Source organism: Massilia sp. CMS3.1 (assembly GCF_051262535.1).
In the GTDB taxonomy this organism is placed as follows: Bacteria; Pseudomonadota; Gammaproteobacteria; order Burkholderiales; family Burkholderiaceae_D; genus Telluria.
The window spans coordinates 283353-339119 of sequence record NZ_JBIMES010000005.1 but is presented as its reverse complement, the minus strand read 5'-3'; the positions used below and the strand labels follow the sequence as shown (position 1 = coordinate 339119).

The 55767-nt window shown below is 62.8% G+C and carries 55 protein-coding genes, 2 tRNA genes and 1 pseudogene (2 of these 58 running past the window's edge); 35 read left to right on the top strand and 23 right to left on the bottom strand.

The window, feature by feature from the left end; translation table 11 throughout:
• Both lpdA and ACHAC9_RS11100 read left to right on the top strand, forming a co-directional pair.
• Nucleotides 1-713: the final stretch of a dihydrolipoyl dehydrogenase gene (lpdA, locus tag ACHAC9_RS11105; RefSeq protein WP_435760029.1), read on the top strand. The gene continues 1096 nt to the left of window position 1, outside the view; 713 of the gene's 1809 nt are visible here — the last part of the coding sequence; the start codon falls outside the window, past its left edge; the stop codon is at nt 711-713.
• Nucleotides 714-893: 180 nt separating this feature from the next.
• Complete coding sequence (locus tag ACHAC9_RS11100) at nt 894-1217, top strand: hypothetical protein (RefSeq protein WP_435760028.1); 324 nt, start codon at nt 894-896, stop codon at nt 1215-1217.
• 34 nt (nt 1218-1251) lie between these two features.
• Here ACHAC9_RS11100 and ACHAC9_RS11095 read toward each other — a convergent pair whose 3' ends face one another.
• Nucleotides 1252-1665, bottom strand: coding sequence for a DUF2141 domain-containing protein (locus ACHAC9_RS11095; RefSeq protein ID WP_435760027.1), 414 nt, complete (start codon nt 1663-1665; stop codon nt 1252-1254).
• 90 nt (nt 1666-1755) lie between these two features.
• Here ACHAC9_RS11095 and ACHAC9_RS11090 point away from each other — a divergent pair, with 90 nt between their 5' ends.
• On the top strand, nt 1756-2271 hold the full coding sequence (locus ACHAC9_RS11090) for a sterol desaturase family protein (RefSeq protein ID WP_435760026.1): 516 nt from the start codon (nt 1756-1758) through the stop codon (nt 2269-2271).
• Here the strand turns inward: ACHAC9_RS11090 and crtB are convergent.
• From crtB to ACHAC9_RS11055, 7 genes are all read right to left on the bottom strand, one after another.
• Complete coding sequence (crtB, locus tag ACHAC9_RS11085; protein ID WP_435760024.1) at nt 2186-3154, bottom strand: 15-cis-phytoene synthase CrtB; 969 nt, start codon at nt 3152-3154, stop codon at nt 2186-2188. The two genes, ACHAC9_RS11090 and crtB, sit on opposite strands and share 86 nt — an antisense overlap.
• Nucleotides 3151-4644, bottom strand: a complete 1494-nt coding sequence (locus ACHAC9_RS11080; protein ID WP_435760023.1) for a phytoene desaturase — start codon at nt 4642-4644, stop codon at nt 3151-3153. The genes crtB and ACHAC9_RS11080 overlap by 4 nt, the downstream gene beginning before the upstream one ends.
• Entirely contained in the window at nt 4641-5843 is a 1203-nt protein-coding gene (gene crtY / locus ACHAC9_RS11075; RefSeq protein ID WP_435760022.1) for a lycopene beta-cyclase CrtY, read from the bottom strand. The genes ACHAC9_RS11080 and crtY overlap by 4 nt, the downstream gene beginning before the upstream one ends.
• Nucleotides 5836-7128 (bottom strand): glycosyltransferase, encoded by a 1293-nt coding sequence (locus tag ACHAC9_RS11070; RefSeq protein ID WP_435760020.1) that lies wholly within the window; start codon nt 7126-7128, stop codon nt 5836-5838. Before ACHAC9_RS11070 ends, crtY begins: the two co-directional genes overlap by 8 nt.
• 28 nt (nt 7129-7156) lie before the next feature.
• Nucleotides 7157-8143, bottom strand: a complete 987-nt coding sequence (locus ACHAC9_RS11065; RefSeq protein WP_435760019.1) for a polyprenyl synthetase family protein — start codon at nt 8141-8143, stop codon at nt 7157-7159.
• A gap of 264 nt (nt 8144-8407) precedes the next feature.
• Nucleotides 8408-8593, bottom strand: coding sequence for a hypothetical protein (locus ACHAC9_RS11060; RefSeq protein WP_435760018.1), 186 nt, complete (start codon nt 8591-8593; stop codon nt 8408-8410).
• 150 nt (nt 8594-8743) lie between these two features.
• Nucleotides 8744-9400, bottom strand: coding sequence for a TetR/AcrR family transcriptional regulator (locus tag ACHAC9_RS11055; RefSeq protein WP_435760017.1), 657 nt, complete (start codon nt 9398-9400; stop codon nt 8744-8746).
• Nucleotides 9401-9514: 114 nt separating this feature from the next.
• On the opposite strand from ACHAC9_RS11055, the gene ACHAC9_RS11050 reads away from it, so the two are divergent.
• From ACHAC9_RS11050 to ACHAC9_RS11010, 9 genes are all read left to right on the top strand, one after another.
• Entirely contained in the window at nt 9515-10666 is a 1152-nt protein-coding gene (locus tag ACHAC9_RS11050; protein WP_435760016.1) for an HlyD family efflux transporter periplasmic adaptor subunit, read from the top strand.
• Between the two features lie 10 nt (nt 10667-10676).
• Nucleotides 10677-12281: a DHA2 family efflux MFS transporter permease subunit gene (locus ACHAC9_RS11045; protein ID WP_435760015.1), complete on the top strand. Its 1605-nt coding sequence runs from the start codon at nt 10677-10679 to the stop codon at nt 12279-12281.
• A 24-nt stretch (nt 12282-12305) separates the two neighbouring features.
• Nucleotides 12306-13784 carry an efflux transporter outer membrane subunit gene (locus tag ACHAC9_RS11040; RefSeq protein ID WP_435760014.1) on the top strand — a complete coding sequence of 493 codons (1479 nt, stop codon included), beginning with the start codon at nt 12306-12308 and terminating at the stop codon, nt 13782-13784.
• Between the two features lie 206 nt (nt 13785-13990).
• On the top strand, nt 13991-15619 hold the full coding sequence (locus ACHAC9_RS11035) for a methyl-accepting chemotaxis protein (protein WP_435760013.1): 1629 nt from the start codon (nt 13991-13993) through the stop codon (nt 15617-15619).
• Nucleotides 15620-15704: 85 nt separating this feature from the next.
• The gene (locus ACHAC9_RS11030; protein ID WP_435760012.1) at nt 15705-16397 is read left to right on the top strand and encodes a hypothetical protein; all 693 of its coding nucleotides are present in this window, start codon (nt 15705-15707) and stop codon (nt 16395-16397) included.
• A gap of 134 nt (nt 16398-16531) precedes the next feature.
• The gene (locus tag ACHAC9_RS11025) at nt 16532-17431 is read left to right on the top strand and encodes a BON domain-containing protein (protein ID WP_435760011.1); all 900 of its coding nucleotides are present in this window, start codon (nt 16532-16534) and stop codon (nt 17429-17431) included.
• 224 nt (nt 17432-17655) lie between these two features.
• A complete protein-coding gene (locus tag ACHAC9_RS11020) occupies nt 17656-18462 on the top strand; it encodes an HDOD domain-containing protein (RefSeq protein WP_435760010.1) in 807 nt (268 codons plus the stop codon).
• 88 nt (nt 18463-18550) lie between these two features.
• Nucleotides 18551-19942, top strand: a complete 1392-nt coding sequence (locus ACHAC9_RS11015) for an NfeD family protein (RefSeq protein ID WP_435760009.1) — start codon at nt 18551-18553, stop codon at nt 19940-19942.
• Between the two features lie 9 nt (nt 19943-19951).
• The gene (locus ACHAC9_RS11010; protein WP_435760008.1) at nt 19952-20713 is read left to right on the top strand and encodes a slipin family protein; all 762 of its coding nucleotides are present in this window, start codon (nt 19952-19954) and stop codon (nt 20711-20713) included.
• Here the strand turns inward: ACHAC9_RS11010 and ACHAC9_RS11005 are convergent.
• From ACHAC9_RS11005 to ACHAC9_RS10990, 4 genes are all read right to left on the bottom strand, one after another.
• Nucleotides 20710-21909: an MFS transporter gene (locus tag ACHAC9_RS11005; protein WP_435760007.1), complete on the bottom strand. Its 1200-nt coding sequence runs from the start codon at nt 21907-21909 to the stop codon at nt 20710-20712. The genes ACHAC9_RS11010 and ACHAC9_RS11005 overlap by 4 nt on opposite strands.
• A gap of 147 nt (nt 21910-22056) precedes the next feature.
• Nucleotides 22057-22653, bottom strand: a complete 597-nt coding sequence (locus ACHAC9_RS11000) for an IMPACT family protein (protein WP_435760006.1) — start codon at nt 22651-22653, stop codon at nt 22057-22059.
• Between the two features lie 60 nt (nt 22654-22713).
• Nucleotides 22714-22789, bottom strand: a tRNA-Lys gene (locus ACHAC9_RS10995).
• A 110-nt stretch (nt 22790-22899) separates the two neighbouring features.
• Nucleotides 22900-23415, bottom strand: a complete 516-nt coding sequence (locus ACHAC9_RS10990; RefSeq protein ID WP_435760004.1) for a hypothetical protein — start codon at nt 23413-23415, stop codon at nt 22900-22902.
• Nucleotides 23416-23654: 239 nt separating this feature from the next.
• Here ACHAC9_RS10990 and ACHAC9_RS10985 point away from each other — a divergent pair.
• The 4 genes and pseudogenes from ACHAC9_RS10985 to ACHAC9_RS10970 all read left to right on the top strand — a co-directional run bounded on the left by ACHAC9_RS10985 (nt 23655) and on the right by ACHAC9_RS10970 (nt 30156).
• A pseudogene (locus ACHAC9_RS10985) lies at nt 23655-26469 on the top strand (type VI secretion system Vgr family protein).
• A 3-nt stretch (nt 26470-26472) separates the two neighbouring features.
• Nucleotides 26473-27318 carry a DUF4123 domain-containing protein gene (locus ACHAC9_RS10980; protein WP_435760003.1) on the top strand — a complete coding sequence of 282 codons (846 nt, stop codon included), beginning with the start codon at nt 26473-26475 and terminating at the stop codon, nt 27316-27318.
• Entirely contained in the window at nt 27293-28048 is a 756-nt protein-coding gene (locus ACHAC9_RS10975; RefSeq protein ID WP_435760002.1) for a DUF3304 domain-containing protein, read from the top strand. The genes ACHAC9_RS10980 and ACHAC9_RS10975 overlap by 26 nt, the downstream gene beginning before the upstream one ends.
• Nucleotides 28045-30156, top strand: a complete 2112-nt coding sequence (locus tag ACHAC9_RS10970; protein ID WP_435760000.1) for a T6SS phospholipase effector Tle1-like catalytic domain-containing protein — start codon at nt 28045-28047, stop codon at nt 30154-30156. Before ACHAC9_RS10975 ends, ACHAC9_RS10970 begins: the two co-directional genes overlap by 4 nt.
• Nucleotides 30157-30282: 126 nt before the next feature.
• Here ACHAC9_RS10970 and ACHAC9_RS10965 read toward each other — a convergent pair.
• The 4 genes from ACHAC9_RS10965 to ACHAC9_RS10950 all read right to left on the bottom strand — a co-directional run bounded on the left by ACHAC9_RS10965 (nt 30283) and on the right by ACHAC9_RS10950 (nt 33664).
• Nucleotides 30283-30358, bottom strand: a tRNA-Lys gene (locus tag ACHAC9_RS10965).
• Between the two features lie 66 nt (nt 30359-30424).
• Nucleotides 30425-32248 carry a GspE/PulE family protein gene (locus ACHAC9_RS10960; RefSeq protein WP_435759999.1) on the bottom strand — a complete coding sequence of 608 codons (1824 nt, stop codon included), beginning with the start codon at nt 32246-32248 and terminating at the stop codon, nt 30425-30427.
• A gap of 21 nt (nt 32249-32269) precedes the next feature.
• Complete coding sequence (locus tag ACHAC9_RS10955) at nt 32270-33052, bottom strand: spermidine synthase (protein ID WP_435759998.1); 783 nt, start codon at nt 33050-33052, stop codon at nt 32270-32272.
• A 99-nt stretch (nt 33053-33151) separates the two neighbouring features.
• Nucleotides 33152-33664 (bottom strand): glycine zipper 2TM domain-containing protein, encoded by a 513-nt coding sequence (locus tag ACHAC9_RS10950; protein ID WP_435759997.1) that lies wholly within the window; start codon nt 33662-33664, stop codon nt 33152-33154.
• A gap of 370 nt (nt 33665-34034) precedes the next feature.
• On the opposite strand from ACHAC9_RS10950, the gene ACHAC9_RS10945 reads away from it, so the two are divergent.
• From ACHAC9_RS10945 to ACHAC9_RS10925, 5 genes are all read left to right on the top strand, one after another.
• Nucleotides 34035-34454 (top strand): barstar family protein, encoded by a 420-nt coding sequence (locus ACHAC9_RS10945; protein ID WP_435760064.1) that lies wholly within the window; start codon nt 34035-34037, stop codon nt 34452-34454.
• A gap of 58 nt (nt 34455-34512) precedes the next feature.
• The gene (purN, locus tag ACHAC9_RS10940) at nt 34513-35145 is read left to right on the top strand and encodes a phosphoribosylglycinamide formyltransferase (protein WP_435759996.1); all 633 of its coding nucleotides are present in this window, start codon (nt 34513-34515) and stop codon (nt 35143-35145) included.
• Nucleotides 35146-35169: 24 nt separating this feature from the next.
• Nucleotides 35170-36486, top strand: coding sequence for an RsmB/NOP family class I SAM-dependent RNA methyltransferase (locus tag ACHAC9_RS10935; protein ID WP_435759995.1), 1317 nt, complete (start codon nt 35170-35172; stop codon nt 36484-36486).
• 18 nt (nt 36487-36504) lie between these two features.
• Nucleotides 36505-37773 (top strand): mechanosensitive ion channel family protein, encoded by a 1269-nt coding sequence (locus tag ACHAC9_RS10930; protein ID WP_435759994.1) that lies wholly within the window; start codon nt 36505-36507, stop codon nt 37771-37773.
• A 179-nt stretch (nt 37774-37952) separates the two neighbouring features.
• Nucleotides 37953-39161, top strand: a complete 1209-nt coding sequence (locus ACHAC9_RS10925; protein WP_435759993.1) for a DesA family fatty acid desaturase — start codon at nt 37953-37955, stop codon at nt 39159-39161.
• A 59-nt stretch (nt 39162-39220) separates the two neighbouring features.
• Here ACHAC9_RS10925 and ACHAC9_RS10920 read toward each other — a convergent pair whose 3' ends face one another.
• From ACHAC9_RS10920 to ACHAC9_RS10900, 5 genes are all read right to left on the bottom strand, one after another.
• Nucleotides 39221-40270: a lysozyme inhibitor LprI family protein gene (locus ACHAC9_RS10920; protein WP_435759992.1), complete on the bottom strand. Its 1050-nt coding sequence runs from the start codon at nt 40268-40270 to the stop codon at nt 39221-39223.
• A gap of 143 nt (nt 40271-40413) precedes the next feature.
• On the bottom strand, nt 40414-40584 hold the full coding sequence (rpmG, locus tag ACHAC9_RS10915) for a 50S ribosomal protein L33 (protein WP_182991897.1): 171 nt from the start codon (nt 40582-40584) through the stop codon (nt 40414-40416).
• Nucleotides 40585-40594: 10 nt separating this feature from the next.
• The gene (gene rpmB / locus ACHAC9_RS10910) at nt 40595-40831 is read right to left on the bottom strand and encodes a 50S ribosomal protein L28 (RefSeq protein WP_435759990.1); all 237 of its coding nucleotides are present in this window, start codon (nt 40829-40831) and stop codon (nt 40595-40597) included.
• A gap of 177 nt (nt 40832-41008) precedes the next feature.
• Nucleotides 41009-41680 (bottom strand): RadC family protein, encoded by a 672-nt coding sequence (radC, locus tag ACHAC9_RS10905; RefSeq protein ID WP_435759989.1) that lies wholly within the window; start codon nt 41678-41680, stop codon nt 41009-41011.
• A gap of 109 nt (nt 41681-41789) precedes the next feature.
• Nucleotides 41790-42272 (bottom strand): RDD family protein, encoded by a 483-nt coding sequence (locus tag ACHAC9_RS10900; RefSeq protein ID WP_435759987.1) that lies wholly within the window; start codon nt 42270-42272, stop codon nt 41790-41792.
• 229 nt (nt 42273-42501) lie between these two features.
• Here ACHAC9_RS10900 and ACHAC9_RS10895 point away from each other — a divergent pair, with 229 nt between their 5' ends.
• The 6 genes from ACHAC9_RS10895 (at nt 42502) to ACHAC9_RS10870 (ending at nt 47762) form a co-directional block, all read left to right on the top strand.
• The gene (locus ACHAC9_RS10895) at nt 42502-42954 is read left to right on the top strand and encodes an FKBP-type peptidyl-prolyl cis-trans isomerase (protein ID WP_435759986.1); all 453 of its coding nucleotides are present in this window, start codon (nt 42502-42504) and stop codon (nt 42952-42954) included.
• A gap of 10 nt (nt 42955-42964) precedes the next feature.
• On the top strand, nt 42965-43921 hold the full coding sequence (gene ispH / locus ACHAC9_RS10890) for a 4-hydroxy-3-methylbut-2-enyl diphosphate reductase (RefSeq protein WP_435759985.1): 957 nt from the start codon (nt 42965-42967) through the stop codon (nt 43919-43921).
• Nucleotides 43922-44115: 194 nt separating this feature from the next.
• The gene (locus tag ACHAC9_RS10885; RefSeq protein WP_435759983.1) at nt 44116-45051 is read left to right on the top strand and encodes a branched-chain amino acid ABC transporter permease; all 936 of its coding nucleotides are present in this window, start codon (nt 44116-44118) and stop codon (nt 45049-45051) included.
• A gap of 10 nt (nt 45052-45061) precedes the next feature.
• The gene (locus tag ACHAC9_RS10880; protein ID WP_435759982.1) at nt 45062-46273 is read left to right on the top strand and encodes an ABC transporter permease subunit; all 1212 of its coding nucleotides are present in this window, start codon (nt 45062-45064) and stop codon (nt 46271-46273) included.
• On the top strand, nt 46270-47040 hold the full coding sequence (locus ACHAC9_RS10875) for an ABC transporter ATP-binding protein (protein WP_435759981.1): 771 nt from the start codon (nt 46270-46272) through the stop codon (nt 47038-47040). The genes ACHAC9_RS10880 and ACHAC9_RS10875 overlap by 4 nt, the downstream gene beginning before the upstream one ends.
• The gene (locus ACHAC9_RS10870) at nt 47040-47762 is read left to right on the top strand and encodes an ABC transporter ATP-binding protein (protein ID WP_435759979.1); all 723 of its coding nucleotides are present in this window, start codon (nt 47040-47042) and stop codon (nt 47760-47762) included. Before ACHAC9_RS10875 ends, ACHAC9_RS10870 begins: the two co-directional genes overlap by 1 nt.
• 98 nt (nt 47763-47860) lie before the next feature.
• Here ACHAC9_RS10870 and phaP read toward each other — a convergent pair whose 3' ends face one another.
• On the bottom strand, nt 47861-48439 hold the full coding sequence (gene phaP, locus ACHAC9_RS10865; protein WP_435759978.1) for a TIGR01841 family phasin: 579 nt from the start codon (nt 48437-48439) through the stop codon (nt 47861-47863).
• A gap of 320 nt (nt 48440-48759) precedes the next feature.
• On the opposite strand from phaP, the gene ACHAC9_RS10860 reads away from it, so the two are divergent.
• The 3 genes from ACHAC9_RS10860 (at nt 48760) to ACHAC9_RS10850 (ending at nt 51735) form a co-directional block, all read left to right on the top strand.
• The gene (locus ACHAC9_RS10860; protein ID WP_435759977.1) at nt 48760-49671 is read left to right on the top strand and encodes a DMT family transporter; all 912 of its coding nucleotides are present in this window, start codon (nt 48760-48762) and stop codon (nt 49669-49671) included.
• Complete coding sequence (locus tag ACHAC9_RS10855) at nt 49668-50363, top strand: nitroreductase (RefSeq protein WP_435759976.1); 696 nt, start codon at nt 49668-49670, stop codon at nt 50361-50363. Before ACHAC9_RS10860 ends, ACHAC9_RS10855 begins: the two co-directional genes overlap by 4 nt.
• A gap of 181 nt (nt 50364-50544) precedes the next feature.
• Nucleotides 50545-51735, top strand: a complete 1191-nt coding sequence (locus tag ACHAC9_RS10850; protein WP_435759974.1) for a serine hydrolase — start codon at nt 50545-50547, stop codon at nt 51733-51735.
• A gap of 58 nt (nt 51736-51793) precedes the next feature.
• Here the strand turns inward: ACHAC9_RS10850 and ACHAC9_RS10845 are convergent, their stop codons facing one another.
• Nucleotides 51794-52579: an IclR family transcriptional regulator gene (locus tag ACHAC9_RS10845; RefSeq protein ID WP_435759973.1), complete on the bottom strand. Its 786-nt coding sequence runs from the start codon at nt 52577-52579 to the stop codon at nt 51794-51796.
• Between the two features lie 156 nt (nt 52580-52735).
• On the opposite strand from ACHAC9_RS10845, the gene ACHAC9_RS10840 reads away from it, so the two are divergent.
• From ACHAC9_RS10840 to cysW, 5 genes are all read left to right on the top strand, one after another.
• A complete protein-coding gene (locus ACHAC9_RS10840; RefSeq protein ID WP_435759972.1) occupies nt 52736-53122 on the top strand; it encodes a diacylglycerol kinase in 387 nt (128 codons plus the stop codon).
• Nucleotides 53123-53224: 102 nt separating this feature from the next.
• Nucleotides 53225-53863, top strand: coding sequence for a peroxiredoxin (locus ACHAC9_RS10835; RefSeq protein WP_435759971.1), 639 nt, complete (start codon nt 53225-53227; stop codon nt 53861-53863).
• A 105-nt stretch (nt 53864-53968) separates the two neighbouring features.
• A complete protein-coding gene (locus ACHAC9_RS10830; RefSeq protein WP_435759970.1) occupies nt 53969-54742 on the top strand; it encodes a sulfite exporter TauE/SafE family protein in 774 nt (257 codons plus the stop codon).
• Between the two features lie 135 nt (nt 54743-54877).
• Nucleotides 54878-55720, top strand: a complete 843-nt coding sequence (gene cysT, locus ACHAC9_RS10825) for a sulfate ABC transporter permease subunit CysT (RefSeq protein WP_435759969.1) — start codon at nt 54878-54880, stop codon at nt 55718-55720.
• Nucleotides 55717-55767, top strand: the start of a protein-coding gene (gene cysW / locus ACHAC9_RS10820) for a sulfate ABC transporter permease subunit CysW (RefSeq protein ID WP_435759968.1). The gene runs 870 nt beyond the window's last position; only the first 51 of its 921 coding nucleotides appear in the window; it begins with the start codon at nt 55717-55719; its stop codon lies beyond the right edge, outside the window. Before cysT ends, cysW begins: the two co-directional genes overlap by 4 nt.

The following is a 55767-nucleotide window of genomic DNA, read 5'->3' as shown; positions in this document are numbered from 1 at the left end:
TCGGCGTGGAAGCGCTCGCCGAAGGCATCAAGGTCACCTTCGAAGCCGCCGAAGCGGGCGTCGCCGCGCCCGAACCGCAGCTGTACGACATGGTGCTGGTGGCCGTCGGCCGCAGCCCGAATGGTAAAAAAATCGCGGCAGACAAGGCCGGCGTGGCAGTGACGGATCGCGGCTTCATCGGTGTCGACGGCCAGATGCGCACCAACGTGCCGCACATCTTCGCCATCGGCGACCTGGTCGGCCAGCCGATGCTGGCGCACAAGGCGGTGCACGAAGCGCACGTGGCAGCAGAAGCGGCGCATGGCGAAAAGGCCTACTTTGACGCGAAAGTGATTCCATCGGTGGCCTACACCGATCCGGAAGTGGCATGGGCCGGCATCACCGAAGACGAAGCCAAGCAAAAGGGCATCAAGCTCGAGAAGGGCCACTTCCCGTGGGCCGCATCGGGCCGTGCTGTGGCGAATGGCCGCGACGAAGGCTTCACCAAGCTGCTGTTCGATGCCGAGACGGGCCGTATCGTCGGCGGCGCAATCGTCGGCACGAATGCCGGCGACATGATCGGCGAAATTGCGCTGGCGATCGAGATGGGTGCCGACGGCGTCGACATCGGCAAGACCATCCACCCGCACCCGACCCTGGGCGAGTCGATCGGCATGGCGGCGGAGGTCTACAAGGGCGTCTGCACCGATTTGCCGCCGGCCCGCAAGCGCTGAGCAGTCACGCAGCTGTGAGCTGAACCGAAACCGGAGCCGCGTGGTTCCGGTTTTTTTTTGCTCGTCGGCACGCCATCGATTTTGATGTTGCGCCAAGCTCCAGCCGCGCTATGATGGACGTGCGCACCGGCGAGCCGAAGCTACGCCCAGCGCAGCGAATGCGTGTCACAGGAGACTGACATGGAAGAGCACGGCACTGAATTTGTCGGGACGCTGTTCGTCCTGCCCGCATCGCGGGCCTTCGAGCTCAATACGACCCTGCACGGCCTGCCGGTCACGCTGACCGGAACGATTGCGCAGCACCTGGCGGCGCAGTTCGCGGGCAACGATGCGGCCGGCGAGCACATCGACGTGTGCCAGCTGAGCTTGCAGCCGCGTCGCGTCGAGATCCTGACGCGGGATCACCACGAGCGCCACCGTGCGCCGCGCAAGGTGCATTTTTTGATGCGGGTCATCGACGGCGGCGTGCAGCCGGCGCCGCACGAGGCAGTCACCAGCGCCTGAGATGGCGCGACCCTGACACGGCCGCTGCCCACTGTCAGCGCAGGTTCACGGTCGCCGTGGTCGGCGCCTCGCCCACCTCGATGGCCGCATCCTCGAAGCCCGGCGGGCCGAACTTGCTGCGCGCGTCGCGGCTGAAGCCGTAGGCTTCCTTCGGGATGCCGAGCAGGTTGGTGTCGAGTTCGCCGTTGCTGTTTTCATCCTGGTAGGCCACCACCGCCCAGGTGCCAGGCGGCACGCCCTTGACGCTGACGCTCGTCTCGCCCGCCTGGGCAGGGACGGAGGCGTTGTAGGCGCATTGTTTCAAAAAGCGCGTCTTGTCGCAGACGGCGACGCTGACTTTGCCTTTCGCCGTGACGCCGGACACGCGCACCTCGACCGTGGCGGCCGAGGCGGCGCCTGCGGTGAGGAACAGGGCGCCGGACAGTATGGCGCGTGACAGCTGATTCATCGAATTTTTCTCCTTGGGTTGTCTGTGCAAGAGCGGGACAGGCGCCGCTTGCCATCCGTGCGCACGGGCGCCGTATGGTAGTCTTCGTTCATGTTGCTCAATACGCTCATCGTCGTGGCCACGGTTGTCTTCATGGAAGTGTTTTCCATCGTCGCCCACAAGTACATCATGCACGGCTTCGGCTGGGGCTGGCATCGCTCGCACCACGAGCCGCGTACCGGCTGGTTCGAGAAGAACGACCTGTACGCCGTCGTCTTCGCAGCGATCGCCAGCGCCCTGATCTGGTTCGGCACCGAAGGCGCCTGGCGCCTGCAATGGATCGGCGCCGGCATGACGGCCTACGGCGTCCTGTATTTCGTCGCCCACGACGGCCTGGTGCACCGGCGCTGGCCTTTCCAGTACACCCCGCGCAGCGGCTACGCCAAGCGGCTCTACCAGGCGCACCGCATGCACCATGCGGTCGAAGGCAAGGACGGCGCTGTGTCCTTTGGCTTCCTGTATGCGCCGCCGGTCACCACTCTCAAGCGCCAGTTGCAGGCGCTGCATGGGGGTGCGCCCCAGCGGCCGTCGCGGGACGCTGCCACAAGCCGCCAGGACGCGGCTTGACGCGTCGCACGCGCGACAGCAGTGCTTCCACGCCCCCCTTCGCCAGCAGTATCAGCTTGGTCGCGCGCGAGGTGCCGACCCGCTCGTCCCAGGCGCGCGGGCCGCGTGCCTTGATCTTGATCCCGATTTCCCGATAGACGTTGCGCGCGGTGGCGATCGCCCAGGCCGAACGCAGCGGCAGGGCCCCGATGCCGTTCAGCGAAGATGCGTAATAGGGCTCGGCATAATCGAGCAGGCGCGCCGCTATCTTTGTCAGCGCCACGCGGTGCCGCGGCAGCGCCACCTGATCTGCTGGAATCCCGGCCTCGCGCAGCCACTGGGCGGGCAGGTAACAGCGCTTGACGCCCGCGTCGTCGATGATGTCGCGCGCGATGTTCGTTAGCTGGAACGCTAGTCCCAGGTCGCAGGCGCGGTCGAGCACCTTGTCGTCTTTCGCACCCATGATCGAGGCCATCATCAGGCCGACGACGCCGGCCACGTGGTAGCAGTAGCGCAGCGTGTCCTCGATCGTCTCGTAACGCTCCTCTGCCACATCCATGCCGAAGCCGGCCAGATGATCGAACGCGTAGCGCTGTGCAATCGCGTGGCGCAGCGCGACTTCCTGGAAGGCGCCAAACGCCGGGTCGAGCATTTTCTCGCCGGCATACGCACGGCGGGTCTGCTCGTACAGTTGCTCCAGTTCGCCGTGCGGATCGTGGCTGGCGGCGGCCACGCCAAAGCCCAGTTCCTGGCCGTCGACGACGTCGTCGCAATGGCGGCACCATGCGTAAAGCATCAGCACGCTGCGCCGCGTGGCGGGATCGAACAGCTTCGCCGCAGCGGCAAAACTCTTCGAGCCGACCTTGATTGTTTCGGTCGCGTGCTCGAGCAGCGCTTCGCTCATGCCGGCACCTGCCCCAGCATCAGGCCGGCCGTGGCCTTGGCCGAGCCGATCACGCCGGGTACACCGGCGCCTGGATGGGTGCCGGCGCCGACCAGGTACAGGTTCGCCAGGTCCTTGTCGCGGTTGTGCGGGCGGAACCAGGCGCTTTGGGTCAGCACCGGTTCCAGAGAAAACGCCGAACCGACGTGGGCATTGAGCTGGTCGCGGAAATCGAAGGGCGTGAAGATGCGGCTGGTGACGAGCTGGCTGCGCAGGCCCGGCATGTAGCGCTGCTCCAGGTATTCAAAGATTTTGTCGCGGTAGCGCGGCCCTACGACGTCCCAGTCGATGTCCGCATTGCCCAGGTGCGGCACGGGCGCCAGCACGTAATGGCTGCCGCAGCCAGGGGGTGCGAGCGATGGGTCGGTGACGCAGGGCGCGTGCAGGTAGAGCGAAAAATCGTCGGCCAGCGTATCGCCGTTGAAAATTTCGTCGATCAGGTCGCGATAGCGCGGCCCGAAGCAGACCGTGTGGTGCTGCAGCTGGCTGTGGTGGTGGTCGAGTCCAAAATAGATCACGAACAGCGAATTGCTGAAGCGTTTTTTGCGCAGGCTGGCGCCTTCCGCCAGGCCGCGCGGGTGCTGGTTCAAGAGCGAGGCGTAGGTGTGCACCACGTCGGCGTTCGAGGCCACCGCATCGGCCGGGAAGAGGCGGCCATTTTCGAGGCGCACGCCGCTGGCAAGCGACCCTGTCGTTTCAATCTGCGCCACCGCGGCATTCAATTCGATGCGTCCGCCGATGTCCTCGAACAGGCGCACCAGGCCGTTGATCAGCGCTCCCGTGCCGCCGCGCGGAAACCAGACGCCCCAGCGCCGCTCGAGCGCATGGATCAGCGTGTAGATCGAGGACGTCGCAAAAGGATTGCCGCCGACCAGCAGCGAGTGGAAGGAAAACGCCTGGCGCAGGTGTTCGTGTTGTACGAACTTCGACACCATGCTGTAGACGCTGCGCCAGGCCTGCAGCTTGGCCAGCTGCGGGCCGGCGGCGATCATGTCGCGGAAGGTCAAGAAGGGCACGGTGCCGAGCTTGATATAGCCTTCCTCGAATACGGCCTTCGAATACGCCAGGAACCGCTGGTAGCCGGCGACGTCGGCCGGGTTGATCGCATGGATCTGGCGATCGAGTGCTTCCTGGTCGTTGGCATAGTCGAAGTGGCTGCCGTCTTCCCAGCACAGGCGGTAGAAGGGCGCCACCGGCAGCATCTCGACGTAATCCTCGATGCGCTTGCCGGCAGCCGTGAACAGCTCTTCGATGCAGGACGGATCGGTGATCACGGTCGGGCCGGCGTCGAAGACGAAACCCTGGTCCTCGTAGACATAGGCGCGTCCGCCCGGCTTGTCGCGCTTTTCCAGCAGCGTCGTCTGGGTGCCGCCGGCCTGCAGGCGGATGGCCAGGGCCAGCCCGCCGAAGCCGGCGCCGATCACGACTGCGGTTTTTGGTGTTGCGTTCATTCGGCTTTCCTGATCTGACTGGGATGGGTACTGCGGGCAGCAAGCATGGCCGCGCGCACGGGTACGGGAGGTTTGCCGCTGAGGATGCGCGCTTTGTCGAGCAGGCGCAGCCGGGCAGAATAGAAGCGTTCGATCAGCGGCGCCGGCAGGCGGTAGAAACGCGCCATGACGCGCCAGCGGTTGTCCGGGCTGCCGGCCAAAAACAGCATGCGGTTGAGCAGCCTGAAAAAGCCCTGGCTGTTCCATGCGTTGGTGGCCTCGCCCTTGACGGCGGCAAACAGGCTGGGGGCGCTCAAGTCGGCGAGACCGGCGACGCGCTCGGCCAGGCGCACCGCGTGCGGCAAGGAGTAGCCGGTCGTCGAGTGGAACAGGCCGGCGCGCAGTCCGGAGACGGGCTGGCCTGCCAGGTCGGACCAGAACCCGTCGACGTCGCCGGCCAATACGATCGGCAGCGAGCCGTGTTCCTCGCGCAGCACCTGGGCGATCTGCCAGCCGCGCGATCGCGCATAGGCGTTGACGTTGGCGCGCAGGCGCTCGGGTTCCCAGATGCCGCTGTCGACATAATGGGTGTCCTCGATCAGGATGCGGTCGGGGCCAAAGGGCAGCAGGTAGACGAAGCGGTAGCCGCCTTCCTGTTCCACGTCGGCATCCATGATGACCGGGGCGGTGAGCCCATGTGGGACAGCCAGTCTCACTTCCTGGCCGAGGAAGGTCTGGTATCCCAGCGCCAGGCGCGGGCTGGCCCGCGGACCGCGACCGTCGATCACCGCGCCGGCATGCAAGGTCTCGCCGCCAGCGAGCATCACCGTGGTCGGCGTGACCGATTCGACCCGCGCGCCGGTGCGCAGCGCATGACCCAGCGCGGCCGTGATCACGCGCGCGAAGTCCTCGGAGGCGACGCTGGCGTAGCCGCTCTCGAGCGTGCGCGCGTGGCCGGGAAAGACGACCTCGTAGCGCGGCCAGCGGGCGCCGACCAGGGGCGCGATCCAGGTGTGTTGGGCTGCATTCAGGTCGCCGTCGTGGAAGGACCAAGTGTGGTTGCCGCCGATCGCGTCGCCCGCTTCGAGCAGCAGGATGTTCAATTCCGGCCGCTGCGTGCGCAGGCGCCAGGCGATCAGGCCATTGGCCAGCCCGCCGCCGACCAGGATCAGGTCGAAGGCATGGCGTTCCTGGCCGGGCACGGCGTCGCGCTTATCCACGATGCGCCACGCTGCGTGCATCGAGTCCCAGCGCCGCCTCGACGATATCGGCTGCGCGCGCACTTCCGCCGGCACTGCGCACGCCGGCGGCGAGCGGCGCGCAGCGTTCCCTGAAACCCGGTTCGTCGAGCAGGCGGCGCAGCTGGCGCGCAAGCCCGGTCGCGCTTGCGAAGCGCGGCGAAGCGGACAGGCCCACGCCCGCGTGCCGGATGCGCGCCGCCACGCCCGGCTGGTCGAACGCGATCGGCAGTGCGAGGATCGGCGTATGCGCGGCGACCGCATCCATGACCGTGTTCAGGCCGGCGTGCGAGACGACGGCGTCGGCCCGTGCGATCGCCGCTTCCTGTGGCGCGAAGGCGCAGACCCAGGTGGCGCCGAGGCGTTCGAGCGCTTGCGCCTGGCGTTCGTCGAGGCCGCCGCAATGGGCAATCAGTAGCTGGGCGTCGAGCTGGCGGCAGGCCTTGGCGATGCGTTTGAATACATCGAAACGGTGCCCCTGCAGCGTGCCGAGCGAGGCGAAGATGAAGGGCCGGTCCGGGCTCGTCTCGGGCAGCGCCTCGATCCGTGCGGGCGCCTTGTGCGATGCAGTGCGCAGCGGCCCGACATGGTGGAACCCTGGCGGAAGGTCCTGGCGCGGGAAGTCGAAAGCGGCTACCGTCTGGCTGATCTGGGCGAGCGGAGACAGGCATTCGTGCAGGGCGCCGCGCAGCGGGATGCCGAGACGGGTCGACGCGGCTTCGATCGCGCGCCGGTGCGGCGTCATCATCCAGTCGTAGACGCGGGTGCTGCCGTCGAACATATGGAGAGAACGTTCGCTGTCTCCCCAGTCGAAAGGCATGACCGGCAGCGGAATGCCGGGTTCGCGATTCACCGGCAGCGCGCAGGCGACCGAGATGAAAGGCAGCCCGAGCGACTCGGCCACCAGGCTGCCGGCGGCTTCCATCTGGTCGCCGAGCACGGCGTCGATGTGCAGCTGTTCGAAGGCGGCAGGCAGCTCGCGGCAGAGCATGGCCGTGGTGCCGGCCATGTCGAGGATCACGCGGCGCAGCCCGAGCGGACTGCCGGGATTGGCAGCGCGCAGTAGAGACTGCGCCAGGGAACCTGGCGGATGGCTCGCGGCGCCGACGGCATGGAAGCCCAGCCTGGGGTCGTTCAGGTAGACCCTTGCATCCGGCCGCTGCAGGAAGGTCACGCGGTGGCCGCGTTCGTTCAACGCCAGGGCCAGCGCCGACAGCGCGCTGAAATGACTATAGAAAGCGGGGGCGACCACGCCGAAATGGGCCATGCTGTCCCCGCCTAATTGCGCTTGTCGTTCAATGGTGCACCTGCTGCCGGTCCGGTGTAGCGGCATGCGCGCTGGCCGGCAAGCGAAAACCGGCGCCTTGCCCGAACAGCGTGCCGACGAAGCGGCGGGTGCGCTGCTTGCTGCCGATGGCGTCGGTCAGGTAGCGGTCGGCGTCGTCGAGGTGGGTGGCGAGGCGCCTGCGCGCTTCCTCGAAGCCCAGGACGTTGCTCAAGGTGGCCTTGCCGAGATCCTTGCCGGTGTCCTTGCCGGTCACGCTGCTGTCATTGGCCGGGTCGTCCTGGAAGTCGTCGCGGATCTGGAAGGCGTGGCCGGCCGCGAGCGCGAAGGCACGCAGCGACTGGGCAACGCAGTCGTCGGTTTCGGCGAGAATGGCGGCCATGTCGACCGAGACGCCGAGCAGCACGCCCGTCTTGAGCTCATTGGTGGTGGCGATTTCCTGTTCCGAGCGCTGGCCGCTGGCGCGCAAGTCTTCGAACTGGCCACGCACCAGGCCCTGGGTGCCGACGGTTTCGGCCAGTTTCGCCACTAGGCGCGCGCGCACGGCGGGCGGGATGTCGGGCGCACTGGCGAGCACGCCGAAGGCGCGGCTGAGCAAGGCGACCGAGGCGAGGATGGCGACGTCTTCGCCATATTGCACGTGGATCGTTGGTTGGCCACGGCGCAGCATGGCATTGTCCATGCACGGCATGTCGTCCAGGATCAGCGAGGCGGCGTGCACCATCTCGACGGCGCAGGCGATATCGGCCAGGGCAGGGGAGGCGCAGCCGAGGTCACGGGCAACGAGTATCAGCAGCAGCGGACGCATGCGCTTGCCGGCGCCGAGGGTGCCCGCACGCATCGCGCTTGTCAGGGCATCGCTGCCATTGCCGCTGTCGGGCAGCAACTGCGCCATGCGTTCCTCGAATCCGTGCCGGATCGCGGCCAGTTCCGTCAGCCAGGGATCGCCCCGCTTTTCCATGTCGAGCCCTGTGAGCCGTCCAGTCATCGTAGTCATGCGCGATCCTTGCTGATGTAGTGACGAAAATTGATGAATTGTTATCCATCATACCGGAATCGACCGTATACGATCGCCGACGCCTCAATGGTGCGGGCGCGGTTTGGGTATTTTCTCCCTAAAATCCGGCGGTTTCTGAGAAGAAATGGGGCGATGTCCCGTTCTTGTCCCGCCAAGCTTGATGCGATTGAGCACAAAAAAATGCCGCCAAGTACAAGCCGGGCGGCATTTCATGGTGGCGCCGCTTGGGCGCCTGATGCGCAATCAGCCGTAACTGGTCCAGCTTTGCGGGATATCGATGTGGCCCGACTTGGCGGCATCGGCATAGGCGCGCATTTCGGCGACCACGGCTTCGAGCTGTTCGTTGCCCGGGTTGAGCAGGAAGCCCTTTACGCGCTCTTGCAGCGCCGCTTGCTGGTCACGCCATTCGTAACGGGAACTCTTGCTCATAATCCCCCCTTGCACAGCGCTGTGATGTTCTTGTTGCTATCCATGACATCCTCCTTGAAGTAGAGGGTCAGTCTCTCATGGGCTGCTGCACCATATCGGTGCGATGACACACATTCGTGCGCTACGACACATATTTGCTCGGCCGTGCGGCTACTTCAGCACCGCGCGATAAAACAGCTCGAGGCGCTGTTCCAGCTGGCGATGCGCTTCGGCACGGGTCGGCTGGTCGTGCGGGAATACGAAGCGCTGCATGGCGTCGCCCGAGATCCAGCTGGTGAGAAAAGCGGGCAATTGTTCGTAGGGCAGGTCGGTGCGCAATTGCGCACGGATGTCCTCGCGCGCAAAGAAGCGCTCGAGCATGTCGCGCGTCAGGCGCGGCCCGGCGTCGTAGTAGGTATGGGCCAGTTCCGGGTTGTCCGCCGCTTCCGCGATCACCACTCGCTGCATCGCAATCAATTTATCTTGGCAAAGCAGGTCGAAGAACTGGCGCGCGAAATCGTCGACGATGTCGCGAAACGGGCGCATGTCGTGTTCCATGTCGCGCATGCGCAAGAACGCCTCGCGGCGCGACATCAGGACGGCCTCGAGCAGCCCGGCCTTGCCGCCGAACTTGACATAGATGGTGCGCACGGCAACGCGTGCCGCGCGGGCGATCGACTCGAGGCTGGTGCGGGTATAGCCGTTGGCCAGGAACAGTTGCGCGGCCACGTCGATCAGGTCCTGCATACGGGCTTCGACGTCGCTGTCCTTCGGGCGACCGGCACTGCGCAGGCTGGGAGGGATGGTCGCTTGCGATGGTTTGCTCATGGACGTCACTGTAAATCACGCACAAATGAAATGCAACCGTTTCATTTCTTGACGAACTGAAGCGCTTGCCGAATAATGGTGGAAATTACTTAGTCCTTTTTCGGAGTTGCACCCATGTCCCAAACGCAGCCCTCGAGCGAGCAGAAGCCGCTCGGCATTCCTCCTGCAGTTCCCGCCGCGGACAAGACGCCGCCCAACAAGCGCGTGCTGGCCGTGGTTGCGCTGATCGCGATCGTGGCGATTGGCGCCGGTGGGCGCATGTGGTACCGCAGCCATAACTTCGTCGATACCGAAAACGCCTACATTGCCGGCCACGTGCACCCGATATCGGCGCGCATCGCCGGCGTCGTCACGCGCGTGCTGGTGGAAGACAACCAGCATGTGAAGGCGGGCGACGTCATCGCCGAACTCGATCCAAGCGACCAGCACGTGCGCGTCGAGCAGATCGAAGCGCAGATTGCCAGCGCCAGGCAGCAGGTCATCCAGGCCGATGCGCAAGTCGAGCAGGTGCGTGCCCAGGCCAAGGCGGCCGAGGCCCAGGTCGGCCAGTCGCAGGCCCTCGCCCTGCGCGCGCGCCAGGACGCCGAGCGTTTCAGCCAGCTCTACACGAAGCAGATGAAGGCCGTCTCGAAAGCCGAAGTCGATGGCGCGAACGCCGCCCGCAGCGCCGCTGCCGCCGACGTCAATGCGCGCCGCGACAACGCGGCCGCAGCCCAGGCCCAGATCAACGCAAGCTCGTCCGCGCGCGACGTGCTGAAAGCCCAGATCAAGGTGCTGCAGGCGCAGCTGAAAGACGCGAAGCAGCAGGCCGGCTACAGCCGCATCGTGGCGCCGGTGGACGGCCGCATCGGCCGGCGCAGCGTGGAAGTGGGCGCGCGCGTGCAGCCGGGCCAGCAGCTGGTGGCCGTGGTCGAGGACAAGGTCTGGGTCACCGCCAATTTCAAGGAGACCCAGCTCGCAGGCCTGACCCCCGGCCAGGCGGTCCACTTGCAGATCGACGCGCTGCCGGACGAACACCTGGTTGGTCGCGTCGACAGCTTCTCGCCGGCCTCGGGGAATCAGTTCGCGCTGCTGCCGGCCGATAACGCGACCGGCAACTTCACCAAGATCGTGCAGCGCGTGCCGGTCAAGATCACCCTGGCGCCTGCCGATGTGCAGCGTCTCACGGGCCGCCTTTTGCCGGGCATGTCGGTGGTGGCGGAAGTCGACCTGCGCCAGAAGGCGGAGCCGGCACGCACTGCCCAGGCAGCACAGCCGGTGAAATAAGGGACGTTCCATGACGAGTATGATCAAGGCGACGCCAAGCGTCTTCCCCGGCGCGCCCGCCGCCGGCGCGCACGTCGACCTGCGCACCTGGATCGCGGTCGCCGCCGGCATGCTCGGCGCCTTCATGGCGGTGCTCGACATCCAGATCACCAATTCGTCGCTGCGCGACATCCTGGGCACCCTGAATGCTACCCAGGAAGAAGGATCCTGGATCTCCACCGCCTACCTGTGCGCCGAAATCGTCGTGATCCCGATGACGGCGCTGTTCGCGCGCGCCTTCGGGATACGTGCCTACATGATCGGCACGACCTCCCTGTTCCTGGTGTTCTCGACCCTGTGCGGCGCGGCCTGGAACCTGGAAAGCATGATCGTGTTCCGCATGCTGCAGGGCTTTACCGGCGGCGCGCTAATCCCGATGGCGATGACGCTGGTGATGACGCGCCTGCCCAGTTCGAAACGCGCGGTAGGCATGGCGATCTTCGGCCTGACGGCGACGCTGGCGCCGGCCATGGGCCCGACCCTGGGCGGCTACCTGGCCGAGCTGTACGGCTGGCCATCGATCTTCTACATCAACTGGGTGCCGGGCGTGCTGCTCATTGCCGGCATCATGTGGGGCCTGGAGCGCGAGCCGATGCAAGTGAAGCAGCTGCTCCACGCCGACTGGCTCGGCATCGGCCTGATGGCCATGGGCCTGGGCTGCCTGACGATCTTCCTGGAAGAGGGCAACTCGAAGGACTGGTTCGATTCGCAGTTCATCATCGTGTTCGCGACGCTGGCGCTGATCGGCATCCTGGGCTGGGTGGCGACGAGTTTTTCGCGCCAGCAGTCGTTTGTCAACCTGCGCCTGTACGGCCAGCGCAATTTTATGGTGGCGACCATCCTTTCGGCCGTCACCGGCATGGGCCTGTATGGCTCCTCCTACCTGCTGCCGCTGTACCTGGGCCAGATCGCCGGCTATACGCCGATGCAGATCGGCGAAGTGATCGCCTGGGTCGGTTTGCCGCAGCTGCTGGTGATGCCGTTCGCCGCGGCCCTGTCCTCGAAAGTCGACAACCGCATCCTGTGCAGTTTCGGCCTGCTGCTGTTCGGCGGCTCCTGCCTGATGAACGCCTACATGGATGCGAGCACCGGCTACGACCAGCTGATGTGGACCCAGGTGGTGCGTGCGATCGGCCAGCCTTTCGTGATGCTGACGCTGTCGAATTTTGCGATGCAGGGCATCTCGCAGAAGGACATGCCCTCGGCCTCGAGCCTGTTCAACATGACGCGCAATCTCGGCGGCTCGATTGGCATTGCCATGCTGGCGACTTCGCTGACCAACCGCGAGCACTTCCACTCGGCGCGCCTGGGCGAATCGGTGTCGAGCTACGCCGCGCCGACCCAGGAACGCATCGAGCAGATGACCCAGGCTTTCATTGCCGGCGGCATCGACCCGGCCACGGCCGCCAACCAGGCACTGGCGGCGCTCGATCGCATCGTGCGGCGCGAAGCCTATGTGATGGCCTATAACGACGGCTTCTTTATCGTCGGGGTCATCCTGATTGGATGCATCGCCGCGGTCTGGCTCGCCGACAAGGTCAAGTCCCCCGGCGCCGCCGGCGGTGGCGGCCACTGATTATTTGAAGAGATGAGAAAAACGATGTTCGATTCCTTTGCCAAGATGTTCCCGCAACGTGCACTCACCACTGGCGTGGCCGCCGCACTGGCCTTGATGGTAGGCGGCTGCTCCACCATCGGCGCCAACTTCGCCGCACCGAAAGCGGTGGAAGCGCCGGCTTACCGCCACGTCGAGCCGGTGGTGGCGGCGCCTGCCGACACCGCGCGCTTGCCGGGCAACTGGTGGACCGTCTTCAACGACGCCACCCTGAGCGGCCTGGAAGAACGCGCGCTGCGCGACAATCCGGGCGCGAAAGCGGCGGCCCAGCGCCTGCTGCAGGCCCAGGCCCAGCTCGGCGTGCTGCGCGCCGGCCAGGCGCCGAACGTGTCGGTGAATGCGGGCCTGTCGAACGCGCGCACCTCGGCCGAGACCTCGCAGGCGCTTGCGCTGGGAGGGCGTTCGATCGAAGGCAACAATTTCAGTGTCGGCGCGGCGCTGTCGTATGAGCTCGATTTATGGGGCCGTGTGCGGCGCGTGGTCGAAGCGGCCGACGCCCAGGCCCTCGCCGCCCAGGACGACCGCGACGGCGTGCTCTTGATGCTCTCGAGCCAGGTGGCGCAGGGCTACTGGCAGCTGCGCGGCCTGGACACCGAACAGGCGATCCTGGTCAATGCCCTGGCGGTGCGGCGCGAAGCGCAGGAACTGGTCGAAGCGCGTTTCAATGCCGGCCTGTCGAACGAACTCGATGTCTCGCGTGCGCGGATCGAACGGGCCAACGCCGAAGCCGACCTGCACGAGGTGAAGCGCCAGCGCAACCTCGTCGAACACGCGCTGGCAGTGTTGGTCGGTACCTCGCCGAGCACGCCGCTGCTGCCCGCCGACGCGCAACCGGCACTGCCGCTGCCGCCAACGATTCCGGTCGGTTTGCCGGCTAGCCTGCTGGCCCAGCGTCCGGACCTGGCTGCCAGCGTGGCCAACCTGCGCGCGGCGAATGCGCAAGTCGGCGTGGCAGAAGGCATGTTCTATCCATCGCTGACGCTGACGAGCAATTTCGGCTACGCGTCGCAATCGCTGCGCGAGCTCGCCGGCGGCAGCGCGCGCCAGTTCTCGGTCGGCCCGCTGGCCCTGTCGCTGCCGGTGTTCGACGGTGGCCGCAACCAGGCCAACCTGGCGCTGTACAAGGCGCGCTACGAGGAAGCGGTGGCGAACCACGAGACCCGCTTGTTGACGGCCTTGCGTGAAGTCGAAGACGCTTTGTCGGATGTTCAGCAGCGCCAGAAGCAGGGCGATGTCCAGGGCGAGGCGCAAGCAGCATCGGCCAGGGCGTTGCAGGTGGCGCAGGCACGCTACGAGCGCGGCATGTCGACCTATCTCGACGTCACCGACGCCCAGCGCAGCGCGCTCGCCGCCGACCGCGCCGCCGCCCAGATCCGCACCCAGCGTTTGCTGGCATCGGTCGCCGTCGCGCGGGCGCTTGGCGGCGGTTGGGCGGAGGCGCCGGCGATGGTAACGGTGCGCTGATTCGAGCCCCGCAAGTTGACCGGGAGTGACAATTCTGATGATGTCAAAGCGACAAATTCGACAAATTACAACGCTCGGACAAAGATTCACACATATTTAACGAAATAGTATGGTGGTCTGCTATAGTTATGGTTACTTTCCATGCAGCAATACTTGCTGTGCGGCGCGACCGGTGCGTTGATCCGGCTGACCTATAGCGAGTGTCCATGTTCTCTTCGAAAATGACGATCGGCGCCCGGTTGGCGCTCGGTTTTGGCGCCGTGCTGGCGCTGATGATGGTACTGACGGCGCTGGCGGTGAGCCGTGTCGGCACCATTGACGCCACCCTGAACCGCATCAATGACGTCACCAACGTCAAGCAACGTCATGCCATCAATTTCCGCGGCAGCGTGCACGACCGTGCGATTGCCTTGCGCGACGTGGTACTCGCCGGCGACAACGGCGCCGCGCAAGCACCGATCGAACAGATCCGCACGCTTTCCGCCAACTACGAACGCGCCGGCGTCGCCCTCGACGCCATGTTCGCCGCCCGCACCGATATCCTTCCTGATGAAAAAGCGGCACTCGCCGCGATCAAGGAAGACGAGCGCAAGACCCAGCCCCTGATCGCGAAAGTGACCGAGCTGCGCTTGGCCGGCGATGTCGATGGCGCCCGCGCACTGCTATCGCAAAGCGCGGCGCCGGCGTTTGTCTCGTGGCTGGCCAGCGTGAACCGCCTGATCGACCTTGAAGAACAACTGAACAAGGACTCGGCTGCCGATGCGCGCGCGATGACCGGCAGCTTCCTCGCCTGGATGGCGGTGCTGTGCGCGATTGCCGTTGCCGCAGGCAGCCTCGGCGCCTGGTTCATCAGCCGCGGCCTGCTGCGCCAGCTTGGCGGCCAGCCTGCGTATGCAGTCGATATCGTGCGCAGCATCGCCGCCGGCAATCTGGGTGTGCAAATCACGACGGCGGCGGGCGACCGTTCGAGCTTGTTGTTTGCCATGCAGGGCATGCGCGACAGCCTGGTGGCGATCGTCTCGCAAGTGCGCAACGGCACGCTGACGATTGCCAACGCCTCGATCGAGATCGCAGCAGGCAACCAGGATCTGTCCGGACGCACCGAGAACCAGGCCGATACCTTGAAAGATACCGCGGCTTCGATGGAAGAGCTGACCGGCACCGTGCGCCAGAACGCCGACAATGCGCGCCAGGCGAATGCGCTGGCCGAGTCGGCCTCCGAAGTGGCCTTGAAGGGCGGCGCTGTCGTGGCCCAGGTAGTCGAGACCATGGCCTCGATCAATGCCTCCTCCAAACAGATTGTCGACATCATCGGCGTGATCGACAGCATCGCTTTCCAGACCAACATCCTGGCCTTGAATGCCGCCGTGGAAGCGGCACGTGCCGGCGAGCAGGGACGCGGCTTTGCCGTCGTCGCCACCGAGGTGCGCAACCTGGCGCAGCGCTCGGCGGCCGCCGCGCGCGAAATCAAGACCCTGATCGGCAGTTCGGTCGAACGTGTCGACGTCGGCGCCCGCCTGGTTGACGAGGCCGGCAGCACGATGGAAGAGATCGTCACGAGCGTGAAGCGCGTGACCGACATCATGGCCGAGATCAGTTCGGCCAGTGCCGAGCAGAGCGCCGGCATCGAGCAGGTGAACAGCGCCATCGGCCGCATGGACGAGGCAACGCGCCAGAACGCCACGCTGGTCGAGCAGGCCGCCGCCGCCGCCGCTTCGCTGCAGGACGAGGCCGCCACGCTGGCCGAGGTCGTCAGTGTATTCAAAATGGAACAGCAGCACACCCGGACTGTTGCTTCCGTGCCGCAACGCGCGGCTTTGTCCTTATCGGTTTGAACAGGGACAAAAATACGTCGGAATGGGAAGATATTCTGGGTTCTGGAATTGCCTTTAGGCATTTCATCGAACCCGGAACTCTCCCATGTTCAGATCGTTCTTCTCCTTCGCGTTTTTATGCTCCACCTTCGTCGGCGCAAGCGCGCAGGCTGCCGAACTGACTGCGCTCGAGCAGCGCTGGCTGCAGGCCGCGGCCCCGGTGCTCTCGTATTCCCAGACCTTGAAACTGCCGATCGACATCATCGTCCAGCCGCAGGCGCGCGCCAGCGACGTGCCGCTGGCGATGGGTTTTGCCGGCGGCCGTTGCAAGCTGGTGCTGTCGCTGCGCGGCAATCCCCAGGCTGAAGCCGTCTTCGCCGCAGTACCGCAGGAAGCCCAGGGGGAACTGATCGAGGCCATGGCCGCGCATGAGATCGCCCATTGCTGGCGCCATGCGCAAGGTGCATGGAATGCGCTGCCGGCCGGCTTCGTCGCAGATGGCGAGGAAACGGCGAGCGACGGTTCGCTGCTGGCGATCTCGCGCGCGCTGCGCGAGTCGCGCCGCGAGGAAGCCTATGCCGACATGGTCGCGCTGGCCTGGACCCGCAACAACAACCCCGAATCCTACGCACGCGTGCACAGCTGGCTCGCCTCGGTACGCGCAGGGCAGGCGCCGCGCGGCGGCCACGATACCCGGACCTGGGTTGCCCTGGCGCGCGATGCAAATCGTTTTGGCAGCGCCGGCGCGCCGTTCGAGGATGCGGTGGCGCTGTGGCGCGAAGGCTTGTTGCGGGACTGACGGCCCTCACCTGGCGCGGGCCGGCTCAGCCGTATTTTGTGGTTTTTTCGACAAGCGTTCGTTGTCGCACAGATGTTATGAACCGGGCATCGTTTAATGGCTTCATCATAACAATCGACACAAGGGACTCCGCCATGAAATCATTACTCGCCACCCTGCTGGCTACCGCCGCCGGCGCCACTTTCGCCGCCGCTCCAGCGACTGCCCCGAACCAGGACTCGGCGACCTACCGCAGCGCGACCCAGAAGGCCGCTTCCGAATACAAGCTTGCCGCCGCCAAGTGCGATGCCAGGAAAGGCGCCGAGAAAGACAGCTGCCTGGACAATGCCAAGTCGGTGCGGACCGCCGCACTGGCCGACGCCAAGGCTGGCCGTGACGGTTCGACGGGCGCCGCCGGCAGCGCCGGCCTGATCGCCAGCACCGACACCAAGGATCCGGTCAAGGCCGCTGCCGTCGCCAAGTGCGAGCAGACCTCCGGCGGCGCCAGCACCGGTTGCCTGGTCGACAGCAAAGGCAATGTGACGACGATGGCCGGTCGCGCCGAGAACGCTACCGAGCGCGCCGTCGACAAGACCAAGTCTGTCGCATCGACCGTTGTCGAGAAGACCAAGGACATGGCGTCGACCGTGGCCGACAAGACCAGGGCGGCTGCATCGACCGTCGCCCAGAAGACCGAGAACGCGGCCGAGAACGTCGGCGACAAGACCCGCCAGGGCGCTGCCAACGTACGCGAAGAATCGAAGGAAGCTGCGGTAAAGACCGATAACGCGACCGACCGCGCCGCCGACAAGACCCGCGACGCCGGCCGTACCACTGCCATTGCCGCATCGGATACCGCGCTCACCACCAAGGTGAAAGCAAGCCTGTTCGCCCAGCCTGAACTGAAATCGCTCGGCATCCATGTCGAGACCGAGAAGGGTGTCGTCATGCTGAGCGGCTTCGTCGAAACGAAAGCCGAGGCCGACAAGGCGATCACGGCCGCCAAGGCAGTCGACGGCGTGACCAGCGTGAAGAGCGCAATCAAGGTCAAGTAAGAAAGGCGACAAGGTCGCAGCCGGACCGGTCCCGACCGGTTCGGCCCCTTGCAGGAGCGATCCCGTCAATCAGCGCGCGCAACCGTCCCCGACGTCTGCGCGCGTTGTCGTATGCGCGCCGCATCCGTGCCGCCCGCGCCGTTTCTCCGTCGCGTAATCGCGTGGCCCGGCAGTGGCGCGGTTATAATTTTCAGGTGAACAAACTCGAAGCCTTTGGATACATCGTGGCGCAAGCCTCCCGCGGTGATATCACCCTCCCTACCAGCGTCAATGCCGTGCTGCGACTGCAGCAGGCGCTCGACGATCCCGATTGTCCGCTCGACGATGCGATCCGGCTTGTATTGGCCGAGCCGCTGCTGGCCGCGCGCACCGTGGCGCTGGCCAATTCGGCCGCCTTCAGCGGTAGCGGCCCGCCGGTGACGAATGTACGCGCCGCCATCATCCGCATGGGTTACCGGCGCCTGCAGGCGCTCGTCGCGAGCCTGATGGTGCGCCAGTTCGGCAGCCGCATCACGGACCCCGGCCTGCGCGCCAAGGCCGAGCAGTTGTGGGAGCACACGACGCATGTGGCGGCGCTGGCCTGGTCGCTGGCACGCCACGTGACCGGCGCCAATCCGGATACGGCGCTGTTCGCCGGCATCATCCACGAGGTCGGCGGCTTTTATTTGCTCTTGCGTGCCGACGAATTCCCCGGGCTGCTCGACGACGATCCGGAAAAATGGGGCGAGCTGTGCGAGGACGTGGTCGGCCTCGAAGTCTTGAAAAAACTATCGGTGCCGGCGCCGGTGCTGGATGCCATCGGCCAAATGCGCCGCGCGTGGATCAACATGCCGCCGTCGACCCTGCTCGACACGCTGCTGCTGGCGAACCAGTACGCACCGGTCGCTTCCCCGCTCGGTGCGGCGCTCCCCGCCTTGCCCGAGCATGCCGACAGCGCGCTCGATTTTGTCATCGACGAACACTTGCTGGCCTCGATCCGGTTCGAGGCCGCCGAAACCTGCAAGGCGATGGGCGGGCCGCTGCTGGTCTGAGGACCATGCACGCAGGTCAAACGCGGGCCGGGAACCAAGGACGAGGCCAGCCCTTCTAACCGTAGGGAGCTTATCCTGCGGAGGGAGCGTGAGTCCTTACTTGAGGCGCTGGCAGTCGAAGGCCGTGCAGCCGCTGTGCCTGTTTTGCCTGTTCTGCCTGCTGGCGGTGCCGGCCGTTTTTGCACAGCCCCGTCCAGGTAATCCTTCCGTCACCCTGCTCACGGTCGCCGGGCCAATCGGCCCGGCGTATGCCGACTATGTCGAGCGCGGCATCGCCGGGGCAGCCGCCAGGGGGCACCGACTTGTCGTCCTGCAGATCGACACGCCCGGTGGGCTTGACACCGCCATGCGTGTCACCGTGCGCGCCATCCTGGCCGCGCCGATCCCCGTTGCCTGTTTTGTTGCGCCAAGCGGGGCCCGCGCCGCCAGCGCCGGCACCTATATCCTGTACGCCTGCCATGTCGCGGCAATGGCGCCGGGGACCAACCTGGGGGCGGCCACGCCGGTGCAGGTTGGTAGGGGCCCGGACCCGCCGGGCGCTGCCAAGCCGGGCCAGCCATCGACCCTGGAAAACAAGGCGGTCAACGATGCCGCCGCTTATCTGCGCGGCCTGGCGCAACTGCGCGCACGCAACGCGGTCTGGGCCGAGGCATCGGTGCGCCAGTCGCTGAGCCTGTCCGCCGAGGATGCATTGGCGGCCAAGGTCGTCGATATCGTCGCGCGCGATGTGCCCGGCCTGCTGGCACAGGCGAACGGACGCAGCGTCAGTGTGCGTGGCCAGCCCTGGCGCGTCGACAGCGCCGGCGTGGGCCTTGTCGACACGCCGCCCGACTGGCGCACGCGCCTGCTGGCGGCGATCACCAATCCCAGCGTCGCCCTGATCCTGTTGTCGGTCGGCGTGTACGGCCTGCTGTTCGAATTCATGAGTCCGGGCGCCGTGCTGCCCGGCGTGGTGGGCGCGATCTGCCTGCTGCTGGGCCTGTACGGCTTGCAGCTGCTGCCAATCAATTATTCGGGACTGGCACTGATCTTCTTCGGACTGGCCTGCATGATCGCCGAAGCCTTCCTGCCCAGCTTCGGCGTGATCGGCTTCGGTGGCGTGATTGCGTTCGTCATCGGGGCCTTGCTGCTGCTCGACAGCGAGGCGCCCGGCTTCGGATTACCGCTTGGCCTGGTCGCCGGCGTCGGCGTCGTGGCGGCGCTGCTGGTCGGTGCCACGGCCCAGGTCGCCATGCGCACGCGGCGCCGGCCGCTCCCGGGAGCGCTGGCTTCGCTTGAAGGCAGTATGGGCGAAGTGCTGGGCGATGCCGCGCGCGAGGGCTGGGCAAATGTCGGCGGCGAGACCTGGCAGGTGGCGGCCGACACGCCCCTGGTGCGTGGCGAGCGAGTACGCGTGCTGGGGCGGCGCGGACGGGTGCTGCTGGTGGCGCCGCTGGCGCGCGCTCCCATCGGTAAGGATGAGCCCCCCAATGGGCACTAGGAGACCCCGATGTTGTTCGAACTGAGTTTCGGCTTGTCCGTGCTGGTCGTGGTGGCCCTCGTGCTGCTGGCAATGTCCGTGCGCGTGCTGCGCGAGTACGAACGCGGCGTCGTGTTCCAGCTCGGGCGTTTCTGGGGGGTGAAGGGGCCGGGCCTGATCATCCTGATCCCGGTGCTCCAGCAAATGGTGCGGGTCGACCTGCGTACCATCGTGCTCGACGTGCCGAAGCAGGATGTCATCTCGCGCGACAACGTCTCGGTGAAGGTGAATGCCGTGCTGTATTTCCGCGTGGTCGATCCGGAGCGCGCCATCATCCAGGTGGCGAACTTCATGGAGGCGACCAGCCAGCTGGCCCAGACGACACTGCGCTCGGTGCTCGGCAAGCACGAGCTCGATGACATGCTGGCCGAGCGCGAACGCCTGAACATCGACATCCAGCACGTGCTCGACGCCCAGACCGATTCCTGGGGCATCAAGGTTGCCAATGTCGAGATCAAGCACGTCGACCTGGACGAATCGATGATACGCGCGATCGCCCGCCAGGCCGAGGCCGAACGCGAACGGCGCGCCAAGGTGATCCACGCCGAAGGCGAATTGCAGGCGTCCGAAAAGCTGATGCAGGCAGCTCAGGTGCTGGCGCAGCAGCAGGGCGCGATGCAACTGCGCTACCTGCAGACCTTGTCCACGCTGGCCAGCGACAAGACGACGACCATCGTCTTCCCCCTGCCCGTGGAGATGCTGTCCAACCTGATGGCAGGACGGGAGAACTAGACCGGTTCCCGGACCGGCACCGGATTTGCCCGGCGCAACTGGGGCGCGCGCGGACGGCCCATGGCCAGCATCGCCAGCGCCAGCATCACCCCGGTTAACGCCAGCCCGGCCGCCACCCATTGCGGCGCCGCATACGACAACCCGAGCGTCAGCGGAATGCCGCCCAGGAAAGCACCCATCGCGTTACCAATATTAAACCCCGACTGCCCGAGCGAGGACCCGAGCATCTCCGCTTCGCGCGAATGGTCGATCAGCAGCATCTGGATCGGCGGCCCCATCGCCAGCGCATTCGCGCCGGTGGCAAAGGCCAGCACCAGCATGGCCGTCTGCGAGGTCGCGAACAGGCCATTCATCAGGAGCAGGGCAGTCATCGTCGTGAGCAGGATGACGATCGCGTGGATCGGCGCGAAGCGGTCGGCCAGCCTGCCGCCGGCCACCACGCCGACCGTCATGCCGACGCCGACGATTGTCATGATCATCGGGATCTGGCCAGGCGCAAAGCGCGACAATTCGGTGAGCAGCGGCGCGATATAGCTGAACCAGGCGAAGAAGCCGCCGGTGCCGATCGAGGTGATCGCCAGCGCCATCCACAAGCGAGGTTTCCGGAAGATGGCCAGGTCTTTCCTGAAACCGGCGCTGGGACGCACTTCGATCACAGGCACCCATTGCTTGAGGCTGATGGCCGTCAGCAGGCCGATGACGGCCACGATCAGGAACACCAGGCGCCAGCTGACATTGTGGCCAAGCCAGGTGCCGAGCGGCACGCCGATCACGTTGGCCAGCGTCAGGCCGGTGAACATGGTCGCCATCGCGGCGGCCACTTTCCCGTCGTCGGCCAGGCGGCTGGCGACGACCGCGCCAACGCCGAAGAAGGCGCCATGCGGCAAGCCGGCCAGGAAGCGCGACACCAGCATCAGCGAAAAATTCGGCGCCAGTGCGGACAAGGCGTTAAACACCGTAAACATCAGCATGAACCAGATCAGCACCGTGCGTGGCGGGCGCTTGGCCACCAGGCTGACCAGTGTCGGCGCACCCACCACGACCCCGAGGGCGTAGGCGGTAATCAGGTAGCCCGCTTGCGGAATCGTGATGTCCAGGCCACCGGCGATATCGGGAAGGATGCCCATCATGACGAATTCGGTCATGCCAATGCCGAAGCCGCCAAGGGCCAGCGGGAGCAGGCTTTTCTTGATCAAAATAGGGTGTCTTTACAGTGGTGACACCGGCCGGGCGCCATGCCGGGCCGAGTGGAACCGGCCACTATAGCCGGCCACGCGCTGCCAGTCCGCTTTCGGCTTGTGATGTCAGGTATTCGGTGGGTTGATGGCGAGGGCCGTCGCCGTTCAGGCCTCGTCATCGCGCAGCCATGTGACGCGGCCGTGTCCGGCCTCGTTCAGGCGAGCGACCAGGGCGGGCGCCGCGGTCTCGGCCAGGCTGAAGGCAAACATCACTGCGTCGCCATGGCTGACCTCGAGCAAGGTCGCGCAGGCTGCGTCGAGTTCGCGCCGGATCATGCCTTCCTGCGCGTATGGGGCCGTGCAGCGCAGGGTCGACTTGCGAATGATCGCAAGCTTCTCGGCTTGCAGGAGGGCCTGGGCGACGCTGTCGGTATACGCTCGCACCAGGCCGCCGGCGCCGAGCTTGATCCCGCCGAAATACCGCACGACGGTCGCCAGCACGCCTTCCAGGTCCTGGTGGCGCAGCACGTCGAGCATCGGCCGCCCGGCCGTGCCGCTCGGCTCGCCATCATCGACCGCGGCCGACTGGCCACCCGCCAGCAAGGCCCAGCAGACGTGGGCCGCCTGCGGATGCTCGGCGCGCAGCGCCGCGACCACGGCCTGCGCGCTGGCGCGGTCAAGCATCGGCTGCACGCACGCAATGAAACGGCTCTTTTTGATGAGCAGTTCGTGCTGGACGGAGGCGGTGAGGGTATAGGGCATGGACTGCGGGTGCGGAGACAAAAACGCCAACCGTGAAGGTTGGCGCTTTCGCTGAATCTTTGGTAGGCCGTGCGGGATTCGAACCTGCGACCAACGGATTAAAAGTCCGCTGCTCTACCAGCTGAGCTAACGACCCGAAGAAGGCAAGATTATAGCCGGACTCATGCGAATGTCCAAGAACTTATGCTGTGCTGCGCAAAAAACCGCCGGTACGGCCCGCAAACGGCCGTACCGGCGGAGCGCCATTCAGGTTTCCACGTCCTTGTCTTCGGCCTTCGCCTGGCGCATCGCTTCGGGTTCGAGCTTCTCGGCCTCGACGTTCGACTTGATGAACATGCCCCAGCTGATCAGAAGCACTGCCGCTGCCAGGCCGATCGAGGAAACATGCGGCAGCAGTTCAGGCTGGGTGTGCAGGACCTGGAACACGCCGATCAGGCATTCGACCGCAAGCGACACGACGACGACGATCAGGAAGCGCGACAGGAAACGCCGCACGCGCGTCGGTGCGCTCACGTGCACGGTCCGTTGCACTTCTTCCTCGAGCACGGTCTGGCCCAGTTCAAGTGCCGCTACCGCAATGGTCAGCAAGCCCACGCATTCGACGATCAGTTTAAAACGTTCCTGCACCGACTTCTCGTCCGACGGTACCAGTGCCGTCCAGATTTCGATCCCTGCCATGACGATCAGGGCGAAGCCGCAGACAAAGAAGAGGAGCGCCACGCAAATGTAGCCAAACATGCCGATACGTTGCAAATATTTCAAGAGATAACCCCAGGTTGTGATGTGTGAAAACTTTAGCATCATTACATGCCCCTCACTGTTCGGCAGGACACCCGGCGGCGCGGACCAAGTGTTGCCAAATCATCGCGCCTCCAAAACGTCATGATGCGGCGCAAACGTCCTCACGACGCGTCCTTGTATCTTGGCAATTCATTTCCAGATTAACAGCCGTGTTCGCGGCTGTTGTTCTTCTTGCCAATGCATGAGGAGTGCACTGATCCATGTCTATTGCGCTGGTTCGACAAGTCACCGATGCGTTGGCGGAGTTTTCAAGTAGAAGCAGGCTGTATGAGCTATCGATCTACGATCCTTGCGCGGGGTCGGGAAGCTTTCTGGTTGAGGCCATGGCTGCCATCGATGCCGTGCAAGGAGTCGGTCACCGCGACGTGATCGTTCTCTCGACGAGTGCCCATGTCGACCTGGCCGCGCTGCTGGGCCAGGCAGCCGCGCTCGACATCAGCCTGGCGGACGGCACCCGCAGCCGTTTCAGCGGAGAGATCAGCGAGGTGGCGATGCTCGGCAGCGATGGCGGCCTGGCGCGCTACCGGATCCGGATCGCGCCATGGGTCTGGCGTCTGGGACAAGTGCGCAACAGTCGGGTGTGGCAAGACAAGAGCGTGGTCGACATCGTCGACGCCGTTTTCAAAGCCTATCTACCGCTGGCGCTCTGGCGCTGGAGCGAGGAGGCGAGTCCCTTCATGGCGCGCGCCATGCCACGCAGCTATTGCTGCCAGTACCGCGAGACCGATCTCGCTTTCATCGGACGGCTGCTCGCGGAGGAAGGCCTCGGCTGGCGCTGCGAGCAGGGTCCGAGTGGGGCAGGCATTGTCCTGTTCGCCGACAGTACTTATCCATCTGCGGTTCCCGAGGATGCCAGCAGCGCGGCTGCCGGAGGCGTACGCTACCACGGCGTGCGCTCGGTCGAGTCCAGCGATACGGTGCAAGCGCTGGTGGCGCGACGCCGCCTGCACGTTTCGCTGACGAGCGTGCTCAGCTACGACTACAAGGCCAGGCAGATCGTGGCCGGCAGTTCTCCCACACGCCTCCCGCGCGGCAAGCTGCCGGCGCTGGAATCCTTCGACGTCCCGGGTCAATATGCCTACGCCAACCGCGAACAGGCATTGCGCCACGCCGACTTGCAGATGCAAGGCCAGGAAGCACGCGCCGCCTTGTGGCACGGTCGCTCAACGCTGCGCACCCTGCGCGCTGGTACGCGGCTGTCGGTCAAGGACCTGCCGCTCGCGCAGCGTCGGGAAACATCGTTCACGGTACTGCGCGTGACGAGCGTCGGCGTCAACAACATGCCGCCGCCTGCCCAGCATGCGCTGGCTGAACTGTTCGGCCCGATCCCGGAACTGCTGGAAGAACTGACGCCGGGCGATGTCCCGCACGAGTTCGCGCTGGCAATGGCGCAGGCGCGCCAGACCGGCTACGCCAACTGTTTCGACGCCATCCCATCGGATGTCCCGTGGCGGTCGGAATGGGAGGGGAGCGACGGCCGCCAGCGCACCCGGCCAACGGCACACGGCACGCAAAGCGCCATCGTGGTCGGCGCCGACGGCAACGACCAGCCGAACGGCGCCGACGAAATCCATTGCGACCGCCTCGGCCGGGTGCGCATCCGCTACCACTGGCAAGACAGCGGCAACGCGAGCTGCTGGGTGCGCGTCGCCCAACGCTCGGCCGGCGGCGGCATGGGCTGCCAGTTCCTCCCGCGCATCGGACAGGAAGTGCTGGTCCAGTTCCTCGAGAACGATATCGACCGGCCGATCATCGTCGGCGCCCTGTACAACGGCCAGGGAGAGGGCGGCATTCCACCGACGCCGGGCGGCGTCCGCGTGGTCGAGCCGCAGGCGCCTTTTAATCGAGCACACGACCACACGCCTTCCGCACAAGGCAACCTCGCCGGCGGAAACAGTCCGGTCTGGCATGGCGCTTCGGCCGACAGCGGCGGACACCGCAATGGCGCCGCCCAATGGGGCATCCGCAGCAAGGAATTTGGCGGCCGAGGCTACAACCAGCTGCTGTTCGACGACACCGATGCCCAGGGACGAGTACAGCTGCGCAGCACGTATGCCGCGACCGAACTCAATCTCGGCCACCTGATCCACGCCGCCGATAACTACCGCGGCAGCTTCCGCGGCCTGGGAGCCGAACTGCGCACCGATGCCTACGGGGCAGTGCGGGCGGGCAGGGGGCTGCTGGTGTCGAGCTACAAGGTGAATCACAGCGCTGCACAACGGGATCCGGCGGGCGAGAACGCCGGCGGAATCGCCATGCTCAACGCCGCGGTGAAGTTGGCCGACAGCTTCAGTTCGGCGGCTGTGACGCATCAGACAGTTGGATTGGCAACGCATATGGGCGCGTTGAAGGCGAATGCGAGCCTGCTGGATGAGAAAGGGGCGCCATTGAAGGCGCTGCTGACCTCGGTCTCAGGCATGGTCGGTGCGCATTCGCTCGACGCCGCGTTGGCCGATGCCGGCGCCAAGAATACCGGTGGCGGCAACGGCAAAACGCCGCATTCGACCGATCCGATGATCGGCATCGCCGCCAGGGAGGGCTTTGGTGCCGTGGCCGGACAAAGCGTGCAGCTGGCCAATGGCGAGAGCGTGGTGCTGATCAGCGGGCAGGACACGCAATTTGTCAGCGGCGGGCAACTGCGGGTGCACAGCGGGAGAGGGTGGGCTTGGCCTGCAACTCATCGCCGCGAAGGATGCGATCGAACTTCAGGCGCAGGCCGATGCGCTGACAGTGCAGGCGCGCGATGAGGTGAATGTGATCAGTGCGCATGCGCATATTGACTGGGCCGCGGCGAAGAAGATCAGTTTGTCGACGGCGGGCGGTGCGAATATCACGATCGAGGGCGGGAATATTACGGTGCAGTGTCCGGGGAAGATCAAGGTGCATGCGGGGAAGAAGAGTTTTACGGGGCCGGAAAAGCTGAATTATCCAATGCCGGCACTACCACAAAGCATTTGCGTTGCCTGCCTGAAGAAATCTCTCGAATCGGGGCCGGCATTCACTTTGGTGGAATAAAGTATGTTGATAAATCCGTTTCAACCTGAATGGCAATCCGATCTGAATCGACGTCATGAAGCTTTGCCTTTTGGTGCTCGCCTGATGCTGCTCATCGACGGTGCGTTCGTGCCCAGGCTTTTTCGGCAGCTTGGCAGCGCGTCCGAGCCAGTCTTGCTGTTTGAATTCCTTCCTGGGTGCTCAAAGGAAGCCAAAGAAGTCTCGCCATTTGTCGTGTCATTCGACCCCAGCGATAAGTCGCTCGTGCGCCTACTGAAGCGTTGTAGTGGCTGGCCGATGCTCAGTGTATTGACCACCTATGAAAGTGCAGAACGGCTGGCCAAACGACTGGCAGCCTGGTGCATCGTCGAGGTGGATGGGCAGAACTTCAACTTCCGGTTTCCAGATACCCGACGTCTGCCCATGATTTTCGAGACACTGACACAGCAACAACGTCGCGAATTTATCGGTAATGCAATTGGATGGCATTACATTAGTCGCGACGGCAGTTGGTCCAGCTTGCCACTGGAACCCAGCACAATTCCACTATCAATATCTGACAAAGCAACGCTGGACGAAATTCAGTTCGCACGACTACTCAAGGACAGCGACCCGGACGAGGTGTGGGTGCAGTTACTCGATCGGGGTGCACGAACCCATCTGCCGCCGTCGCAGCGCCATGCATTGCTATCGAATGCGCTACATCTAGCTGATAAAAATGGGCTGGACGACATACTCAAAATAGCTTGGTGTATGGATTGCATCGAACAGTCTTGTCAAAGTGATTCAGACACATTGCGAACCAGATTGGCCGAGTGGAAACAGGAAACCTCCAGGACCGAAAATGAAACCTCATATCGCACTGCTTAGCGCGTTTGCCTTGCTATTGACTGGATGTTCAAAGGCAACTGAACCGACGGGGCCAGTGAAGACGAATACAGTCTCGGTCAACGTTCACGGAGTGAACTATACCGCTGAACCGTTCAGGTACGTATTAGTTGACCCGGCGAATCCATCGAACGGAGCAGCAGAGCATATTAGTCCATTTAGCGGAGGCGGCATCATGTGCTGTTTCACGCTTCCAAAACGTTGGAGTCCGGGCATTCGGGTGAACGTTCAATCTACCCATTGGCTGCCGGAAACAGACAAAGGCGATTTGCCCGAAGTGGAGAAAATTTACACTGTCGAAGTGCCCGCATACCCAGAAGGCGCCGGCGAACTATGGGTATTGCGCACTGCCGATGGGGCGATCGAATTGGTGACAAGCAACGTAGAGCCGGATCACCCTCAATGGCCTGGCAAGGTAAAAGGATGGCCTGAGCCATCATTGACGTACCAGCGCGAGAGGTGGAAATTGTATCGAAAAATCGCCGAGGATAAGGTCGATGTATATCGGGCGTCCTTGGATCACCTTAAAAAATACACGCAAGCGCACCTTCAAAATGAGTGGGATGTTGACAAGGAACGCCAACGTAACGCTATTAAAAAATTTTCTGGTCCAAACGATCCTGCCTACGCCGAGTATAAAACGAAAAGTTATATTGAAGGATTGCAGCGCTCCGAAAAAAAGCTTAAGCAGCTATTGAAAGAAAAGCCATGAGCACACTGTTAAGCCCACTAATTTCTGACTCATACATAAGCGCCACTAATTTAAAGAAATTTTTCAACGAGAAAGATATCCGAGATATTGAAAATTTTGAAAAGCGAGAGCAAGCTGAAAGCAACGATATGCGTAAAGCATGCAACGCTAATCTTTTCTTTGGATTCTTCTTCGACGGTACATGTAACAATTACGAATTGGCAGCTAAAACAGGTGATCAGTCGAATGTGGCGCGAATGTATGACATATTCCCTGGTCGCGGCGTTCCAAAAGTGCTGGACGCCGTCATATGGAAATACAGGCCTGAACGCTACAATAATTTTTTCCGTGTTTATATCCCCGGAGTATCCTCCCCATTTGACCAAGTGAACGATTCCGGAAAAGATTGGATGAAGACCTTGGGCGGTTCGGTGGGCTACAAGGGAGGCGACCGAATCGTATGGGCTCTTATACAGGCGATTAATAATGTTAACCGTTATTTTCATGGTCAGCCTCTTCTGCTGCCGCAAGAGGCGACGGCATTAGCCACTTCTCTTTCTCTGTCGCGGGAAGCGCGGGATGTGATGACGAAAAAGGAAGTGCCGGTTGTTAAAAGTAAGGAAAAGTATGTAATTGAGGCACGTATACAGCTTGAGAAATTGCTACGGCGCCTGCATGCCAGCGTTTCCGCGCACTGGGCAAAGAATGGCGCGCCTCCTGCAAAAAAAGATCCTGGAATTGTGAAACGCATTCACATATCAATTTTTGGATTTTCCCGTGGTGCCACGCAAGCCAGGGCATTCACGAACTGGCTCGATTCGCTATGCAGGCTCGATGCCCTGGTACGCGGTGAAGGTACGAGTAGCCTGGGAGGCTTTCCGGTTGAGTTCGACTTTTTGGGAGTTTTTGACACGGTTGCATCGGTTGGGCCAGGAAATACCTTGGGGAATTTGCGGCCCTTTAAAGCTGCTAACGGACACGGCGCCTGGGCCGATGCGGAAGACAGCCTGCGCATCCCTGGCTGCGTAAAACGTTGTGTGCACCTGGTGGCGGGCCATGAATTGCGCCGCAGTTTCCCCAGTGACTCGATTGCAGTGGGCTCTGTATTGCCTGCGGGGGCGAGCGAATTTGTGTTCCCTGGTGTGCACTCCGATGTCGGAGGGGGATACGAGCCCAAGCAGCAAGGAAAGGGAGTGGATCCGAGCGGCGCTGACATGTTGTCGCGGATTCCACTCCTTTTTATGTACAAACAAGCACGCCTCGCTGGTGTCCCCTTAAAGCTTGAACTGGCGGACAAAGTTGCACAAAATAAATTTTCGGTTGCTGCGCAAATGATCGAAAATTTCAACGCATATCTTTCTGCATGTAAGAAAAAAACAGGTTCGCTTACAGACATTATAAGGGAACAAGCAATACTGCAAATGGCATGGCGTTATTCGCGTCGCGAAAACGGGAAAGCGCCGTTACATAAAATTCAGAGCTATTTAAGGGCAACTAATTTCGATAAAAGTGATTTATTGTCAGCAAATAGCGAATATAACGATGAGTTGCGCGATTTCGAAAAATCCATACTGAAGCGTGGGAAGGAAGCGCCGCGCAAACAGTCCGCCGGCTTTGAGAACGAAGTATCAGGCGAATGGGAAGAAATTGCGTGCTACTGGCCGTTTACGCCGCCCCAACTAGAAGTCACGCACTTTTTTGACGAGTATGTGCACGACTCAAGATCGGCGTTTAAGTTGTATGGGCAAGGAAGTGAGGCTGAGGCTGTTGCGGCGCTACGGGAATGGTCGAAGGAGCTGCGCGTTGCGAAGGTCGAGTACAAGAACGCTTCATCTATACTTGCTTGGACAAAATCTGGTCCGCCAAACTATGGCATGAATCCTAATGAACGCATAGCGGCGGAAGAGTATGACAAAATTCGCGCGGTCCCAGTTTACATAAACGAAGGACGGGAGCCCTATGCTGGAGGCGAAGCCGGATATTTCCGATTCCGTAAGATCTACGGTGGGTCAGATAGTGTATTGCTGTCCAACTGGATGCCTGCTGATGGTGATAGAGGCAGGGCTTTAGCCAATCTTGACGATTCTGCTCAGGACGGTACGCATAATTCACCACCGAAAGCAGCTTGAGGGCAAGGTTCGGCAGTACGGCAACCGCGAGCGAAGTCGTCTGGCTTGGAATTTTCCGAATATCGTCCAAAACAAAAAAGGCGCCATGATCACTCATGACGCCTTCAATGTTTGCAACAAATTCTTTGGTAGGCCGTGCGGGATTCGAACCTGCGACCAACGGATTAAAAGTCCGCTGCTCTACCAGCTGAGCTAACGACCCGAAGAGGCAGCATTATAGCCGCCGGTTGCCGTTTGCGCTAGTGCCAACGCGGAAACCAAGCCAAGCCTACGAGGAAGACAGCGCCGCCGTCACTTTCAGCACTTCCTCGGCCGTCGTCGATCCCTCGATGATCTTCATCGCGCCGGCGATGCGCAGGGGCTTCATGCCATCGAGAACACTCTGCTGGCGCAAGCCCGCCAGGTCCGCTGCGTCACCGATCCGGCGGGTGAAGTCTTCGGACACCGTCAGCAATTCATACAACCCCGTCCTGCCCCGGTAGCCGGTCTGGCGGCATTCGGGGCAGCCGACAGGGCGATAGACCGTCGCCGGCTTGGGAAGGTTCCAGGAGCCTCCCAGGCTGTTCCAGACGTCGTCGCTCAGCTCGCCATCGGGCGCCTTGCACTCGGCACACAGGGTGCGCACGAGACGCTGGGCCATGACGCCGATCAGGGTCGCTTCCAACAAATAATCGGGCACGCCCAGTTCCAGCAGGCGCATCACGGCCGACGGCGCGTCGTTGGTGTGCAGGGTGGAGAGCACCAGGTGGCCGGTCAGCGCGGCCTGGATCGCCATCTCGGCGGTGGCCAGGTCGCGGATCTCGCCGACCATGATGATGTCCGGGTCTTGCCGCATCAGCGCGCGCACGCCGTCGGCGAACGACAGGTCGATGCCGGGTTGCACCTGCATCTGGTTGAAGGATGCCTCGACCATCTCGATCGGGTCTTCGACCGTGCAGACATTGACTTCATTGGTCGCCAGCGCCTTGAGTGTCGTGTACAGCGTCGTGGTCTTGCCCGAGCCGGTGGGTCCGGTGACGAGGATGATGCCGTGCGGACGGTTGGTGAGCGCATCCCAGCGCTGTGCATCGTCCGGCGGGAAACCGAGCTCCGGCAGCGTCTTCACCACGACTTCAGGGTCGAAAATGCGCATCACCAGTTTTTCGCCGAAGGCGGTCGGCATCGTCGACAGGCGCAGCTCGACTTCCTGGCCGGCATGGGTGCGTGTCTTGATGCGGCCGTCCTGCGGGCGGCGCTTTTCGATGACGTCCATCCGGCCCAGCAGCTTGATGCGCGCCGTCATGGCCAGCATCACCGCCGCTGGCACCTGGTAGACCTGGTGCAGCACGCCGTCGATGCGGAAACGAATGACCGCGATGTCGCGCTTCGGTTCCAGGTGAATGTCGGAGGCGCGCTGCTCGAACGCATAGCCCCACAGCCAGTCGACGATGTTGACGATGTGCTGGTCGTTCGCATCGAACTGTTTGTTCGCCTTGCCCATTTCGACCAACTGCTCGAAATTGCTGCGCAGCGCGACGTCCTGGGCATTCGATTTGCTGGCGTCGCGAATCGATTTCGCCAGGCTGAAGAACTGGGAAATGTATTGTGAGATATCGAGTGGATTGGCCAGCACCAGTTCGATGCGCCGGCGCGACACCTTGGCGATCTCGGCTTCCCATTCGGTGGAAAACGGATCGCTCGTCGCCACCGTCAGTGTCGTCGTGGTGATGTCGATTGGGAGGATATTGAATCGCGCCGCGTAGCTGGCCGACATCACGTCGGCCACCCTGGTGAAGTCGATTTTCAGGGGGTCGATGCGAATAAAGGGGAGGCCGACCTTGGCTGCGCACCATTCGGTGAGGATGTCGAGCGTCAGCAGGCGGTGCGGCGGCTGGGTTGATACCAGCTTGCACTGGGCCACGGCGGTCAGCGGATGCATCGAGCTGGCCGCGTTTTTGAGGATGCCCTGGGCCTGGGTGAAGTGCGCCTTGACCTTGTCCTTTTCGACGATGCTGTCCGCCAGCAGCCAGGAGAAAACGGCTTGCAGGTCGAGCTTGCGCGGCCGCGCAGGGCTGCGGGGGAGGGAAGCGGGCTGGGGTGCGTTGGCGTTCATGTCCCTCTTTCTCAGCAATGACTAGCGTGCCGCTTCAATACCCTTGACCCAGGATGGCGCCGGCAGTTTGGTGGCGGCGACGATCCGGGCGGCTTTGGCCGCGAGTGTCGCGCCATCGAGTTCCGGTCGCGTCTTGAAGCACAGCGCGACCACATTCCCATCATGCACTTCCGGCAGGCAGATCACGTGGTCGAAGGCGAATTTCATCGCCTTGATGTTCTTGTTGTAGCTCGGGTGGTCGCCAAACAGGTTGACCGTCATGATGCCGTGGTCCAGCAGGCAGTCGTTGCAGGCGGCGTAGAACTCGGGTGTGTCGAGCACGGGACCGCGCGCGGTGGCGTCGTAGAGGTCGCACTGCAGCACGTCGAACACGCCGTGGTTCGCCGGATCCTCGACGAATTCGAGCGCGTCCATTTCCAGGATCTGCAGGCGTTCGTCCCGCGGCGGCAGCTTGAACATCGTGTCGCAGATGGCGACCACCGACGGATTCAGTTCGATGGCCGTCACTTGCGCCTCGGGAAACTGGCGGTAGCAGTATTTGGTGAGCGTGGCCGAACCGAGGCCGAGTTGGGCGATCTGGCGCGGTGCGTCGAGGAACAGCATCCAGGCCATCATCTGTTGCGCGTATTCGAGTTCCGGCCAGTCAGGTTTGCGGATGCGCATCGCGCCTTGCACCCATTCGGTGCCGAAGTGGAGATAGCGAACACCATCCTGTTCGGACAGTGTCACGGGCGCGAATTTCGGTTTGCGCGCGGGACGACGCGAGGATTCGGCTTGTTCGATGGATTTGCGTTTGATGAGCATAGGGCGACCTGATTGAATCGCCCTATTATCCGGGGAGGAGTTCCCGCTGCGCAAGCACAATGGGAAGAGTCGGTGCGGGCGAGGCCGCACCGAGGATCATCAATACTGCGCCGGCTCGACCGAGACACGCAGGGCAATACGGTTGCCCGGATCGCGCTGCATGAAGGCGGTGTGGTTCTGGCCGCGGTATTCGTAGGTCACGTCGTAGCCGGAAGTGCGCGATTCGAAGGCGTCGACGGTACGGCACTGGCGCACGGCCTGTTCCTGCACGCCGTTGTAATCCTGGCGGCCATTGTTTTCGACGCGGTCGCCGACCACGGCGCCGGCGATCGCACCGGCGGCGGTTGCTGCGACTCTGCCGTTGCCGCCGCCGATCTGGTTACCGAGCAGGGCGCCGGCGATACCGCCGACGATCGAGCCGCCGGCACCACGCTGCTGCTGGACGGGTACCTGCTGGTAGTCGGTGCGGCATTCCTGGCGCGGGGTGCGGATCTGCTCGACGCGCGGCTGTACGCGCACCACGCGGCCGAAGTCTTCGAAATCGGCGGCCTGGGCGAGCGGCAGCGCGCACAGTCCCAGCGCGGAAATCATCAGTTTGGTTTGCACGTTCATATCAAAACCTCGTCGTTGGTGCTACTGGTTGGAAAAGACTCACGTCCACCCACGTATGTTAATCCTGTCTCGATCATTTCGACGATCTGTGTGGCAACAAAATGTAACAGCGGTACATATACCGCACAGGTGCACCCAGAATGGTAAAACACGTCAAACACGGCCGATTTTGCGCGAAAAACGGCAGTTTCTTTCAAATTCAGGCGTGGGGACCACATTCGGGTTGCTTCGCTTACCACAAAACGTTACCCTTGAAGGCTTAGGGTTATTGGCGCGTGGAAACGATTAGGAGAACAGCGTTGCCGCCAAGGCGCGCATGGTGGACGGCGCCGGCGATTCGAACCACACACCAGGTCGACTTGAGGGAAAAATGAGTATGTTGATGAGAGTGCCGTCCAATCTTGTACAGTCCATTCGCGCCTACCGTGTGCCGGAACTGCAGGAGGAAGCGGTGCGACTGGGCCACCATTTCCTGTACGCGCATTGCGCGAACACGCTGACCAAGCAACAGGTGTGCGCCCGCATCGGCGAGAACTTTTATTTTACTAAGCCTTGCAGCAAGAATTTCGATGCCCTGCGCAACTGCCTGACCAACACGGTTTCCGAGGCGGGTCCGCAGCCCGGTTTCCTCGTCGTGCTCGAGCAGTTGCCGAGCACTCAGAAATTCGACAAGGAAGCGCGCGAGACCCTGCTCGACGTATTTCGCGATGCGGCTGAATTCTGGGCTGAAAAGAAGGTTCCGTTCCGCGTTTTCTACTCCTTCGAAGTCGACTTGGCAGCGCCGCGGTAAGCGTCGCCGGCCGCCCCCGGCGGCGATAAGCCACGGGGCTTGCGGTACAATGCGCGCCATGAAAAACATCGTCATCCTCATTTCCGGCCGCGGCAGCAACATGGAAGCGGTCGTCCGCGCCGCGCAATCGGAAGGGTGGCCGGCGAAGGTCGCGGCTGTGATCAGCAACCGGCCGGACGCCGCAGGATTGGCCTTCGCGCAAGCCCGGGGCATTCCGACCGTCGTCGTGCCGAGCAAGCAATTTGCCAGCCGCGCCGAATTCGACGCGGCCTTGCAACAGGAAATCGATTGTTTTGCGCCCGACCTTGTCGTGCTGGCCGGCTTCATGCGGATCTTGACGGGCTCTTTCGTGGAACATTACGCGGGCCGCATGCTGAACATCCACCCGTCGTTGCTGCCGGCCTTTCCGGGCCTGGCAACGCATCGCCAGGCGATCGAAGCTGGGGTGCCCGAACACGGCGCGACGGTGCATTTCGTCACCGCCGAGCTCGACCACGGCCCGGTCGTCGCGCAGGCACGCGTCGACGTGCTGCCCGATGACACCGAAGTCACCCTGGCGGCGCGGGTGCTGGTCGAAGAACACAAGCTTTACCCCTATGCCGTGCGCTTGGTCATTGAGGACAGGCTCAGTATCGAACACGGTGTGGTACGCGTGCTGGACACGCGCCTCGCCGACACCATCAGTCATTAATCAGTCATTCAGTCAAGGATTTTCATGAGATTGCCACCAGCAATTCTCGGCAGTACCGAAGAGGTACTCCGCGAGATTTTGCGCTTTACGGCCCCGGCCGACGTCACTCTGTCGCGTTATTTCAAGGACCACCAGCGTCTCGGTTCGCGCGAGCGCGGCGTTGTCGCCGAAGCGGTGTATGCCGTTCTGCGCAATAAAACCTTCTTCACCGATTTCGGCGGCACCGGCGGCACGCCGTCGATGCGCCGCCTGGCCCTGCTGGGCCTGTCGGAAACGGCCGGAATCGAGTCGCTCAGCGGCTTGACCGATGAGGAAAACGAATTCCTCACCCGCATCAAGGAAATCGACCGCAAGCTGCTGCCGCCACTGGCCCAGGCGAATATGCCCCAGTGGCTGTACGACAAGCTGGTCGCCCAGTATGGCGAATCCGAGGCGAAGGAACTGGCAGCCGTGCTGAACACGCCGGCGCCGCTCGACCTGCGCGTCAATTCGATCAAGGCCAATCGCGACGACGTGATCGCCACCTTGGCCGAGGCGCCGATCGTGGCCGAGCCGACCCCGTACTCGCCGCTCGGCCTGCGCGTGATGAAGCGGCCGACCCTGCAAAACCTGCCGCTGTTCAAGGACGGCGCGATCGAGGTGCAGGACGAGGGCAGCCAGGTGCTGGCCCAGATCCTGGGCGCGCGCCGCGGCGAGATGGTGGTCGACTTTTGCGCCGGCGCCGGCGGCAAGACGCTGGCCCTGGGCGCGACGATGCGCAACACCGGCCGCCTGTACGCCTTCGACGTGTCGGAAAAGCGCCTCTCGAAACTCAAGCCACGCCTCGCGCGCAGCGGCCTGTCGAACGTGCACCCGGTCCTGATCGCACACGAACGCGATGCCAAGATCAAGCGCCTGGCCGGCAAGATCGACCGCGTGCTGGTCGATGCGCCTTGCTCGGGCCTCGGCACCTTGCGCCGCAATCCCGACGTCAAGTGGCGCCAGCCGGAAAGCGCCGTGGCCGAGATGCAGGAAAAGCAAGCGGCGATCCTGGCCGGCGCGGCGCGCCTGCTCAAGGGCGGTGGCCGCCTGGTGTACGCCACCTGCTCGCTGCTGAACGAAGAGAACGAATTCATCGTCGAGCAATTCCTCGCGGCGCACCCGGATTTCGATCTGGTGCCGATGAGCAAAGTGCTGACCGAGCAGAAGATCGAACTCGAGATGGATCAGTACCTGAAGCTGTTGCCGCACAAGCACCAGACCGACGGTTTCTTCGCTGCCGTGATGGAGCGTAAGCCGATGGCGCCGAAAAAGCCGAAGGTCGAGGCCGCCGAAGCGGACGACGCCGCTGTCGAAGCGTAATCGAGGAGCCTTGCCCAGATGCCGTTGACCGACCTGCTGCAGGATTTATTCGAGGACATCAGCAATCCGCGCATCTTGTGGCAGGCACTGGCCCTCATCGGCGCGGTCGTGGTCGGCCTGTTGCTGGCACGCCTGATCCGGCGCAGCTGGCTGCACGAAGACGATTCGCGCGGTGCGATTCGCCGCATCGGCATGGAAGGCTTCGGCCAGGTACTGGCGCCGCTCCTCATCGCGGCGCTGGTCTTGGGCGCGAAACTCGTGCTGCAACGCTACCAGAGCGTGCACCTGCTGCGCGTGGCGCTGCCGCTGTTTACATCGATGGCGCTGATTCGCATCGTGTTCTACATTCTGCGCCGTATCTTCGCCCGTCACGGGCCGCTGGGCACGGCGCTGCAAACCTTCGAAAAAATTCTCTCGCTGGTGGTCTGGCTGGGCGTTGCCCTTTACCTGACCGGTCAGTGGCCGGACATCATCGACTTCCTCGAGGCGCGAAAACTACCCTTGGGCAAGCAGGAAGCGTCGCTGCTCGATATTCTGCAGGGAGCGGTATCGGTTGTCGTATTAATGATGCTGGCCTTGTGGGCCGGCGCGGCACTGGAAGAGCGCATGATGCGCCTGGAAGGCCTGCACACCTCATCGCGGGTCGTGCTGGCGCGCATGGGCCGCGCATTACTGATCCTGGTGTCGGTACTGGTCAGCCTGAACCTGGTCGGCCTCGACCTGACCGTGCTGTCGGTCTTTGGTGGTGCGCTGGGCGTCGGTCTCGGTCTCGGCATGCAACGCATTGCCAGCAACTACGTGTCGGGCTTTATCATCTTGCTCGAGCGCAGCCTGTCGATCGGCGACCCGATCACGGTCGACAAGTATTCGGGCCGCGTCGCGCGCATCAATACGCGAACGACTGTCCTGCAGGCGCTCGACGGCACCCAGACGCTGCTGCCGAATGAAATGCTGATCACCGGCGTGGTACTCAATCAGGTAGGGACCACCAAGGCCGTGCGCCTGAACACGCGCCTGACGGTCGCCTATGACAGCGACCTGGACGAAGTCATGGATCTGCTGGTGCGCCAGGCCGATGGCGTCGAGCGCGTCATCGAGGATCCGGCGCCGGCCGTCCAGCTGAACGCCTTCGGGCCTGCCGGCTATGAGCTGGAACTGGCCTTCTCGATCATCGATCCGGAGAAGGGCAGCGGCAACGTGATCTCCGCGGTCAACAAGAATATCTATGCGCTGGTCCACTCCGGCGCCATCCGTTTGGGTTTGCCGCCACAAATTCCCCCTGTGTGATGCACATCTGGCATGGAAGTGGCGCACAGTGCGCGCTCTCGCGCAATTTACTGCGTCCATCGTGCCGTGCGTCATGAGAAGTGCGTAGAATACTGCTGGCGGCTCGGTCCCTGACCGGCCGTACGTGACCCTCTCCCAGAAGATGGCGCGCTCAGACAGCAACTACCCTTGGAGCCTTGATGAGCTTTAGCAACACCCTGCATTCCGTACTGGAATTCCTGAATACCGGCTTGGTTGGCCTTTCCGGCTGGGAAGTCGTGATCTACACGTTGATCGTTACCCACATCACCATCGCCAGTGTCACGATTTACCTGCACCGTCACCAGGCGCACCGCGCGCTGGAGCTGCACGCCATTCCGAGCCACTTTTTCCGTTTCTGGCTGTGGCTGACCACGGCCCAGGTCACCAAGGAGTGGGCCGCGATCCATCGCAAGCACCACGCGAAATGCGATACCGAGGAAGATCCGCACAGCCCGGTTACGCGCGGTATCAAGAAGGTACTGCTCGAGGGCGCCGAGCTGTACAGGATCGAGAGCAAGAACGCGGAAACCCTGGCCAAGTACGGCCATGGCACGCCAGACGACTGGCTCGAGCGCAACGTGTACAGCAAGTACAGCCTGGCTGGTGTGATCGCGCTGCTGTTCATTAACTTCACGCTGTTCGGCGTCATTGGCCTGACGATCTGGGCGATCCAGATGATGTGGATCCCCGTGACCGCGGCCGGCATCATCAATGGCCTGGGCCACTACTGGGGCTACCGCAATTACGATTGCGCCGATGCTGCAACCAACATCTTCCCGTTCGGCATCCTGATCGGTGGCGAGGAACTGCATAACAACCACCACACCCACGCCACCTCGGCCAAGCTGTCGAGCAAGTGGTATGAGATCGACATGGGCTGGGGCTATATCCGCGCCCTGGAGATGATGGGCCTGGCGAAAGTGAAGAAAGTCGCACCGGAGCCGAAGTTCGCCAAGGGCAAGACCGTGGCCGACCATGACACGCTGCAGTCGGTCATCACGAATCGCTACGACGTGATGGCGAAATACGCCAAGTCGGTGAAAATCGCCTTCCATGAGGAACTGGAACACCTGAAAGACAAGGCCGAGCTCGAAAAGCGTTTCCTGAAGTCGTCGCGCAAGCTGCTGCAGCAGGAGCCGGCCAAGCTGGAGCTGTCGCAGAAAGAACAGCTGATCGAGCTTTTCAAGCACAGCAAGGCACTGGAAACGATGCACGAAATGCGCGTGGAACTGGGCGCGATCTGGGAGCGCTCGCACGCGACCCGCGACCAGCTGCTGCACCAGTTGCAGGACTGGTGCGTTCGCGCCGAAGCGTCGGGCATCAAGTCGCTGCAGGAATTCTCGCTGCGGCTGCGCAGCTACGCATAAGGCCCGGCCTTGGCGGATCGATCGACGGCTCCTTCGGGAGCCGTTTTTTTATGGTGTTCTCATTTTTGAATCCGCTTGAGCTGCGCGATACGCTGACGCGTCAGCGCGGCCTTGATCGATGTGAAGTCGGTGCGCCAGCCTGCCGCGGCGATGAATGGTTCCCAGGCATCGCGATAAGCGAGCCAGACACGTTCGGTACTACGCACATCCGCACGTTCGACTGTCAGGTAGTGGATGCGCTGCGGATGGGTGTCCTGTTCGGACGGGGTGGCCATTACTTTCTGGTATTCCCTGTTCAATTGACGATCGAGCTGCGCCAGTTCGGACGCGCTGGCGCGGGGGAGCTTGCCGCCCGCCGCCTTCAGCAGCGTTTCCATGAATTCTTCGTCGCGCCGTCCCGCGTGGCGAAATGTGAATCCGGCGGCGCCGCTGCCGCTCATGTCCACTTCGTCGGTCGACTTCCGGGTGAATGCCTCGGCAGCCTCGCGCAGGCGCGCAAATGGCTGGCGTGCGGGTGCCGGCAGGCTTGCCGCGAGGCGCTCCAGCCGTGCGCCGCGGATGCGGTCGGCGCGTCCTTCCTGGATGGCGGCGCATACGCCGCCCATGCGTCCACTGGTGATGTGGTCGCACAGGTCGAAAGCCTGGCCGTCGGTGGCGGCAGGAGCGGCCAGGTAGCCGACGCGCGCTTCCATCTCGGCCTTGGCCGTGTCGAGTTTGCAGGCGTGATGGATGGCGCGATCAAGATCGCGCGACGTGCCGTAGCCGTTTGCATGCAGCATCATCAGGACGGCGTCGTTGCCGTTTGCCTCAGCGCAGGCGCGCACCTGGCGCCATTCGGCGTTCGAGGTCTTCTCCTGGTCGCGTTTCTGGTAATAGAGGTCGGTTGCATCGCAACGCAGCTTGCCGGGGGTGCCTGGCGCGCGAGGCGCTGGCGGACTCACCATGCGCATGCAGTGCCCATACCAGTCCTCGTCCTTCGAGAACGCGACGCCGAAGCCGTCGGTGTTGGGGTAGGGATGCACGGCCGGCTGGGCGGCACCTGTGTTGCATGCCCACAGCAGGAAGACGGCCAGGGCAGCATGGCGCAGGATAGGAGGGCGGCGAGGCATGGAAGGGGTTTGTCCGGTTCGAAACCCCTTTACTATACGCGCCGGCCCTTGCTAAAAAGTCACCGATTGTCACAAGCGGCCGGCTAAAACAAAAAAGCCGCGCACTTGCGTGGGCGGCTTTTTTTGTACAGCACCAGGATCGATTACTTGATCTTGGTTTCCTTGTACGGAACGTGCTTGCGCGCTTTTGGGTCGAACTTGATGATTTCCATCTTCGCCGGCATCGTGCGCTTGTTCTTGGTGGTGGTGTAGAAGTGACCAGTACCTGCGGTCGATTCCAGCTTGATTTTGTCGCGGCCAGTTTTTGCCATGATAGCTCCCTAATTAAACTTTGATGCCACGAGCGCGCATGTCGACCAGAACTACGTCGATGCCCAGCTTGTCGATCACGCGCAGGCCGGCGTTCGACAAACGCAGCGAGACCCAGCGATTTTCCGATTCAACGAAAATGCGACGGTTCTGCAGGTTAGGCAGGAAACGGCGTTTCGTTTTGTTGTTTGCGTGGGAGACGTTGTTGCCAACCATCGGACCCTTGCCAGTAACTTGGCAGACACGTGCCATAGCGCACTCCTTAGATAGATAAACTTCCGAATTCGGAAAAACGAGAGTATAGCGTGAAAACCATCACGGAATCAACCACTTGCGAAAAACAAGTGTGTCTTAATCATGTGGATTGATTTAACAATTGTAAAATAGGGGGGTAGCGCCTTGTTTTGACGTAGTTAACTGAACACCTTGCTAAAGCTGGCCGTTCTCGGCAAACGAATGGACCTGTGTCCCCGCCACCACAAAATGGTCGAGCACGCGTACGTCGATCAGGGCCAGCGCTTGCGTCAGGCTGCGTGTGAGCTTCAGGTCGGCGTCGCTCGGCTCGGCCATCCCGGACGGATGGTTATGCGCAAGCATCACGCCCGAAGCATTGCGGCGCAGGGCGGCCATCACGACTTCACGCGGGTACACGCTGGTGTGGGTGAGGGTGCCCCTGAACATTTCCTGGGCGTCGATCAGGCGGTTCTTGACATCGACGAACAGCACGACGAAGGATTCGTAGGCTTGCAGGCCGAACTTGCCGCGCAAATAGGTTTTGACGACGTCGGGCGAACACAGCGCATGGCGAAAGAATTGTTCGGAAATCGCGCGGCGTGACAATTCCATGACTGCCTGCAGCTGCGCGTACTTGGCCAGTCCCAAACCATGCACTTGCGAGAATTCCTGCGGCGTCGCATGCAGCAGGGCCTGTAGCGAGCCGAAGTGCTCGAGCATGTGGCTGCCGAGCTGGACCGCGCTGCGCCCGCGTACGCCGACGCGCAGGAAAATGGCGAGCAGTTCGGCGTTCGACAAGGCGGCCGATCCTTCGCGCGCCAGCCGTTCGCGCGGCCGGTCCTGTTCCGGCCAATCGTTGATACCCATAAGGCTCCACAGTCATCAAAGGGGAGGGCCGATTATGGGCATGCGGGTGGATGCGGTGCTGATCTGGCGCGCCGGTGCTGCATCTTCTTGCCATCACCAGCCAGCCTTGTTACGAGGATGTTTCTTTGGTGGAGGGTTCGAAACTGACCGGCGCGCTGCCTCCCTTGCGCCGGATGACGGCGGTCCCGGCCAGCTTGTCGTGCCAGCCCTGCTTTTTCGGGTCGATGCCGACCCACAGCAGGCCAAGGCCGAGCGGGATCGCCGAGACGTAGTAAGCAAGATAGCGGCCGATCGACTGGCCGGTGGAGGGCTTGTTGCCTGTGCGGGCGTCGACCACCTGGGCCGAGATCGCCATCTTGCCCGGCGTCGCGCCGCGCGCCACCCAGAAAGCGACCACGGCGATCGCAGGCAGCAGCCAGGAGATGATGAAGTCGGCGGGACCCACGGCCAGGCTGTCGTTTGCCCAGTAATCGCTGCCGTACACCATCGTCAAGAGTGGTAGCGTGATAAAGGCCACCAGTATCGTATCGATCAGGGTGGCGCCGACACGCGGCCAGAAGCCTGCGTATTCGTATTGTGTTTCATCAATCACCAGGCGGCTCCAGGAAAACGGCGGGATCGGCCGCGAGCCACGGTAGCATCATGTGGGGCAGTACGCAATGCGGGGCGATTGTTGGCTTGTCATCATGTCGATGCGCGGGCGCGACAGTCAGGACCAAATTGATTTCTCCAGGAATACTGGCTGCCAAAAAAAGCAGCGCCCGGAGGCGGGAACAGGCACGAGGCTTTACAATAGCGGTTTGCCTGCCACAACAAATAACATGTCCAACGCTTCCCCTGTCGTCACCGAAACCGCTTACCTGACGCTGCACTACCGCCTTGCCGGCGCGGACGGCACCGACATCGTTACGACCTTCGGCACCAACCCGGCCACGCTGATGCTGGGCCAGGGCCAGCTCGCGCCTTTCCTCGAAGAGCGGCTGCTCGGCATGACGGAAGGAGAACACAAGACCTTCACCCTGACGGCGCAGGAAGCATTTGGCGAGCGCAATCCGGAACTGATCCAATTGGTCTCGAAGCAGACGCTCGATGACAATTCGGTGCCCGGCGCCGACTACAAGGCGGGCGACCTGGTTGACTTCGCAGCGCCAGGCGGAGGGCGCTTTGCCGGCATGCTGCGCGAGATGCGCGACGACGCCGCGCTGTTCGACTTCAACCACCCGCTTGCCGGCCAACACCTGCATTTCGAAGTGAAACTGATTTCGGTTTTGTAACAGGAAAATTATGGAAAACGTGGAAAACGAGATTCTGCTAGCCCAGCCGCGCGGCTTTTGCGCCGGCGTCGACCGTGCCATCGATATCGTCGAACGCGCCCTGCAGCAGTTCGGCGCGCCGATCTACGTGCGCCACGAGATCGTCCACAACGCCTATGTCGTGGAAGACCTGCGCAATAAAGGCGCGATCTTCATCGAGGACCTGGACGACGTCCCGCCCGGCAATACGCTGGTGTTTTCGGCCCATGGCGTCTCGAAAGCCGTACGTGCCGAAGCCGAATCGCGCGGACTGAAGATTTTCGACGCGACCTGTCCGCTGGTCACCAAGGTACACGTGGAAGTGTCGAAGATGCGCAAGGGCGGCGCCGAAATCATCATGATCGGGCACGACGGCCACCCGGAAGTCGAAGGCACGATGGGCCAGGCGGAACAGGGCATGCACCTGGTCGAAACGGTCCAGGATGTGGCGACGGTGCAGGTAGCCAACCCGGACAACCTCGCCTACGTGTCGCAGACCACGCTGTCGGTCGACGACACCGCCGAGATCATTGCGGCGCTGAAAAGCCGATTCCCGAACATCATGGAACCGAAAAAGGGCGACATCTGCTACGCCACCACCAACCGCCAGGAAGCGGTGAAATTCATGGCGCCGCAGGTCGAGGTCGTGATCGTGGTCGGCAGCCCGAACAGCTCGAACTCGAACCGTCTGCGCGAAGTGGCCGACAAGATGGGCACGCCGGCCTACATGGTCGATAACGCCGCCGCCATCGACCCGGCCTGGATCGTCGGCAAGAAACGCATCGGCGTCACCGCCGGCGCCTCGGCCCCGGAAGTGCTGGTGCAAGCCGTGATCGACCGCCTCAAAAGTCTGGGCGCGGCCAGCGTGCGTGCGCTCGATGGCGTGGAAGAGCATGTCACCTTCCCGCTACCCAAAGGTCTCGACGGCATCCGGACCCAGCTGGCATAAGTCTTGCATGTTTTGATAACACAGGGCCGATAACAATTCCGTTGTTAGTTTTCCAAAAAGCTCGCTATGATGGCGACGCTCGGAATTTTTGTCATGGCAACTATTTTGCTGACTGAAGCCAGTCAGGCCAAGGAGCGGCACTTCGGTTTCCCGGAGTGCCGTTTTTGTTATCGAAATAAAGAGGTGCGGAAACGATGGAGACTTTTGTCCAGCAAATACTCAACGGGCTGGTGCTAGGCAGTATGTATGCACTGGTCGCGCTGGGGTACACGATGGTCTACGGGGTGCTGAACCTCATCAACTTCGCCCATGGCGACGTCCTCATGATTGGCGCGATGGTCGGCCTGTCGATCCTGCAGCTGTTGGAAAGCTATTTTCCCGGCTTGCCCGGCTTCGTCCAGCTGGCCGTCGCCATCCTCGGCGCGATTCCGGTGGCGATGCTGGTGAATGTCCTGATCGAACGGATCGCCTACCGCCGCCTGCGCAACGCGCCGCGCCTGGCCCCCTTGATCACGGCCATCGGCGTCTCGATCCTGCTCCAGACTTTCGTGATGGCCATGCCCTTCTGGGGCCGCAGTCCGCTGCCGTTCCCGCAACTGCTGTCGTCGGAACCGATCATGATCGGGGGCGCCATGATTTCGCAGACGCAGGTGCTGCTGCTGGTGCTCGCCGCGCTGGCCATGGTAGGGCTCGTTTTGCTGGTCGAACGCACCAAAATGGGGCGTGCAATGCGCGCGGTGGCCGAGAACCCGCGCGTGGCCGGCCTGATGGGCGTCGACTCGAACAGCGTGATTGTCGCCACCTTCGCCATCGGCGCCGCGCTGGCCGCGGTGGCCGGTGTGATGTGGGGCGCGAACTACGCGTCGATCACCTTCACCATGGGCGTGCTGCCGGGCCTGAAGGCCTTCTGCGCCGCGGTGCTGGGCGGGATCGGGAATATCTACGGCGCCATGATCGGCGGCCTGCTGCTGGGCATTATCGAGGCGCTCGGCGCCGGCTATATCGGCGATTTGACCGGGGGCTTCCTCGGCAGCCATTACCAGGACATCTTCGCCTTCGTGGTGCTGATCCTGGTCCTCACCCTGCGTCCGTCCGGCATCATGGGCGAGCGCGTGGCCGACCGCGCGTAAAGGAGCCGACATGGCACTGCTCACATTCGACGTCCACCACAAGCCGCGCCAGGCCTATGCCACGATGGGCCTGCTGCTGGTCCTGATGCTGGCTTTTCCCTTTTTTGCGGCCCAGTACGGCAACTCGTGGGTGCGCATCATCGACATCGCGCTGCTCTACATCATGCTGGCGCTGGGGCTGAACATCGTGGTCGGCTTCGCCGGCCTGCTCGACCTCGGCTACATCGCCTTCTTTGCCGTCGGCGCCTATATGGTCGGGCTGTTCTCCTCGCCGCAATTTGCGGCCCTGCTCGAGTCGGTGGTGAATTACCACCCGCTGATCGGCGAGTCCCTGGTCAGCCTGTTTGGCCCGGACATCGCCCAAAACGGCATCCACCTGTCGGTGTGGGCGATCGTGCCGCTGGCCGGTCTCGTGGCCGGATTCTTCGGGGCGCTGCTGGGCGCGCCGACGCTGAAGCTGCGCGGCGACTACCTCGCCATCGTCACGCTTGGCTTCGGCGAGATTATCCGCATCTTCATGAACAACCTGAACGACCCGATCAATTTCACGAACGGGCCGCAGGGCATCAACATGATCGATCCGATCCGCATCTTCGGCGTGTCGCTGGCCGGTGAAGCGGGTTCGCAATCGACGGTCTATATCGCCGGCTACGCCATGCCGTCGGTAAACGCCTATTATTTCCTGTTCCTGTTCCTGTGCATCGCCACCATTTTCATCACCAGCCGCCTCCAGCATTCGCGCCTGGGCCGCGCATGGGTCGCGATCCGCGAAGACGAAATCGCGGCGAAAGCCATGGGCATCAACACGCGCAACGTGAAACTGCTGGCGTTCTCGATGGGCGCCACCTTCGGCGGCGTGGCCGGCGCGATGTTCGGCGCCTTCCAGGGTTTCGTGTCGCCGGAATCGTTCTCGCTGACCGAATCGATCGCCGTGCTGGCGATGGTGGTGCTGGGCGGTATCGGCCACATCCCGGGCGTGGTATTGGGCGGCGTGCTGCTGGCGGCCCTGCCTGAAGTGCTGCGCCACGTGGTCGAGCCGGCCCAGATGGCGATGTTCGGCAAAGTCGTGATCGAAGCCGAAGTGCTGCGCCAGCTGCTGTACGGCCTGGCGCTGGTGGGCATCATGCTGGTGCGCCCGGCCGGCGTGTGGCCATCGCCGAACCGGGAAGACCGTCCCACGGCCGCCCTGGCGCGCGACGAAGAGAAGGAGGCAGCCGCATGAGCGAACAATTTTTACTGAATATTTCGGGCGTGAATAAACGCTTCGGCGGCCTGCAGGCGCTGACCGATGTCGCCATCCAGATCCGTCCGGGACAGATTGTCGGCCTGATCGGTCCGAACGGCGCCGGCAAGACGACCTTCTTCAACGTCATCACGGGTCTGTACCAGCCCGACAGCGGCAGTTTCGAGCTGGCCGGCAAACCGTATTCGCCCTCGGCGCCGCATGCGGTCGCCAAGGCGGGCATTGCGCGCACCTTCCAGAACATCCGCCTGTTCGGCGAGATGACGGCGCTGGAAAACGTTATGGTCGGGCGCCATGTGCGCTCGAAACAGGGCGTATTCGGCGCGATCTTCCGCCACAAGGCGGCGCGCATCGAGGAAGCATCGATCGGTGCCCGGGCGCAGGAATTGCTGGATTTCGTCGGCATCGGCCAGTTCGGCAACCGCACGGCGAAATTCCTGTCCTACGGCGACCAGCGCCGCCTGGAAATCGCGCGGGCGCTCGCCACCGATCCGCAACTGCTGGCGCTGGACGAACCGGCGGCCGGCATGAACGCGACCGAAAAGCTGGCGCTGCGCGAGCTGCTGGTCAAAATCAAGGCCGACGGCAAGACCGTGCTCCTGATCGAACACGACGTCAAACTGATGATGGGCCTGTGCGACCGGATTACCGTGCTCGAGTACGGCAAGCGCATCGCCGAAGGCGTGCCCGCCGAGATCCAGAAGGATCCGGCAGTCATCGCGGCCTACCTGGGAGGTGCTCACTGATGAGCGAAAACATTCTGAAGATTGCCGGCCTGAAGGTCGCGTATGGCGGCATCAAGGCAGTCAAGGGCATCGACCTCGAAGTCAACAAGGGCGAACTGGTCACCCTGATCGGCGCCAACGGGGCCGGCAAGACCACGACCTTGAAGGCCATCACCGGCACCCTGCCGGCTTGCAAGGTCGAGGGGACCATGTCCTATCTCGGCAAACCCCTGCAAGGCACGCAGTCGTTCCGCCTGGTGCAGCAAAAGCTGGCCATGGTGCCGGAAGGGCGGGGCGTTTTTACCCGCATGACGATCCATGAAAACCTGTTGATGGGCGCGTATACGCGCGACGACAAGGCGGCGATCGAGCTTGATATCGAGAAGTGGTTCAGCGTCTTCCCGCGCCTGAAAGAACGTTCGACCCAGCTCGCCGGGACCCTGTCGGGTGGCGAACAGCAGATGCTGGCCATGGCGCGCGCATTGATGAGCCATCCGACGCTGTTGCTGCTCGATGAGCCATCGATGGGCCTGGCGCCGATCATGGTGGAGAAGATTTTCGAGGTGATTCGCGACGTGGCCCAGCAGGGCATCACGATGTTGCTGGTCGAGCAGAACGCAAAATTAGCGCTGCAGGCCGCGCACCGGGGCTATGTGATGGATTCGGGCTTGATCACGATGACGGGCGACGCGAATGCGATGCTGAACGATCCGCGGGTGCAGGCGGCGTATCTGGGCGAATAGCCGGTAACCGCCGGGCACCGTAAACGTCGACGGGGCCGCCTGATCTCTCAGGCGGCCCCGTCGTTTCTTCCAGCCCGCGTGAAGCGGGCCGTCAGGATTTAAGCAGCAGCGGCAGCGGCGTTGGCAGCACCCGGTGCCTTGGCGGCAGCTTGCGAGAACTGCGACACGGCGTTGTTCACATTGCTTTCGATGGTTTCGACAGCTTGCTTGGTGGTCTTGCTGAACTGCTCGTAGCCTGCGTTGGCATTGCTCATCGCGGTCTTGACGGCGGCGACAAACGTCTCCGAACCGGCAGGGGCGTTCTTGCTCACTTCGTCGACCAGGGCGATGACCTTGCGGTTCGCTTCGACGATCTGGCCTTCAGCGGCTTTCGAGAACTCGGCGCCGGTGCCGCTGGCGATAGCGGCCAGCTGGCGGTTGTAGGCGACGGCTTTCTCGGCGACAGGCTGAGCCTGGGAAGCCGACAGCTGGAAGAACTCTTGCGGGTCCTTCGCTGCCAGCAGGCGACGGGCGGCGTTCGAGTTGTCAGCCATGGCAGCGCGGGCGGTGCTGAGGTTCAGCTCAACCAGCTTTTCCATGCTTTCGAAGGTTTTCGCGGTCAGCGACGAAAACAGTGCGAATTGGGTTTCGAAATTGGCTTTGGTGGCATTCGAGAATTGCTCTGGGATTGCAAACATGTGAGATCTCCAAACAAACGTTATAGGAAGGTATGCTGCTTAAAACCGGTGCTGTTCCGAATGGTGCACCGCAACAGAACGAAGTTTTGCCCATTTTCGTGAGCACGTCAAGCGAATTTGGTGCGTTGCACCACGCTGGCCCGGATTGTTGGATTCTTGCATCGGAAGAAATACTTTAGGACAACTTGTATCGCGCTTTTGCCATCATTGGGAGACCGAAGCGCACTCCGGAAGCGTTTTCCCGCCCATGGTAGACTTGCCATTGCGTCATTCGCCATCCGCGATGTGGCATCTGATTCCGGCGCCCGACTTTCACGACCATGGCCAACACCACAGTACTCCCAGGCGCATCCACCGTCCAGCACCGCTGGCTGGTGCCGGCGTTCTTCGTCGTCCTCTGGAGTACCGGCTTCATCGTGGCCAAGTTCGGCCTGCCGTATGCACCACCGCTGACCTTCCTCCTCCTGCGCTGCCTTGGTGTGCTGCTGGTGCTCGTTCCCATCGTGCTGATCTGGCGCGCACCCTGGCCGCATGGGCGCATCCAACATGTTGCGGTTGCGGGATTGCTGCTGCAGGCCGGTTATCTGGGCGGTGTCTGGTGCGCCATCAAGATCGGCATGCCGGCCGGCCTGTCGGCGCTCATTGTCGGGATGCAGCCGATTCTCACTGCGGTCGCCGCGCCCCTGATCGGCGAGCGGGTGCGCCCGCGCCAGTGGGTCGGATTGCTGCTCGGGCTGGGTGGCGTCGCGCTGGTCGTGGCAGCCAAGATCGACATGGCCGCTCTGTCGACGCGCGCCATCCTGTATTGCCTGTTCGCGCTGGTGTCGATCACGGCCGGCACCATGTACCAGCGCCGGTATTGCCCCAGTTTCGATCTGCGCACCGGCACCGTGATCCAGTTCGGGGCAACCGTCGCGGTGCTGCTGCCATGCGCAATTCTTTTTGAACAGTTGGACCCGGCATTGTCTAAAGTAGTGTGGAACGCGAACTTCGTTGCCGCGCTGCTGTGGTCGATATTCGCGCTGTCGATCGGCGCCATCTTCCTGCTCTTTAGCCTCATCCGCCGCAGCAACGCCACCGAGGTGACCAGCCTGTTGTACCTGACGCCGCCCACCACCGCCATCATGGCTTGGCTGATGTTCGGCGAGTCGCTCAGCGCACTCGGTCTGGTGGGCATGGCGGTGGCCGTTACCGGCGTCGCATTCGTCGTCAAAAAAAAGGAATTTCCATGATCTCAAACGGGCAACAAGAAGCGGTCGATGCCGCCATCACCTCGCGCCGCTCGATTCGCGCCTTCCTCGACACACCGGTCGAGCAGGCCGACATCGAGCGCATCCTGGAGGTGGCGGCACGCGCGCCGTCAGGCACGAATACCCAGCCCTGGAAAGTGTATGTGTTGACCGGACAGGCGCGTCTCGCTTTGTCCGATGCCATCCTGGCGGTGCATACGGACCCGGATCAATCGCGCCAGCACACCGAGGAGTATGCCTACTACCCACGCGAATGGGTCTCGCCCTTCATCGACCGCCGCAGGAAAGTCGGTTGGGACCTCTACAGCCTGCTTGGCCTCACCCGCGATGACAAGGCCGGCATGGCGGCCCAGCACGCGCGCAATTTCCGCTTCTTCGATGCGCCCGTCGGGCTGATTTTTACGATTGACCGCGTCATGGAGCAGGGTTCCTGGCTCGACTACGGCATGTTCTTGCAGAACATCATGGTGGCCGCGCGCGGACGCGGGCTCGACACTTGCCCGCAGGCGGCATTCACCCAGTATCACCGGATCATCGCCGGGCAGCTCCAGCTGCCATCGAATGAAACAGTGGTCTGCGGCATGGCACTGGGCTGGGCCGATCCTGCAAAAATCGAAAATTCGCTGGTGACCGAACGCGCGCCCTTGTCCACCTTTGTACATTTTGTAAATTAAGGTGTTGCGCCCGTTACACAATTAGAAGGAGATCGCGACATCAGTCAGCGTGCATTACGCTTCAGCCCGTTGTAGTGCGGCAAAATAGACGGGAACGGTGGTAAATTCGCTTGCAGTTGAGTTGTGGGCGAATACACTTTGGTAATGGCCTCATCGGTTCGCGCGTAAAAAGGAAGTTGAAATGTTGAAGCTCCTGCTGTCTGTTTTAGTGTCCTTGTTCCTGGTTGTCGAGCCCGTGTCGGCCGCTGGCGCCGGGGCTGGTGCGCAGGCCACTTCAAGCAAACAGAATCGCCAGGCGGTCAAGAAAAAGCCGGTCAAGAAAGTCGTGGCGAAGGCAAAACGCAAGGGCAAGCGCGACCAGGCAGCCGTCATCGCCAGCGATAGCCGCCAGCGCATGGTGCGGCGGGTCGAGACCGTGCGCGGCAAGCGCCGCGTCACCTACCATCTGGCACGCCGTGCCGCGCCGGCTGTGCTGGCAATCCCCGCAGCACGCACGGTCGGTGACATGGCCGGCTTGAACCAGACACGTGACGCCCTGTCGCTGCGTTCCAGCGTCGCCCTCGTGCTCGACCAGAACACCTCGGAAGTGCTGTTCGAAAAGAACGCCAATGTCGCGCTGCCGATCGCCTCGATCACCAAGCTCATGACAGGCCTGGTCGTGGTCGAAGCAAACCTCGACCTGAACCAGACCCTGGTTGTGTCGGACGCCGACGTCGACCGCCACAAGTACAGCAGTTCGCGCCTGCCGGTCGGCGCGCACATGACCCGCGGCAACCTGTTGCACATCGCATTGATGAGTTCGGAGAACCGTGCCGCGTCGGCGCTGGGGCGCAATTATCCGGGCGGCACCCAGGCCTTTATCGCCGCGATGAACGCCAAGGCGCGCGAGCTGGGCATGAACGACACCCGCTATGTCGATGCCAGCGGCCTGTCGAGCCAGAACGTCTCGAGCGCGCGCGACCTGGCGAAACTGGTGGCGTATGCGCACCAGAAGCCGCTGCTGCGCCAGTATTCGACCGATCCGAACTGGGTGGTCGAGGCCAGCGGCCGTCCTATGCGTTACAACAATACGAACTACCTGGTGGCGCTGCCGGACTGGAACATCGGCCTGCAAAAGACCGGCTTCATCAACGAAGCAGGGCGCTGCCTGGTGATGCAGGCGATGATCCAGGGCCGCAACGTGATCATGGTCTTCCTCGATTCGAAAGGGAAGATGTCGCGCACCGCCGACGCCGGCCGCATGCGGCGCTGGCTCGAGGCGCTGACCCCTGACGGCATCGCCGTGCCGACGGCGAGCCCGGTGAACGCCGGCGAGTCTTCCCACAACTCGTTCTCTACTGTTTCTGCTGCGACCGTGCTGCAAAAACGATAAACGATAAACGATAACGGCGCCCGCGGGCGCCGTTATTCTTTGTGTTGCGGACCTCGGCTCAGGCCACCGAAACCGGCCGAAAACCCAGCGTCGATGAAATCTGACCGGCGGTCTGTACCAGGTCGTCCAGCCACTCTTCCTGCAGGCGGTCGGCCGGCGCCGAGATCGACAGGCCGGCGACGAGCTTGCCGCTGTCGTCAAAGATGCCGGCGGCCATGCAGCGCACGCCCAGTTCCAGCTCTTCGTTGTCGCGGGCATAGCCGCGCGCGCGCACCAGGCTCAGTTCGCGTTCCAGCTTCGACAAATCGGTGATCGAATTCTTGTTATGGCCGGCCAGGCCCGTGCGCGTGGCGTAGGCCCGGATTGCCTTGGCCTCGTCCACCGACAGGAACAGTTTGCCGGTCGAGGTGAGATGGAGCGGGCCGCGTCCGCCGATCGCGCGCACTACCTGCATGCCGGAGCGCTCGGAAAAGGCGCGGTCGATGTAGACGATTTCGTCCCCCTGGCGTACCGACAGGTTGACCGTTTGCTGGGTCTTTTTGTGCAGGGCGCGCATGTAATCGAGCGCCGCTTCGCGTACCGAGAGGCGGCTCTTGACCACGTTCCCCAGTTCCAGCAATCGCATGCCGAGCCGGTACGTGCCGGGCTCGACGCGGTCGACGAAACGGGTCACGACCATGTCGTTGAGGATGCGGTGGGCAGTGGAGGGATGCAGGCCCGAGACTTTGGACAATTCCTTCAGGCTCACCGGATCCGGATAGGTGGCCAGTGCGTCGAGCAGGGCGACCATGCGCTCAATCACCTGGATCGATGTCTTGGGCGTTTCAAGGGTGTCGATTTTCATGATGTGGTTGGTGCAGTGCAGTATCGTGCCTACTTTATACCATAATGCGAAAAGCGGCGATCATTTCCCTAGTGCCTGGCATCTAACCCCGAAGCCTTTCCGTGCGTGACGCGGAACAGGCATAATGACAGGTCTTCCTGTCTTTTTGGAAATATGATGGAACAACCGACCAGCGAATTCAAGAGCAAGGGCGGCTTCAAGCGCATCCTGGCCGCATCGAGCTATACCGTGCAGGGCCTGTACATGGCCTGGCGCATCGAACACGCCTTTCGCCAGGAAGTGCTGGTCTTCGTGCTTGGCGTCATTTTTGCGTTCATGCTGCCGGTGTCGGGCTTCCAGAAGCTGGCGCTGATCGGCGTGCTGCTGCTGGTGCTGATCGTCGAGCTCATCAACTCCGCGATCGAGGCGATCGTCGATCGCATTTCGCTCGAGCGCCATCCGCTTTCCAAAAATGCCAAGGACTTCGGCAGCGCTGCGGTCGGGCTGACGGTGCTGCTCGCCGCCATTACCTGGGGCACCGTGCTGTATAACCGGTTTATGTGACAACGCAGCAAGCTTGTTCAAAATGCCGCAGAATAGCCGGATGGCCTGCGGCGTCATCCTTGTCGCCGTTCGGTCCGTCCTAAACAACTTCCGGAGATGACCATGACCTTACGCCTCGGCGACACCGCACCCGACTTCGAGCAGGATTCCACCATTGGCCAGATTCGCTTTCACGAGTGGGCCGGCGATTCGTGGGTCGTGCTGTTTTCGCATCCTGCCGATTTCACCCCGGTGTGCACGACCGAACTGGGCCTGACCGCCAAACTCAAACCGGAATTCGACAAGCGCAACGTCAAGGCGATCGCGCTCTCGGTCGACCCGGCCGAACAGCACCGGAAATGGATTGCGGACATCGAGGAAACCCAGCAAACCGTGGTGGGCTTCCCGATCATCGCCGACGCCGATAAATCGGTCTCTACCTTGTACGACATGATCCACCCCGAAATGTCGGCCACGGCCACCGTGCGTTCGCTGTTCGTGATCGACCCGAAGAAAAAGATCCGCCTGACGATTACCTACCCGATGAGTACCGGGCGCAACTTCGACGAAGTGCTGCGCGTGATCGATGCGCTGCAGCTGACCGATGGCTATTCGGTGGCCACGCCCGGCAACTGGAAGGATGGGGACGATGTGATCATTCCGCTGACCGTGCAGGATCCGGCCGTGATCGCAGAAAAGTATCCAAAGGGCTTCACGGCGCCGCGGCCGTATTTGCGCCTGACGCCGCAGCCGAACAAGTAAGCAAGACTGGGTTAGGGTGGGCTCTCGAGCCCATTCCCACTCCACGCATAAGCAAATAAGAAACCCATCCTTTGTCCCACGGCTGACCCGGCTTACTCTTGGGCCATGCTGATGACATATATTACCGCCGGTTTCGGGGTTGGCCTGCTGGTCGGGATGACCGGCGTCGGTGGCGGCTCGCTGATGACGCCACTCCTGACGCTGCTGTTCGGCGTATCGCCCACCGTCGCGGTCGGCACCGATCTCGCTTTCGCCTCGATCACCAAGGGTGTCGGCACCATTACCCACCGCTTCAACGACACCGTTAACTGGGCCATCGTACGGCGCCTGTGCATCGGCGCGCTGCCGGCTGCATTCGTCGCGACGCTGGGCTTGCGCCACTTCGGCGCGCTCGATGCGGAAATCGGCCAGCTCATCCGCTATTCGATCGCCGGTTCGGTCATGCTGACCGTCATCGCGCTGCTGTTTCGCAAGCGCATGCTCGACTGGATCCACGCCAAGCCGTCGCGCCAGCTGCAGGGTAGAAGCCTGGTCACGGCCACCGTGGTCTCGGGCGCGATCCTGGGTGTGCTGGTCACCGTCTCTTCGATCGGCGCCGGTGCCATCGGTGCGACCCTGCTCGTGATGCTGTACCCGAAGCTGACCCCGGCGGAAGTGGCCGGGACCGACATCGCCTACGCCGTGCCGCTGACGGCCATCGCCGCAGTCGGCCACTGGTGGCTCGGTTCGATCGACTGGACGCTGCTGGTGAGCCTGCTGATCGGCTCGCTGCCTGGCATCACCCTGGGTTCGATGCTCGCCCGTAAGGTGCCGGAGCGCTTCCTGCGCGCGCTGCTGGCCCTGACCCTGACCGGTGTTGCCGCGAAATTGATCTACTGAGAAGCGAACTGGCGTTAACAGGTTCACCACGCTAATAGCGTAATTCATCTATGCAAATGAAGATTGGTTCGTTTGGTTTATGAGTTGGAAGTGAGATTATTACATTCCATTAGAAGAATTTGTAATAAGGCCTCCATGAACATACTTCAGCCGCGCGCGCCAGGCAGGGTCATCCCCGGCTTCGGATTGTCGCTCGGGTTCACGATCTTTTATCTCGCACTGATCGTGCTGATCCCGCTGTCGGCCGTCTTCCTGAAAACCTTTACCATGACTTGGGAAGCGTTCTGGACCGCGGTCACCTCCGACCGCGTGGTCGCGTCCTATAAACTCAGTTTCGGCGCCTCGCTCATTGCCGCCGCCCTGAATGTCGTCTTCGGCGGCATCGTCGCCTGGGTGCTGGTGCGCTACAAGTTTCCGGGCAAGCGTTTTGTCGATGCCCTGGTCGACCTGCCGTTCGCCTTGCCGACGGCGGTAGCCGGCATCACGCTGACCGCCCTGTATTCGAACAATGGCTGGATCGGCAAATACCTCGAACAGTTCGGCATCAAGGTCGCCTTCACGCCGCTCGGCATCGTTGTCGCGCTGACCTTCATCGGCCTGCCGTTTGTCGTGCGCACGGTGCAGCCGGTCCTCGAAGAAGCCGAACGCGAGCTCGAAGAAGCCGCGGCCAGCCTCGGCGCGAGCCCCTTGCAGACCTTCTTCCGCGTGATCCTGCCGACGATCATCCCGGCCTTGCTGACCGGCTTTGCGCTGGCCTTTGCGCGCGCCACCGGCGAGTACGGTTCCGTGATTTTCATCGCCGGCAACCTGCCGATGGTGTCCGAAATCACGCCCCTGTTCATCATCACCAAACTGGAGCAGTACGACTATGCCGGCGCCACCGCGATTGCAACCGTGATGCTGGTCGTCTCTTTTATTTTGCTCCTGACGATTAACCTGTTGCAGGCCTGGACCCGCAGAAGGGCAGGCAAGAAATGAGCGCGGTATTTGATAAACCCGTGGATAAACCCCTGGTCCCCGCTGTA

Excerpts from the sequence above, each read along its gene's own strand:
- ACHAC9_RS11100 (WP_435760028.1), top strand. The coding sequence starts at position 894 with ATGGAAGAGCACGGCACTGAATTTGTCGGGACGCTGTTCGTCCTGCCC.
- ACHAC9_RS11095 (WP_435760027.1), bottom strand. The coding sequence starts at position 1,665 with ATGAATCAGCTGTCACGCGCCATACTGTCCGGCGCCCTGTTCCTCACC.
- ACHAC9_RS11090 (WP_435760026.1), top strand. The coding sequence starts at position 1,756 with ATGTTGCTCAATACGCTCATCGTCGTGGCCACGGTTGTCTTCATGGAA.
- crtB (WP_435760024.1), bottom strand. The coding sequence starts at position 3,154 with ATGAGCGAAGCGCTGCTCGAGCACGCGACCGAAACAATCAAGGTCGGC.
- ACHAC9_RS11080 (WP_435760023.1), bottom strand. The coding sequence starts at position 4,644 with ATGAACGCAACACCAAAAACCGCAGTCGTGATCGGCGCCGGCTTCGGC.
- ACHAC9_RS11070 (WP_435760020.1), bottom strand. The coding sequence starts at position 7,128 with ATGGCCCATTTCGGCGTGGTCGCCCCCGCTTTCTATAGTCATTTCAGC.
- ACHAC9_RS11065 (WP_435760019.1), bottom strand. The coding sequence starts at position 8,143 with ATGACTACGATGACTGGACGGCTCACAGGGCTCGACATGGAAAAGCGG.
- ACHAC9_RS11060 (WP_435760018.1), bottom strand. The coding sequence starts at position 8,593 with ATGAGCAAGAGTTCCCGTTACGAATGGCGTGACCAGCAAGCGGCGCTG.
- ACHAC9_RS11055 (WP_435760017.1), bottom strand. The coding sequence starts at position 9,400 with ATGAGCAAACCATCGCAAGCGACCATCCCTCCCAGCCTGCGCAGTGCC.
- ACHAC9_RS11050 (WP_435760016.1), top strand. The coding sequence starts at position 9,515 with ATGTCCCAAACGCAGCCCTCGAGCGAGCAGAAGCCGCTCGGCATTCCT.
- ACHAC9_RS11045 (WP_435760015.1), top strand. The coding sequence starts at position 10,677 with ATGACGAGTATGATCAAGGCGACGCCAAGCGTCTTCCCCGGCGCGCCC.
- ACHAC9_RS11040 (WP_435760014.1), top strand. The coding sequence starts at position 12,306 with ATGTTCGATTCCTTTGCCAAGATGTTCCCGCAACGTGCACTCACCACT.
- ACHAC9_RS11035 (WP_435760013.1), top strand. The coding sequence starts at position 13,991 with ATGTTCTCTTCGAAAATGACGATCGGCGCCCGGTTGGCGCTCGGTTTT.
- ACHAC9_RS11030 (WP_435760012.1), top strand. The coding sequence starts at position 15,705 with ATGTTCAGATCGTTCTTCTCCTTCGCGTTTTTATGCTCCACCTTCGTC.
- ACHAC9_RS11025 (WP_435760011.1), top strand. The coding sequence starts at position 16,532 with ATGAAATCATTACTCGCCACCCTGCTGGCTACCGCCGCCGGCGCCACT.
- ACHAC9_RS11010 (WP_435760008.1), top strand. The coding sequence starts at position 19,952 with ATGTTGTTCGAACTGAGTTTCGGCTTGTCCGTGCTGGTCGTGGTGGCC.
- ACHAC9_RS11000 (WP_435760006.1), bottom strand. The coding sequence starts at position 22,653 with ATGCCCTATACCCTCACCGCCTCCGTCCAGCACGAACTGCTCATCAAA.
- ACHAC9_RS10980 (WP_435760003.1), top strand. The coding sequence starts at position 26,473 with ATGTTGATAAATCCGTTTCAACCTGAATGGCAATCCGATCTGAATCGA.
- ACHAC9_RS10975 (WP_435760002.1), top strand. The coding sequence starts at position 27,293 with ATGAAACCTCATATCGCACTGCTTAGCGCGTTTGCCTTGCTATTGACT.
- ACHAC9_RS10970 (WP_435760000.1), top strand. The coding sequence starts at position 28,045 with ATGAGCACACTGTTAAGCCCACTAATTTCTGACTCATACATAAGCGCC.
- ACHAC9_RS10960 (WP_435759999.1), bottom strand. The coding sequence starts at position 32,248 with ATGAACGCCAACGCACCCCAGCCCGCTTCCCTCCCCCGCAGCCCTGCG.
- ACHAC9_RS10955 (WP_435759998.1), bottom strand. The coding sequence starts at position 33,052 with ATGCTCATCAAACGCAAATCCATCGAACAAGCCGAATCCTCGCGTCGT.
- ACHAC9_RS10950 (WP_435759997.1), bottom strand. The coding sequence starts at position 33,664 with ATGAACGTGCAAACCAAACTGATGATTTCCGCGCTGGGACTGTGCGCG.
- ACHAC9_RS10945 (WP_435760064.1), top strand. The coding sequence starts at position 34,035 with ATGAGTATGTTGATGAGAGTGCCGTCCAATCTTGTACAGTCCATTCGC.
- purN (WP_435759996.1), top strand. The coding sequence starts at position 34,513 with ATGAAAAACATCGTCATCCTCATTTCCGGCCGCGGCAGCAACATGGAA.
- ACHAC9_RS10935 (WP_435759995.1), top strand. The coding sequence starts at position 35,170 with ATGAGATTGCCACCAGCAATTCTCGGCAGTACCGAAGAGGTACTCCGC.
- ACHAC9_RS10930 (WP_435759994.1), top strand. The coding sequence starts at position 36,505 with ATGCCGTTGACCGACCTGCTGCAGGATTTATTCGAGGACATCAGCAAT.
- ACHAC9_RS10925 (WP_435759993.1), top strand. The coding sequence starts at position 37,953 with ATGAGCTTTAGCAACACCCTGCATTCCGTACTGGAATTCCTGAATACC.
- ACHAC9_RS10920 (WP_435759992.1), bottom strand. The coding sequence starts at position 40,270 with ATGCCTCGCCGCCCTCCTATCCTGCGCCATGCTGCCCTGGCCGTCTTC.
- rpmB (WP_435759990.1), bottom strand. The coding sequence starts at position 40,831 with ATGGCACGTGTCTGCCAAGTTACTGGCAAGGGTCCGATGGTTGGCAAC.
- radC (WP_435759989.1), bottom strand. The coding sequence starts at position 41,680 with ATGGGTATCAACGATTGGCCGGAACAGGACCGGCCGCGCGAACGGCTG.
- ACHAC9_RS10895 (WP_435759986.1), top strand. The coding sequence starts at position 42,502 with ATGTCCAACGCTTCCCCTGTCGTCACCGAAACCGCTTACCTGACGCTG.
- ispH (WP_435759985.1), top strand. The coding sequence starts at position 42,965 with ATGGAAAACGTGGAAAACGAGATTCTGCTAGCCCAGCCGCGCGGCTTT.
- ACHAC9_RS10885 (WP_435759983.1), top strand. The coding sequence starts at position 44,116 with ATGGAGACTTTTGTCCAGCAAATACTCAACGGGCTGGTGCTAGGCAGT.
- ACHAC9_RS10880 (WP_435759982.1), top strand. The coding sequence starts at position 45,062 with ATGGCACTGCTCACATTCGACGTCCACCACAAGCCGCGCCAGGCCTAT.
- ACHAC9_RS10875 (WP_435759981.1), top strand. The coding sequence starts at position 46,270 with ATGAGCGAACAATTTTTACTGAATATTTCGGGCGTGAATAAACGCTTC.
- ACHAC9_RS10870 (WP_435759979.1), top strand. The coding sequence starts at position 47,040 with ATGAGCGAAAACATTCTGAAGATTGCCGGCCTGAAGGTCGCGTATGGC.
- phaP (WP_435759978.1), bottom strand. The coding sequence starts at position 48,439 with ATGTTTGCAATCCCAGAGCAATTCTCGAATGCCACCAAAGCCAATTTC.
- ACHAC9_RS10860 (WP_435759977.1), top strand. The coding sequence starts at position 48,760 with ATGGCCAACACCACAGTACTCCCAGGCGCATCCACCGTCCAGCACCGC.
- ACHAC9_RS10855 (WP_435759976.1), top strand. The coding sequence starts at position 49,668 with ATGATCTCAAACGGGCAACAAGAAGCGGTCGATGCCGCCATCACCTCG.
- ACHAC9_RS10850 (WP_435759974.1), top strand. The coding sequence starts at position 50,545 with ATGTTGAAGCTCCTGCTGTCTGTTTTAGTGTCCTTGTTCCTGGTTGTC.
- ACHAC9_RS10845 (WP_435759973.1), bottom strand. The coding sequence starts at position 52,579 with ATGAAAATCGACACCCTTGAAACGCCCAAGACATCGATCCAGGTGATT.
- ACHAC9_RS10840 (WP_435759972.1), top strand. The coding sequence starts at position 52,736 with ATGGAACAACCGACCAGCGAATTCAAGAGCAAGGGCGGCTTCAAGCGC.
- ACHAC9_RS10835 (WP_435759971.1), top strand. The coding sequence starts at position 53,225 with ATGACCTTACGCCTCGGCGACACCGCACCCGACTTCGAGCAGGATTCC.
- ACHAC9_RS10830 (WP_435759970.1), top strand. The coding sequence starts at position 53,969 with ATGCTGATGACATATATTACCGCCGGTTTCGGGGTTGGCCTGCTGGTC.
- cysT (WP_435759969.1), top strand. The coding sequence starts at position 54,878 with ATGAACATACTTCAGCCGCGCGCGCCAGGCAGGGTCATCCCCGGCTTC.